At 32.8% G+C, this 53588-nt stretch carries 86 protein-coding genes (1 of these 86 running past the window's edge); 81 read left to right on the top strand and 5 right to left on the bottom strand.

Annotated features, from left to right (window positions below; genetic code table 11):
- On the bottom strand, nt 1-180 hold the start of the coding sequence (locus tag ACJDU8_RS17455) for a helix-turn-helix domain-containing protein (protein WP_406793437.1). The gene continues 309 nt to the left of window position 1, outside the view; the window shows 180 of its 489 coding nt (coding positions 1-180); the start codon lies at nt 178-180; its stop codon lies off the left edge, out of view.
- A 183-nt stretch (nt 181-363) separates the two neighbouring features.
- Here ACJDU8_RS17455 and ACJDU8_RS17450 point away from each other — a divergent pair, with 183 nt between their 5' ends.
- From ACJDU8_RS17450 to ACJDU8_RS17275, 36 genes are all read left to right on the top strand, one after another.
- Nucleotides 364-606: a helix-turn-helix transcriptional regulator gene (locus tag ACJDU8_RS17450; protein ID WP_406793436.1), complete on the top strand. Its 243-nt coding sequence runs from the start codon at nt 364-366 to the stop codon at nt 604-606.
- 109 nt (nt 607-715) lie between these two features.
- Entirely contained in the window at nt 716-1189 is a 474-nt protein-coding gene (locus tag ACJDU8_RS17445; protein WP_406793435.1) for a helix-turn-helix domain-containing protein, read from the top strand.
- Nucleotides 1190-1209: 20 nt separating this feature from the next.
- Nucleotides 1210-1401 (top strand): helix-turn-helix domain-containing protein, encoded by a 192-nt coding sequence (locus ACJDU8_RS17440; RefSeq protein ID WP_406793434.1) that lies wholly within the window; start codon nt 1210-1212, stop codon nt 1399-1401.
- Nucleotides 1402-1413: 12 nt separating this feature from the next.
- A complete protein-coding gene (locus tag ACJDU8_RS17435) occupies nt 1414-1833 on the top strand; it encodes a hypothetical protein (RefSeq protein WP_406793433.1) in 420 nt (139 codons plus the stop codon).
- Nucleotides 1834-2076 (top strand): hypothetical protein, encoded by a 243-nt coding sequence (locus tag ACJDU8_RS17430; protein WP_406793432.1) that lies wholly within the window; start codon nt 1834-1836, stop codon nt 2074-2076.
- Complete coding sequence (locus ACJDU8_RS17425; protein ID WP_406793431.1) at nt 2077-2316, top strand: hypothetical protein; 240 nt, start codon at nt 2077-2079, stop codon at nt 2314-2316.
- Nucleotides 2317-2331: 15 nt separating this feature from the next.
- The gene (locus ACJDU8_RS17420; RefSeq protein WP_406793430.1) at nt 2332-2757 is read left to right on the top strand and encodes a hypothetical protein; all 426 of its coding nucleotides are present in this window, start codon (nt 2332-2334) and stop codon (nt 2755-2757) included.
- A complete protein-coding gene (locus ACJDU8_RS17415; RefSeq protein WP_406793429.1) occupies nt 2754-2933 on the top strand; it encodes a sigma factor in 180 nt (59 codons plus the stop codon). Before ACJDU8_RS17420 ends, ACJDU8_RS17415 begins: the two co-directional genes overlap by 4 nt.
- 14 nt (nt 2934-2947) lie before the next feature.
- Nucleotides 2948-3298, top strand: a complete 351-nt coding sequence (locus tag ACJDU8_RS17410) for a sigma-70 family RNA polymerase sigma factor (RefSeq protein ID WP_406793428.1) — start codon at nt 2948-2950, stop codon at nt 3296-3298.
- Nucleotides 3289-3426, top strand: coding sequence for an aspartyl-phosphate phosphatase Spo0E family protein (locus tag ACJDU8_RS17405; protein WP_406793427.1), 138 nt, complete (start codon nt 3289-3291; stop codon nt 3424-3426). The genes ACJDU8_RS17410 and ACJDU8_RS17405 overlap by 10 nt, the downstream gene beginning before the upstream one ends.
- Nucleotides 3423-3614 carry a hypothetical protein gene (locus ACJDU8_RS17400; RefSeq protein ID WP_406793426.1) on the top strand — a complete coding sequence of 64 codons (192 nt, stop codon included), beginning with the start codon at nt 3423-3425 and terminating at the stop codon, nt 3612-3614. Before ACJDU8_RS17405 ends, ACJDU8_RS17400 begins: the two co-directional genes overlap by 4 nt.
- Nucleotides 3577-3831 carry a hypothetical protein gene (locus tag ACJDU8_RS17395; protein WP_406793425.1) on the top strand — a complete coding sequence of 85 codons (255 nt, stop codon included), beginning with the start codon at nt 3577-3579 and terminating at the stop codon, nt 3829-3831. The genes ACJDU8_RS17400 and ACJDU8_RS17395 overlap by 38 nt, the downstream gene beginning before the upstream one ends.
- Nucleotides 3832-3996, top strand: a complete 165-nt coding sequence (locus ACJDU8_RS17390) for a hypothetical protein (protein ID WP_406793424.1) — start codon at nt 3832-3834, stop codon at nt 3994-3996.
- Between the two features lie 14 nt (nt 3997-4010).
- Complete coding sequence (locus tag ACJDU8_RS17385) at nt 4011-4223, top strand: hypothetical protein (protein ID WP_406793423.1); 213 nt, start codon at nt 4011-4013, stop codon at nt 4221-4223.
- A 61-nt stretch (nt 4224-4284) separates the two neighbouring features.
- Nucleotides 4285-4440 carry a hypothetical protein gene (locus ACJDU8_RS17380; protein WP_406793422.1) on the top strand — a complete coding sequence of 52 codons (156 nt, stop codon included), beginning with the start codon at nt 4285-4287 and terminating at the stop codon, nt 4438-4440.
- Entirely contained in the window at nt 4403-6391 is a 1989-nt protein-coding gene (locus ACJDU8_RS17375; RefSeq protein ID WP_406793421.1) for a DUF2813 domain-containing protein, read from the top strand. Before ACJDU8_RS17380 ends, ACJDU8_RS17375 begins: the two co-directional genes overlap by 38 nt.
- 15 nt (nt 6392-6406) lie before the next feature.
- Nucleotides 6407-7354 carry a recombinase RecT gene (locus ACJDU8_RS17370; protein WP_406793420.1) on the top strand — a complete coding sequence of 316 codons (948 nt, stop codon included), beginning with the start codon at nt 6407-6409 and terminating at the stop codon, nt 7352-7354.
- Nucleotides 7354-8082, top strand: coding sequence for an MBL fold metallo-hydrolase (locus ACJDU8_RS17365; RefSeq protein ID WP_406793419.1), 729 nt, complete (start codon nt 7354-7356; stop codon nt 8080-8082). The genes ACJDU8_RS17370 and ACJDU8_RS17365 overlap by 1 nt, the downstream gene beginning before the upstream one ends.
- Before the next feature lie 32 nt (nt 8083-8114).
- Nucleotides 8115-9062, top strand: coding sequence for a Lin1244/Lin1753 domain-containing protein (locus ACJDU8_RS17360; protein ID WP_406793418.1), 948 nt, complete (start codon nt 8115-8117; stop codon nt 9060-9062).
- Nucleotides 9062-9889, top strand: coding sequence for a DNA adenine methylase (locus tag ACJDU8_RS17355; RefSeq protein ID WP_406793417.1), 828 nt, complete (start codon nt 9062-9064; stop codon nt 9887-9889). Before ACJDU8_RS17360 ends, ACJDU8_RS17355 begins: the two co-directional genes overlap by 1 nt.
- Before the next feature lie 47 nt (nt 9890-9936).
- A complete protein-coding gene (locus tag ACJDU8_RS17350) occupies nt 9937-10188 on the top strand; it encodes an AbrB/MazE/SpoVT family DNA-binding domain-containing protein (protein WP_406793416.1) in 252 nt (83 codons plus the stop codon).
- Nucleotides 10189-10193: 5 nt separating this feature from the next.
- The gene (locus tag ACJDU8_RS17345) at nt 10194-10598 is read left to right on the top strand and encodes a hypothetical protein (protein ID WP_406793415.1); all 405 of its coding nucleotides are present in this window, start codon (nt 10194-10196) and stop codon (nt 10596-10598) included.
- A 156-nt stretch (nt 10599-10754) separates the two neighbouring features.
- Complete coding sequence (locus tag ACJDU8_RS17340) at nt 10755-11426, top strand: hypothetical protein (RefSeq protein WP_406793414.1); 672 nt, start codon at nt 10755-10757, stop codon at nt 11424-11426.
- Nucleotides 11423-11839 (top strand): DUF1064 domain-containing protein, encoded by a 417-nt coding sequence (locus ACJDU8_RS17335; protein WP_406793413.1) that lies wholly within the window; start codon nt 11423-11425, stop codon nt 11837-11839. The genes ACJDU8_RS17340 and ACJDU8_RS17335 overlap by 4 nt, the downstream gene beginning before the upstream one ends.
- Nucleotides 11832-12458, top strand: coding sequence for a putative metallopeptidase (locus tag ACJDU8_RS17330; RefSeq protein WP_406793412.1), 627 nt, complete (start codon nt 11832-11834; stop codon nt 12456-12458). Before ACJDU8_RS17335 ends, ACJDU8_RS17330 begins: the two co-directional genes overlap by 8 nt.
- Nucleotides 12459-12474: 16 nt before the next feature.
- Complete coding sequence (locus ACJDU8_RS17325) at nt 12475-12636, top strand: hypothetical protein (protein ID WP_406793411.1); 162 nt, start codon at nt 12475-12477, stop codon at nt 12634-12636.
- Nucleotides 12629-12901, top strand: a complete 273-nt coding sequence (locus ACJDU8_RS17320) for a hypothetical protein (RefSeq protein WP_406793410.1) — start codon at nt 12629-12631, stop codon at nt 12899-12901. The genes ACJDU8_RS17325 and ACJDU8_RS17320 overlap by 8 nt, the downstream gene beginning before the upstream one ends.
- A 5-nt stretch (nt 12902-12906) precedes the next feature.
- On the top strand, nt 12907-13248 hold the full coding sequence (locus tag ACJDU8_RS17315; RefSeq protein ID WP_406793409.1) for a MazG-like family protein: 342 nt from the start codon (nt 12907-12909) through the stop codon (nt 13246-13248).
- A 45-nt stretch (nt 13249-13293) separates the two neighbouring features.
- Nucleotides 13294-13545, top strand: a complete 252-nt coding sequence (locus ACJDU8_RS17310; RefSeq protein ID WP_406793445.1) for a GNAT family N-acetyltransferase — start codon at nt 13294-13296, stop codon at nt 13543-13545.
- Between the two features lie 94 nt (nt 13546-13639).
- Nucleotides 13640-13858, top strand: a complete 219-nt coding sequence (locus ACJDU8_RS17305; protein ID WP_406793408.1) for a hypothetical protein — start codon at nt 13640-13642, stop codon at nt 13856-13858.
- 39 nt (nt 13859-13897) lie between these two features.
- Nucleotides 13898-14068, top strand: coding sequence for a hypothetical protein (locus tag ACJDU8_RS17300; protein WP_406793407.1), 171 nt, complete (start codon nt 13898-13900; stop codon nt 14066-14068).
- 43 nt (nt 14069-14111) lie between these two features.
- Nucleotides 14112-14990, top strand: coding sequence for a radical SAM protein (locus ACJDU8_RS17295; protein ID WP_406793406.1), 879 nt, complete (start codon nt 14112-14114; stop codon nt 14988-14990).
- 196 nt (nt 14991-15186) lie between these two features.
- Nucleotides 15187-15624, top strand: a complete 438-nt coding sequence (locus ACJDU8_RS17290) for an ASCH domain-containing protein (RefSeq protein ID WP_406793405.1) — start codon at nt 15187-15189, stop codon at nt 15622-15624.
- 1 nt (nt 15625) lies between these two features.
- On the top strand, nt 15626-16240 hold the full coding sequence (locus ACJDU8_RS17285) for a hypothetical protein (RefSeq protein ID WP_406793404.1): 615 nt from the start codon (nt 15626-15628) through the stop codon (nt 16238-16240).
- Nucleotides 16241-16321: 81 nt separating this feature from the next.
- Entirely contained in the window at nt 16322-16786 is a 465-nt protein-coding gene (locus ACJDU8_RS17280) for a transcriptional regulator (protein WP_406793403.1), read from the top strand.
- A 216-nt stretch (nt 16787-17002) separates the two neighbouring features.
- On the top strand, nt 17003-17380 hold the full coding sequence (locus ACJDU8_RS17275; protein WP_406793444.1) for a helix-turn-helix transcriptional regulator: 378 nt from the start codon (nt 17003-17005) through the stop codon (nt 17378-17380).
- A gap of 122 nt (nt 17381-17502) precedes the next feature.
- Here ACJDU8_RS17275 and ACJDU8_RS17270 read toward each other — a convergent pair whose 3' ends face one another.
- A complete protein-coding gene (locus ACJDU8_RS17270) occupies nt 17503-17904 on the bottom strand; it encodes a type II toxin-antitoxin system HicB family antitoxin (RefSeq protein ID WP_406793402.1) in 402 nt (133 codons plus the stop codon).
- Nucleotides 17905-17946: 42 nt separating this feature from the next.
- The gene (locus tag ACJDU8_RS17265) at nt 17947-18129 is read right to left on the bottom strand and encodes a type II toxin-antitoxin system HicA family toxin (RefSeq protein ID WP_406793401.1); all 183 of its coding nucleotides are present in this window, start codon (nt 18127-18129) and stop codon (nt 17947-17949) included.
- Between the two features lie 114 nt (nt 18130-18243).
- Between ACJDU8_RS17265 and ACJDU8_RS17260 the strand changes: the two genes are divergently transcribed.
- Nucleotides 18244-18405, top strand: coding sequence for a hypothetical protein (locus ACJDU8_RS17260; RefSeq protein WP_406793400.1), 162 nt, complete (start codon nt 18244-18246; stop codon nt 18403-18405).
- A 56-nt stretch (nt 18406-18461) separates the two neighbouring features.
- Nucleotides 18462-18788, top strand: a complete 327-nt coding sequence (locus ACJDU8_RS17255) for a hypothetical protein (RefSeq protein ID WP_406793399.1) — start codon at nt 18462-18464, stop codon at nt 18786-18788.
- Here ACJDU8_RS17255 and ACJDU8_RS17250 read toward each other — a convergent pair.
- A complete protein-coding gene (locus ACJDU8_RS17250) occupies nt 18772-18912 on the bottom strand; it encodes a zinc ribbon-containing protein (RefSeq protein ID WP_406793398.1) in 141 nt (46 codons plus the stop codon). The genes ACJDU8_RS17255 and ACJDU8_RS17250 overlap by 17 nt on opposite strands.
- Nucleotides 18913-19026: 114 nt before the next feature.
- Between ACJDU8_RS17250 and ACJDU8_RS17245 the strand changes: the two genes are divergently transcribed.
- From ACJDU8_RS17245 to ACJDU8_RS17035, 43 genes are all read left to right on the top strand, one after another.
- Complete coding sequence (locus ACJDU8_RS17245) at nt 19027-19713, top strand: hypothetical protein (RefSeq protein WP_406793397.1); 687 nt, start codon at nt 19027-19029, stop codon at nt 19711-19713.
- Between the two features lie 56 nt (nt 19714-19769).
- Nucleotides 19770-20546 (top strand): phage terminase small subunit, encoded by a 777-nt coding sequence (gene terS, locus ACJDU8_RS17240; protein ID WP_406793396.1) that lies wholly within the window; start codon nt 19770-19772, stop codon nt 20544-20546.
- Nucleotides 20539-21888, top strand: coding sequence for a PBSX family phage terminase large subunit (locus tag ACJDU8_RS17235; RefSeq protein ID WP_406793395.1), 1350 nt, complete (start codon nt 20539-20541; stop codon nt 21886-21888). The genes terS and ACJDU8_RS17235 overlap by 8 nt, the downstream gene beginning before the upstream one ends.
- Nucleotides 21888-23387, top strand: coding sequence for a phage portal protein (locus ACJDU8_RS17230; protein WP_406793394.1), 1500 nt, complete (start codon nt 21888-21890; stop codon nt 23385-23387). The genes ACJDU8_RS17235 and ACJDU8_RS17230 overlap by 1 nt, the downstream gene beginning before the upstream one ends.
- A gap of 53 nt (nt 23388-23440) precedes the next feature.
- Nucleotides 23441-24091, top strand: coding sequence for a hypothetical protein (locus tag ACJDU8_RS17225; RefSeq protein ID WP_406793393.1), 651 nt, complete (start codon nt 23441-23443; stop codon nt 24089-24091).
- A gap of 168 nt (nt 24092-24259) precedes the next feature.
- Nucleotides 24260-25192 carry a hypothetical protein gene (locus ACJDU8_RS17220; protein ID WP_406793392.1) on the top strand — a complete coding sequence of 311 codons (933 nt, stop codon included), beginning with the start codon at nt 24260-24262 and terminating at the stop codon, nt 25190-25192.
- A gap of 10 nt (nt 25193-25202) precedes the next feature.
- Complete coding sequence (locus ACJDU8_RS17215) at nt 25203-25487, top strand: hypothetical protein (RefSeq protein WP_406793391.1); 285 nt, start codon at nt 25203-25205, stop codon at nt 25485-25487.
- Nucleotides 25484-25798: a hypothetical protein gene (locus tag ACJDU8_RS17210; RefSeq protein ID WP_406793390.1), complete on the top strand. Its 315-nt coding sequence runs from the start codon at nt 25484-25486 to the stop codon at nt 25796-25798. Before ACJDU8_RS17215 ends, ACJDU8_RS17210 begins: the two co-directional genes overlap by 4 nt.
- Before the next feature lie 12 nt (nt 25799-25810).
- Nucleotides 25811-26038, top strand: a complete 228-nt coding sequence (locus tag ACJDU8_RS17205) for a hypothetical protein (protein WP_406793389.1) — start codon at nt 25811-25813, stop codon at nt 26036-26038.
- 39 nt (nt 26039-26077) lie between these two features.
- Nucleotides 26078-26260 (top strand): hypothetical protein, encoded by a 183-nt coding sequence (locus ACJDU8_RS17200; RefSeq protein ID WP_406793388.1) that lies wholly within the window; start codon nt 26078-26080, stop codon nt 26258-26260.
- Nucleotides 26244-26849 (top strand): phage scaffolding protein, encoded by a 606-nt coding sequence (locus tag ACJDU8_RS17195; protein WP_406793387.1) that lies wholly within the window; start codon nt 26244-26246, stop codon nt 26847-26849. Before ACJDU8_RS17200 ends, ACJDU8_RS17195 begins: the two co-directional genes overlap by 17 nt.
- Before the next feature lie 19 nt (nt 26850-26868).
- Entirely contained in the window at nt 26869-27261 is a 393-nt protein-coding gene (locus ACJDU8_RS17190; RefSeq protein WP_406793386.1) for a hypothetical protein, read from the top strand.
- A 17-nt stretch (nt 27262-27278) separates the two neighbouring features.
- Nucleotides 27279-28337, top strand: a complete 1059-nt coding sequence (locus ACJDU8_RS17185; protein ID WP_406793385.1) for a major capsid protein — start codon at nt 27279-27281, stop codon at nt 28335-28337.
- 50 nt (nt 28338-28387) lie between these two features.
- A complete protein-coding gene (locus ACJDU8_RS17180; RefSeq protein ID WP_406793384.1) occupies nt 28388-28606 on the top strand; it encodes a DUF7210 family protein in 219 nt (72 codons plus the stop codon).
- A gap of 3 nt (nt 28607-28609) precedes the next feature.
- A complete protein-coding gene (locus tag ACJDU8_RS17175; RefSeq protein ID WP_406793383.1) occupies nt 28610-28897 on the top strand; it encodes a hypothetical protein in 288 nt (95 codons plus the stop codon).
- Nucleotides 28894-29268, top strand: coding sequence for a hypothetical protein (locus ACJDU8_RS17170; protein ID WP_406793382.1), 375 nt, complete (start codon nt 28894-28896; stop codon nt 29266-29268). Before ACJDU8_RS17175 ends, ACJDU8_RS17170 begins: the two co-directional genes overlap by 4 nt.
- Before the next feature lie 4 nt (nt 29269-29272).
- Nucleotides 29273-29710, top strand: a complete 438-nt coding sequence (locus ACJDU8_RS17165) for a hypothetical protein (RefSeq protein ID WP_406793381.1) — start codon at nt 29273-29275, stop codon at nt 29708-29710.
- A 7-nt stretch (nt 29711-29717) separates the two neighbouring features.
- Nucleotides 29718-30149 carry a hypothetical protein gene (locus ACJDU8_RS17160; protein WP_406793380.1) on the top strand — a complete coding sequence of 144 codons (432 nt, stop codon included), beginning with the start codon at nt 29718-29720 and terminating at the stop codon, nt 30147-30149.
- 6 nt (nt 30150-30155) lie between these two features.
- Nucleotides 30156-31055 (top strand): Ig-like domain-containing domain, encoded by a 900-nt coding sequence (locus ACJDU8_RS17155; protein ID WP_406793379.1) that lies wholly within the window; start codon nt 30156-30158, stop codon nt 31053-31055.
- A 44-nt stretch (nt 31056-31099) separates the two neighbouring features.
- Nucleotides 31100-31555: a hypothetical protein gene (locus ACJDU8_RS17150; protein WP_406793378.1), complete on the top strand. Its 456-nt coding sequence runs from the start codon at nt 31100-31102 to the stop codon at nt 31553-31555.
- A 214-nt stretch (nt 31556-31769) separates the two neighbouring features.
- On the top strand, nt 31770-33980 hold the full coding sequence (locus tag ACJDU8_RS17145) for a phage tail tape measure protein (RefSeq protein ID WP_406793377.1): 2211 nt from the start codon (nt 31770-31772) through the stop codon (nt 33978-33980).
- Nucleotides 33981-33992: 12 nt separating this feature from the next.
- Nucleotides 33993-34430 carry a hypothetical protein gene (locus ACJDU8_RS17140; RefSeq protein WP_406793376.1) on the top strand — a complete coding sequence of 146 codons (438 nt, stop codon included), beginning with the start codon at nt 33993-33995 and terminating at the stop codon, nt 34428-34430.
- Nucleotides 34417-35532, top strand: a complete 1116-nt coding sequence (locus tag ACJDU8_RS17135) for a hypothetical protein (RefSeq protein ID WP_406793375.1) — start codon at nt 34417-34419, stop codon at nt 35530-35532. The genes ACJDU8_RS17140 and ACJDU8_RS17135 overlap by 14 nt, the downstream gene beginning before the upstream one ends.
- A 2-nt stretch (nt 35533-35534) precedes the next feature.
- A complete protein-coding gene (locus tag ACJDU8_RS17130) occupies nt 35535-35879 on the top strand; it encodes a hypothetical protein (RefSeq protein ID WP_406793374.1) in 345 nt (114 codons plus the stop codon).
- A gap of 12 nt (nt 35880-35891) precedes the next feature.
- Nucleotides 35892-36473: a hypothetical protein gene (locus tag ACJDU8_RS17125; RefSeq protein WP_406793373.1), complete on the top strand. Its 582-nt coding sequence runs from the start codon at nt 35892-35894 to the stop codon at nt 36471-36473.
- 11 nt (nt 36474-36484) lie between these two features.
- Nucleotides 36485-37414: a hypothetical protein gene (locus tag ACJDU8_RS17120; protein ID WP_406793372.1), complete on the top strand. Its 930-nt coding sequence runs from the start codon at nt 36485-36487 to the stop codon at nt 37412-37414.
- Nucleotides 37415-37427: 13 nt separating this feature from the next.
- Nucleotides 37428-38693: a hypothetical protein gene (locus ACJDU8_RS17115; RefSeq protein ID WP_406793371.1), complete on the top strand. Its 1266-nt coding sequence runs from the start codon at nt 37428-37430 to the stop codon at nt 38691-38693.
- Between the two features lie 14 nt (nt 38694-38707).
- A complete protein-coding gene (locus ACJDU8_RS17110; RefSeq protein ID WP_406793370.1) occupies nt 38708-40651 on the top strand; it encodes a hypothetical protein in 1944 nt (647 codons plus the stop codon).
- A gap of 1 nt (nt 40652) precedes the next feature.
- Nucleotides 40653-40913 carry a hypothetical protein gene (locus ACJDU8_RS17105; RefSeq protein WP_406793369.1) on the top strand — a complete coding sequence of 87 codons (261 nt, stop codon included), beginning with the start codon at nt 40653-40655 and terminating at the stop codon, nt 40911-40913.
- A gap of 11 nt (nt 40914-40924) precedes the next feature.
- Nucleotides 40925-41923: a hypothetical protein gene (locus tag ACJDU8_RS17100; protein ID WP_406793368.1), complete on the top strand. Its 999-nt coding sequence runs from the start codon at nt 40925-40927 to the stop codon at nt 41921-41923.
- A 12-nt stretch (nt 41924-41935) separates the two neighbouring features.
- Complete coding sequence (locus ACJDU8_RS17095) at nt 41936-42541, top strand: hypothetical protein (RefSeq protein WP_406793367.1); 606 nt, start codon at nt 41936-41938, stop codon at nt 42539-42541.
- A 68-nt stretch (nt 42542-42609) separates the two neighbouring features.
- Complete coding sequence (locus ACJDU8_RS17090; RefSeq protein ID WP_406793366.1) at nt 42610-43485, top strand: hypothetical protein; 876 nt, start codon at nt 42610-42612, stop codon at nt 43483-43485.
- A gap of 48 nt (nt 43486-43533) precedes the next feature.
- Nucleotides 43534-43845, top strand: coding sequence for a hypothetical protein (locus tag ACJDU8_RS17085; RefSeq protein WP_406793365.1), 312 nt, complete (start codon nt 43534-43536; stop codon nt 43843-43845).
- A 12-nt stretch (nt 43846-43857) separates the two neighbouring features.
- Nucleotides 43858-45624 (top strand): hypothetical protein, encoded by a 1767-nt coding sequence (locus ACJDU8_RS17080; RefSeq protein ID WP_406793364.1) that lies wholly within the window; start codon nt 43858-43860, stop codon nt 45622-45624.
- Nucleotides 45625-45637: 13 nt separating this feature from the next.
- Nucleotides 45638-46306 carry a hypothetical protein gene (locus tag ACJDU8_RS17075; protein ID WP_406793363.1) on the top strand — a complete coding sequence of 223 codons (669 nt, stop codon included), beginning with the start codon at nt 45638-45640 and terminating at the stop codon, nt 46304-46306.
- A 279-nt stretch (nt 46307-46585) separates the two neighbouring features.
- On the top strand, nt 46586-46948 hold the full coding sequence (locus ACJDU8_RS17070; protein ID WP_406793362.1) for a hypothetical protein: 363 nt from the start codon (nt 46586-46588) through the stop codon (nt 46946-46948).
- Nucleotides 46949-47022: 74 nt separating this feature from the next.
- Nucleotides 47023-47331, top strand: coding sequence for a hypothetical protein (locus ACJDU8_RS17065; protein WP_406793361.1), 309 nt, complete (start codon nt 47023-47025; stop codon nt 47329-47331).
- Between the two features lie 122 nt (nt 47332-47453).
- Nucleotides 47454-47741, top strand: a complete 288-nt coding sequence (locus tag ACJDU8_RS17060) for a hypothetical protein (protein ID WP_406793360.1) — start codon at nt 47454-47456, stop codon at nt 47739-47741.
- Nucleotides 47742-47762: 21 nt separating this feature from the next.
- The gene (locus ACJDU8_RS17055; RefSeq protein ID WP_406793359.1) at nt 47763-48545 is read left to right on the top strand and encodes an N-acetylmuramoyl-L-alanine amidase; all 783 of its coding nucleotides are present in this window, start codon (nt 47763-47765) and stop codon (nt 48543-48545) included.
- A 114-nt stretch (nt 48546-48659) separates the two neighbouring features.
- The gene (locus ACJDU8_RS17050) at nt 48660-49073 is read left to right on the top strand and encodes a hypothetical protein (protein WP_406793358.1); all 414 of its coding nucleotides are present in this window, start codon (nt 48660-48662) and stop codon (nt 49071-49073) included.
- Nucleotides 49074-49222: 149 nt separating this feature from the next.
- Complete coding sequence (locus ACJDU8_RS17045; RefSeq protein WP_406793357.1) at nt 49223-49489, top strand: hypothetical protein; 267 nt, start codon at nt 49223-49225, stop codon at nt 49487-49489.
- 412 nt (nt 49490-49901) lie between these two features.
- A complete protein-coding gene (locus ACJDU8_RS17040; RefSeq protein WP_406793356.1) occupies nt 49902-52370 on the top strand; it encodes a hypothetical protein in 2469 nt (822 codons plus the stop codon).
- 463 nt (nt 52371-52833) lie between these two features.
- Entirely contained in the window at nt 52834-53031 is a 198-nt protein-coding gene (locus ACJDU8_RS17035; protein ID WP_406793355.1) for an alpha/beta-type small acid-soluble spore protein, read from the top strand.
- Nucleotides 53032-53123: 92 nt separating this feature from the next.
- Here ACJDU8_RS17035 and ACJDU8_RS17030 read toward each other — a convergent pair whose 3' ends face one another.
- Nucleotides 53124-53537 (bottom strand): hypothetical protein, encoded by a 414-nt coding sequence (locus ACJDU8_RS17030; RefSeq protein WP_406793354.1) that lies wholly within the window; start codon nt 53535-53537, stop codon nt 53124-53126.
- Nucleotides 53538-53588: the final 51 nt, after the last annotated feature.

Genomic DNA, 53588 nt, shown 5'->3' with positions numbered 1-53588 from the left:
TAAAGATACATTAAAATCATTAACGATTCTTTTTTTTAGTTCATCGTCAGGTTTGCTAAATCCAGATTCATATTGAGATATTGTGGATTTCCTTAAATTATAAGGTTTGCCGAACTCTTCTTGAGTTAATCCATTTTCAGTACGTAGTAATCTTATTCTTTTTCCTAAAATATTATCCATAAATATACCTCTTTGCAGTTTAAAGTTTTTAAACATTACTTTAATGATATCACAAAAGTAAAAATGATGTTTAAAAGTTCTAAAAAATTAAATTTTTTTCGCATAATACATTGACTATTCAAGATTCTTAAACTATAATAAGAATATAAAGTTTAATTAATTCAAACTAAGGGCGGTGATAAAATGAATTTATCTCTTTTAACTCAGATAAGGGAGTCAAAAGGTTTTACACAAGAAGCTATGTCTAGAAGATTAAATTATAAAAGCAAAGGGAGTTATTGTCTTATAGAAAACGGTAAATCCAAGATTACTGTTGAACTAGCTTTAGATATAAAAGATATTTTAAATTTAACTGAAAAAGAATTTAAAGAAATTTTTTTTGGAAATAGAGTTCGAGAAAGTAAAACTAACGAGGAAGCAGTATAAATATTTTATACATTAATTATATCATCAAAAGGATTTAAAATTGGCATAATTTCACTACAAATTAAGCTCATAAATTCACAATTTGATTAAAAGAAAAGAGGTGAGAATTATGAAAATAGAAAATACCAACAACGTCTATATGAAGGCAAGATTAAAGGCGGCAGAATATAATGACAGGCTTAAGAGTAGGGAAAAGGCAGCAGATATATTAGGGGTACATGAAAGCTCTCTTACAAATTATGAAAAAGACTTATTAAAACAAATACCGCCAGATGTAGTTGTAAGGATGGCAGATCTCTACAATGCACCTGAACTTATGCATCATTACTGTTGCAATGAATGCCCTATAGGAAAATGTATTGCTCCTAATGTTGAACTTAAAGAAATATCGTATCTTGCTATTCAGCTATCGGTTTTATCAAAAAATCCAGAAACTTTTGTGCAAGAGCTAATGAAAATTTTACAGGATGGGGTTGTTTCAAATGATGAAAAACAGGACTTTGTGACTATAGTTAAAGGTTTAGTAGAGTTTTCTGAAAAGATACAGTCATTGGATCTTTGGGCTAAAAAGAACTTGAAATGAATGAAAAGGAGGGACAAGTTTTGCCGCAATTAAAAGCAACTTTAGATATTAAAAGTGCTGCAGAATATGCAGGAATACATGAAGGTAAAATAAGGCAATTGGTTCATACAGAAGATTTTCCATGCTTTAAAAACGGTAATAAATGGCTTATAAACAGGCAGATGCTAGATGAATGGCTTAAAAAGATAAGTATAGAACATAGAGTTTTGTAGGAGGAATGAAACATGTTAGAAATAATAATTCCAGAGAACAACGCAAAACTAGACAGACAGATTAAGGCTCTTCAGTGGCAGATAAAAAGTGACACTAGGGCAAAGAATAAGGAAATCCATCAAGCAGCGTATGACAGACTGGTTGAAGAGAGGGAAAGGAGAAAGGTTGCTCCGAAAATACATTTCGGTATAAATGAAAATTCTCAATTCATGGAACAACTTAAAAACCTTATTTATAACTGGGATTTAAGTATCATGGAAGAACCTGAAGAATCGAGGGAACATTATTTGGCAATGTGGGAGTTAGCGCAATCGGCATTAAAAGAGTTGACGGGACAAAAGTTTTATTTTTCAAGGACAGATACTTATTTTGGCATATGCAACGAAGGAGAAGAGTTTCTTATAAAGAAGAATAGAGAGGTAGCTCTATAAATGAAAAGATATAAGATAAATGTTTCCGAAGAAGTAGCATTTAACCATGAAATTACATTTGAAAGTGATGCCCCTGACATAGATAAAATCTTAGACAAGGCAGAAAAAGAAAGGTGTTTAGATGGTGTTATTTTTACCCTAAAAGAGCAGGGGTGCAATATCAAGCATGTCGTTAAGGATAAGGATGGCAGTTATGGAGAAGTAGAAAATGATGAATATGAGGAGATGGGCGAGGTGGAATAAGTGAAATATGTCTTATTACAAACTGAAATTGGAGAACAGATAAAGATAATTGATAATAGCACCTATGTTGGAAAGAAAAAAGTTGAAAAACTGTGTATGGAAGGATTTAAGTGCATTGGATATCTAGAAAGTGAGCAACCACCCCAGAGACTTTTAAGAGGGTTTAATAAAAATCTAAATGACAAATTAGAAGAAAAGTATAAGAAGCTTTGGGATATTCGAGAGATTTTAAAAAGCTAAAAAGGAGGGAAATAAATGTTTAACCAGAGATACAAAGCTTACTTAAAAGCCACAGGAGTAGACCCAAGTAAGGTTAGAGGATATCAGTATATGATTTGGCTAGATGGCATGTGGGCTAGATTCATGGAAGAGAAAGGAATTGAAGATAATCTTAACTTGAATAAAAGGTATGGTTCTGAATTTGATGATTGGCTGGATAAGAAATTTAAAAATGCAGACAACGAAATGAACTATATAGATAAAAAGGGTAATGTGATATTTGTGAGTGCTGGTTTAGGAATGAAGGAATATGGTTCATTTAGAAGAAGTGAAGCAGGCGGACTACACAGAGTAAAGTCTCCAATGATGCCGATGGTTTCATCTAGGGAAGAGGCTCAAGAAAATTTAAACTTATGGGCTAGAAAAAATGGACTGAAGGCAGTTGAGGAGGGAGAAAAATGATTAATGCTGAAGAACATATTCCCATGGTCCATAAATTAGTAAGTGAGCAATATAGACGTTTTAAATCAAAACACAGCTATGATGATATGTTTCAGACAGGATGCTTGGGGCTTGTAAAAGCTACTAGAGATTTTGATGAATCTAGAGGGATGAAATTTTCACTTATGCCTATATAAAAATAGAAGGCGAATTGCTAAATTCCATAAGAAGGGATAAATGGTGCCTAGGTAAAAATGAAGAGGACAGGCTTAAAGCAAAAGCACCATGTTCATTGGATGCTTTCGTAAATGCGGCAGATGAAAGTGGTACAACATTTATGGAACTTATGATTGATAAAGAAGAAATTCCGGGGGATTTAGATTTAAGAACAGCCTTAAATAATCTTCCTAAAAATCTAAAAACAGTTATAAGGCTAAAATATTTTTATGGGTTTAACCAACAAGAGATTGGCAGGATATTAAACACAAACCAATCATATGTTTCTAGGCTGGAAAGTAGAGCAATTAATGTGCTCAGGGAGAAGGTGGAGACATGGCCATAGAAGTTCTTAAAGAGAAAATGTACAGCTATATTGATTTATATGGTCGACTTGACAAAAGAACCTTAGAAGTTAGCCAAGAACTAGACAAGCTTATAGTTAAAGAAATGAAGGAGGGGAAAAAGGAATGAGCTGTAGTTGTGCAAGAGTAACGGATGAATGGCATGGCTGGGAATGCACTGTTACTGGAGGTGCTTGCGAATTTTTAATACCTGATAGTAAATTATGTGCTGAACTATTTGGAGAAGGTCTAGTGCAGGCAATGAGGGAGATGAAATTAAATGAATGGGTATTTACAATGCTTAATAGACCAGTATAAAAGGAAGCTTGGTAATGCTAGAACCCCAGTGGAAAAAGATGTATACATGGGTATGGTTAATGACTTAATTGGTTTAAGGAGACATATTCAGGATATGGACGACAAGGCAACTCCAGAAGAAGATATTCCAAAGAAACATATTGCATTTGATTTTGTTGGCACAGTGCCAGGGCTTATGGAGTATTTGAAAAATCTAAAGTTGAAAGAAGGTAAATAGATGAGAGATAAAGAGTTTGTGAAGCTGCAGAGGGAAAACAAGAAGCTTAGGGAGCTTCTAAAGGAAGGATTGGAACTTATAGAAGGGTACAGGGAAAAGGCAAAACGCTGGGAAAGTATGTACAACCAGCTGAATAGGTATTGCAGGTTTAAGTATAACGATTAGGAGAGGTGGAAAAGATGGATTCACTTACAAAGAAAATAGATAAGGTAGAGCAACTTGTTTTGGATGAAGGCTATGGTTACAAAGAAGCTGTAGATAGAGTTAAATATGATATTGATGGTGAACAGCTCTATGATGTGGAAACTGGACAAACTGTATGCCAGGATATTACTACTGCCACAGATGAACAGGTAAGAGGTTTATTACAGATAAAAAAAGAGCTCTTATAAAAAGAGCCAATAATTAAAAATTCGTTATCCCCATTCTACACTGGAATGGGGGAAAAATCAAATGCCAGGAGAGAATATGATATCTGATTTCTTTATATACTATGTAGCAACAGTATTTATGGGAATAATGTTTATCATTTTTATAGAAAAAATAAATAAGGTTATCGAGGAGGGAGAGCATGAGCAAAACAATAGTTTTGAAAGAACTGCATCTTAGAAGTTTCAAAGGAATAAAAGAGCTTGACATAAACTTTAATAAAATAACTAACATCTATGGTGACAATGCCACAGGAAAGACCACAATATTCGATGCCTTTACATGGCTGCTATTTAACAAGGACAGTCAGAATATAAGCAAATTTGATGTGCAGCCACTTGATGAGAACAATAAAGTGGACCCTATGATCCATACCGAAGTTGAAGCAGTACTTGAGATAAATGGTGTGAACACAGTTTTAAGGAAGCTCCTGAAAGAAAAATGGGTTAAACCAAAGGGAAAAATCGAATCAGAATGTAAGGGTGCAACTACTTCTTACTACATTGATGATGTACCTAAGAAAGAAATTGAGTACAAGAAAAAAATAAATGAAATTATCCAGGAGGATATATTTAAGCTCCTGACAAATCCACTGTATTTCTCCATGAATATGAAGTGGCAGGAAAGAAAAAATATACTTATGGGAATGATAGGGGAAATTACGGACCAGAATGTTATTGATTCAAAGGAAGAATTAAAACCATTGGAAGAATTTCTTGAAAATAAAGATGTAGAAGAATTTAAAAAGAGTGTAAGGGAATCAAGAAAAAAGCTTGTTGAAGACAAAGAGGCAATACCATACAGAGTTGATGAACTTAGAAAAAATATGAAAAAAGAAGATGTTGACTTTGAAGCCCTAGAGTTTAGAAAACGCGGAATAGTTGCAGGTATGAAGAGTGTGGAAGAGAAGCTGCTTGATAAAACAAAGATGGACGATGAACTATTTATGAAAAAAGACGAGCTTTACGGACTTAAATCTAAACTTAGGGATATTGAACATGAAGAAATTGCAAAAGCTGAAAGAGGCAAGGATAAAATAGCCCAGGAAATAACCAGTTTAAATGGAGAAATAGCTGAAATTAAGTTTGATATTAAATCCCTTGAAATAGAGAAAAATAATAATCTTAAAATGGCCAGGAACTTAGAAGTAGAAGTTAAAGCTTTAAGAAACAAGTGGTATGAGGAAGATGCAAAAGTTTTTGAACTTCCGGAGGATGCACGTACATGTCCTACCTGCCATCGTCCTTTTGACGATGAGGATATTGAAAGCCACAGACAAGAATTGGAAGCAAATTTCAACCAGAATAAAGCGACAATTACCAAGAATATAAGGGCTAAAGGTATAGAAAAATCTAATGAACTTGAAAAGTATAAAGAGAGAGCATTGGAGAATGAAACTGCCTTGAAAAATGCCAGGGATTCTCTGAGTAAACTGAACAGCCAAAAAGATAAGCTTCAATTTGAAATGGACAATTTTAAAGTGAATATAAACCTTGATAGTAATAAGGAATACCAGGAGATATTAAAGCAGGTAGAAGCCCTTGAAACGGAACTGTCAAAACCAATAGAATCAGATACCCAAATAAGAGAACTTAAAGAGAGAAAAGAAAGTATAGAAAGAGAGTTTGAAGAGGTCAACTACAAGCTGGGATACAGGGAAATCAATGATAAGACAAATGCTAGGATTGAAGAACTTCTTAATAATGAAAAAGAGTTGAGTCAGCAGATTGCCAATTTAGAGAAACAGGAGTTCTTGTGTAACGAATTTATAAAAACCAAGGTTGAACTTATGGAATCAAGCATTAATTCTAAATTCAAATATGTTAAGTTTAGATTCTTTAAGACTCTGGTTAACGGAGGAATTGAAGAGGGCTGTGAACCTCTTATAGATGGTATTCCATTTTCCACAAACTTAAATTCAGGTGCCAGAATCAATGCTGGAATAGATATTATAAACACCTTGTCCGGACACTATGGGATTAATGCACCAATATTTATAGATAACAGGGAAAGCACCACAAAGCTTATAGATGTGGAAAGCCAGATAGTGAATTTAGCTGTAAGCAGTAAAGATAAAAAATTAAGAATTGAAAATGGCGAACTTGCAGAGGAAAAACAACTGGCAAGTTAAAGGAAGGTGATACAAATGGAAAGTAAAAGTACTGCAATAGCATTAGCCAAGGAAGAGGCTTTAAATCAGATAACAGAAAAAATAAGTGAACTTAGAAAAAATAATGATATAGTGTTTCCAGCTAATTATTCAGTTGCCAATGCCTTAAACAGTGCATGGCTGGCACTTCAGGAAGTAAAAGATAAAAATAACAAACCAGCCCTAGAAGTATGCACTAAAAATTCAATTATAGGCTCATTATACGATATGTGTCTGCAGGGTTTAACACCGGCTAAAAAGCAATGTTATTTTGTGGTCTATGGAGGCCAACTGCAGCTTATGAGAAGTTATATGGGAACTGTAGCAGTAACTAAGAGGTTAAAAGGTATTAAAGATATAAAATCTTACTGCATATATGAGGGTGATGAATTTGAGCAGATCTATGACCTGGACACGGCCACATTAAAAATTAGTAAATTCAATCCTAAGTTTGAAAACATAGATACCAACAAAATTAAGGGAGCCTTTGCAGTAGTAATAGGGGAAAATGGTCCCATTCATACGGAAGTAATGAATATAAACCAAATAAAGAATGCTTGGAAGCAAGGCTATGCAAAAGGTAATAGTGGAGCTCATAATAACTTTACAGACGAAATGGCAAAGAAGTCAGTAATAAACAGGGCTTGTAAGATGTATGCCAATACCTCGGATGACAGTGATCTTTTGGTTGAAGCCTTTAATAATACAGACAAGACTTATGATGAAGAAAGCATGGTAAGTAACGTTGAATATGAGGTTAAGGAAGAAATAAAGGACAAAGCTAATAAGAAGGCTATAGATATTGAAGCACCCACGGAACAGTCCAAGGAACAGGCTGATAAACCAAAACCCCAGAGTGTAATTGATGTAAAACATGAAGATGTTAAGAATACTAAGGAAGAAAATATTTCAGGACAAACTGAAACGGAAGGTCCGGGATTCTGATGAAACTTACAGTATTAGGGAGTGGATCAGCAGGTAATTGCTATCTGCTCCAGAATAAAGATGAAACTTTGATACTTGATTGTGGACTACCCTATAAAACTATTTTAAAAGGACTAGATTTTAATTTGATGAATGTAGTAGGGTGTTTGGTCACACACAGCCATAAAGACCATTCTAAAGCTATAAATGACTTAAAAAATAACGGAATTTATGTTTATACAAGTATAGGAACTATATCAACATTAAATTTAAAACTCAATTATAGATTGTTTCCTATAGAGTCAGAAAAACAAATTAGTCTTGATAACTTTACTGTATTACCATTTGAAACTGAACATGATGCAGTGGAGCCTTTAGGGTTTCTTATACAACACAATGATATGGGTAAGCTGCTTTTCATTACAGATAGTTACTACTGTCAGTATAAATTTACAGGGCTTAATCACATTATGATTGAATGTAACTACAGTATGGATATTGTAAATGAAAACTTTGAAAAAGGATTAATACATCCTGCACTTAGAAATAGACTTTTAAAATCTCATTTCAGTTTAGATAATGTGAAGGAATTTTTAAAAACTACTGATTTAACTGAAGTTAAGGATATTGTGCTTTTACATCTTAGTGATAGTAATAGCAATGCTACACAGTTTAAAGAAGAAATAGAGAGGCTTACAGGAAAGCCTACTTATATTGCAGATAAAGGGTTGAAGATAGATTTATTTTAAGGAGCATTGGACTATGGGAGAAGGTGTATACATTGGCTAGACCTCAAAAAGAAGGATTAGAATATTTTCCGTTAGATGTTGATATGGATCAAGACGATAAAATTGCACTTATAGAAGCGCAACATGGGTTAATGGGGTTTGGTGTAGTAATTAAATTATTAATGAAGATTTATAAGCACGGTTACTTCTATGAGTGGACTGAAAAACAGCAATTACTCTTTTCAAAAAGGGTTAATGTAGACAGTAACTTAATTAATGTAATCATTAATGATTGTGTTAAGTGGGAGTTATTCGATAAAAATGCCTTTGAAAGCTATAAGGTACTTACTTCAAGGGGTATTCAGAAGAGATATTTAGAAGCAGTAGGCAGAAGACAAAAGGTAAAAATATACAAAGAATACCTGCTTTTAGATAATGAAACTATTAATGTACACAAAAACTTAATTATTGTTGACATTAATCCTAATAAAGAGGTAGTTAATGCAGACATTAATCCCCAAAGTAAAGTAAAGGAAAGTAAAGTAGATAATACTACTACTCCTACTATAGAAGACGAGCCTGTGGATAATGTGGATAAGTCTAATTATATAGATTTTTTTAATAATAATTTTGGACATCTGATAACAACTTTTGAAGTTGAGACTTTAGAGGGATACATAGAAGATGGCATAGAGCCCGATGTAATTATCTTGGCACTGCAGGAAGCAGTTGAAGCCAATATACGGGATATGCGGTATGTAAAGAAAGTGCTTGACCGATGGAAGAATAATAAAATCACTACGGTTGAAGCAGTTATGGCCGATAAAAGAGACTTTGAATTAAAAGTCAAGCAGCAATCTGAAAATAAAGCTCAGGGGAGAAGTGCGGCCAATTACAACAAGAAGAAAAGTACCTCTAACAACTTCAAAGGTCGAAATTACAGCAAGGACCAGATAAAAGACCTTGAGAGTAAACTTCTAGGATTGGAGGATGGTGGATAGTGAAACTTAAAAACTTAAGCAATATAAAGTGGATTGGCGGCAAGCATGGTAAGGAAGAGAGATACCTGGAGCTTATGCCTAAACATAAGATATTTGCGGATTGTACTTTTGGGAGTGGGGCTGTAACTTTTTACAAGAGTGTTAAGTCTCCAGCTAAGATAACAGTTGTCAATGACAAAAATGACGAGCTTATAAATTACATGATTGTTCTAAGGGACAGGCCGGGAGAGTTATTCCATGCGTGTGATGGGCTGCCTTACAGTGAAGCTCTTTATAAAAAATATAAATGGGAGCCGGTACCTGAGGACAGTTTGGAGAGAGCTGTCAGGTTCTTTTACAAGATGAGACTGACATTTTCAGGAGGAGGGCATAAATACAGAAATGGGTTGGGACTTTCAAAGACTCAAGATAAAGCTCAGACCTATCAATCAGCAGTAGACTTGATTCCTAAGATGGCTAAGCTGATTAAAACGTGGAATATCCTCTGCAGGGACTTTGAAGAGGTAATTAACTTCTATGATACAGAGGACACATTGTTTTTCTTAGATCCTCCTTATGTGGGCTATGAAAATATTTATGCAGGTGGATTCCAACCAGAGGACCATTTGAGACTAAGAAAGAGACTTGAAAAAATAAAGGGGAAAGCCATGGTCTGCTACTATCCGGATCCATTGATTGATGAATTATATTTTGGATGGTACAGAGCTGAATATAATACAGCTTCGCAGATTGAGGTTAGAGGTGATGGAGATAAGTGTCCGGTCCGGACCGAATTAATTCTCATGAACTATAGACCTCAGGTAGAGGAGCAGATGAAAATTGTTTGAGGATGTTAAATATAAAAGGCAAATGTAAAAACAAGGAGGAAAACCAAATGAAATCAACAGGAATAGTTAGAAAAGTGGACCAGCTGGGTAGAGTAGTTCTGCCGAAGGAACTAAGAAAAAGATTCGATATGCCGGGAGGTACGCCATTGGAAATGGGAGTAAACGGGGATGAAATTATCTTGGGAAAATACAAGCCAGCTTGTGTATTTTGCGGAGGAACAAAGGATGTTGTGAAGTATAAAGATAAGAATGTGTGCCACAAGTGCTTGGATAACCTTAAGACAAGTAGATTGAGGTGATAAAAATGGCAGTTGCATTCGAAAGGACAAGAGAAACCCTTGACTTTGTAAGAGATAACTGGGAAATTATGCCTCGAAAGGATATGGCAAAGAAATTAGGGTGCAGCCCTTCACTTGTAGGTATGATAGGAACCGAATTAGGTTTACCCATCCAGCATAAGTTACCCACGCTTCCCAAGGATTCATTCTACCGTACGGAAAGTATTCGGAGGATGAAAAATAATTTTAGACTAGGTCAGGAGATAACTCTAAAAGTGGGACGTAGTCGTGGAAAATATAAGTTCATAAAAGGGGTTGTGGCCGACAAGACGGACTATTTGGTGTTGGTTAGGTGGAAAAGAAAGGGAAATCACCGAAGGGAGAGCTTTAAGTATGCTGAGTTTTGCGTGGGAGAGGTACAGGTTGTGTAATTGTATAAATAACAGTCAATTCAAGCCATAGACATATCAAGTCCCAAATAAAAGGGGACAAGTAGTATAATTAATCATTTCAAAGTCAGGATAGGTTTAAAAAGGCTGTATGAGAGTTTTAGGGTAATAGTATTTTAGTAAAGTGGGTGGATAAAAATGGGTCAAGAAGTTAGTAATAAAGATAAATGCTTTGAATATTTCAGCAAGAATGATGATAAGGACAAAGATGAAGTGATTTCAAGGGCAATAAAACAGTTTGGAATAACCAAATCTTCAGCAATCACATATTATTATGACTGGAAAAAGCAGTATGTAAGTGGTGACATAAAAGGGATTAACCATAATCCTCAAAGTGGGTGCAAACCTAAAAATGAAAAACCGAATTTAACAGATGAGATGATACTTGAAGAATTAAAGAAAAATAATTTTAGTTATCTTGCCGGAACTCCTGAAATGATTAAATGCATTGCAAATAAATTTAGCTTAGAAGAACATACTGCAAAATTCAGGTTAAAGGAATTGGCTGATAAAAGAAAAGCTAAAGAAGAAAATGAAAAATTGGAGCTAACGAAGATAACAGAGGATGAAATAGATGAGTTATGTGAAAATACAGAGTTTGAAAAAGGTCCTGCTGCTGTAAATGAAAAACCCCAACCTAAGAAATTGTTAAAAGTAGCATTACTTCAGGGGAAGGTAATGAGTTATGAAATTCAAGAAGGAGGATTTCTTTTAAAACAAAAATCTTATATTAATACCATACCGGTGAATTTTAACGATATTGATGATTTTATTGCAGAGCTTAAGGAACTTAAGGATGTGGTTATGTGAGAAGTAAATATAATGCTAAAAAATTAACAGTTGACGGAATAACCTTTGATTCCAAAGATGAAGCCAGGTATTATGAATACCTTAAAAAGAAAAAGGCCAAAGGTGAAATAGAGAATTTTGAATTGCAGCCCAAGTTTACGCTGATACCATATTTTGAATATAAAGGGAAAAAGGAAAGACCGGCCACATATACTTTGGACTTTTTAATATACAACCTTGATGGTACGGAAACTTATGTTGATGTCAAAGGTGACAGTACACCGCAAGGAGAACTTAAATTTAAAATGCTTAAATATCTTCATCCAACCATGGACTTCAGGTGGATTTCAAGAAGCCTAAAGTACAGTGAAAGTGGATGGATAGATTTCAAGGAGCTCCAGAAGAAGAGAAGGGAGAGTAAGAAGGATGCCTAGAATAAAGATAATTGATGATTCTACTGGACATGTAAAAGAGATAGAATGTTCGGGATTTAATTTGCAGTATGTTCAGTCTACTGGCAATGGAGTAATACAAAAGATAAGAGAATTGCACAACGGAAAGTATGATCTTAAACATTGGATAAAAAATCAATTTTATGCTCCTTTAGCTCAAAAGGTAAAAGACAAGTTCAAAGAGAAGGTTCCGGAGTTTGTAAGTATAAATATAAATAAAATTTTGTTCATTGAGGATACAGACTATATGGGAGATGAATTAAAGCGTGATGATGAAGTAATGTGGATTAAGAAAGCTCCAAAGCAGCTTACAATTCTTACAGGCTATGAATTCATCATTGAAAGCAGAGAATTCTGGACGGAGAGAATCTCTAAAGAACAGATAATTGCGTTGATTTATAGCTGCCTAAAGCAAATAGATGGGGATAAGCTAAGGACACCTGATGTAAAAGGATGGAAAGAAATAATAGGCACCATGGGGTATGGATGGGAAACTACCATGAGTCCAATACCTAACATACTTGAGGGGTTTGATGATAGTGATTTCAGTATGCTTAAGAAGGCCGATAGGCAGGTAAGCATGTTTGATAAGGCTAATTGATTGGAGGAGTGAAAGTATGATAATGACTGAATTTTACAGACAAAAAATAGGACAAATAGATAATGAGATTAGGGAGGCAGAGAATACCAGGGACTTTAAAAGATTGGCCAAGCTCCATGCTAAAAGATTAGAGCTTCAGGGAAGGATTAAAGAGATAGAAGGTGATCAATATGCTTGATACTGCAACGGTAACAATGTCATATAAAGAATTTAAGGAATTAGTAGACAAGGCTAATATGGCAGAAAAACAGGATAAGAAAATTTTAAAATTAGAAAAAGAACTTGAAAATAGGGACGAAAGAAAAGCGTTGGATAGTATATCTGATATATTGTTGGATGCTAATGATAGTGCAACAGCAAAAGGAAAACAAGTTTATATAAGAAAATGCTTGGAAATATATTGTAACACGTTTGATATACCTATAAAGGAATTACTTGGGTAAAGAAGGTGAACGCATTGAAACTAAAGCTAATGGTGCTTAGAAAATTGATAGACCGTAAAGGTAATAAAATAGACCACAGGATAATGACTTGGGAGGAATGGAAAGAGAAAGTTTTAGAAGAAGCAGGAGAGTTGTGCAAAGCTCTTTCTTCAGGGAATAAAAAAGACATTATGGAAGAAGTATTGGATGTTATTCAGGTATGTATAGGAATCTTGGCCAAGCTTTTTAGAGAAGGAATGGTAATAGAGCAGGGAATACACGGACATAATAAAAAGCTTGTAGATAGGGGCTGTGAGGTATCTGCAGAAGTTAGATTTAATGTTAGTAGGAGATATTACGGAAGGTGAAATTATTGTGAAGGAGATGGGCTTACGGAAGAGAACGAAAACTTTATTCATAACAAATACGGATATTGTTACTACTCTATTGAATCCAATGATACTGCTATAATTTTTAATCTGTATGTTGAACCAGCCTACCGAAAAAAAGGCCACGCAAAAAAACTAATTCATCTGGCTATAAGAGAAATCAGGGAAGTTGGCTATAACGAAGAAATACAGATTGAAGCACGTCCTAGAGAGGATAGTATTGATGCCAAAAACCTTATTGCTTTTTATGAAAAAATGGGGCTTAAAATACTTTAACTAAATAGCAATTAACTTCACACAACAAAGAGAGTATTAAAGCAACGGAGAGGTGAAAAACCTTTAAATTTGACAATTAAAAGGAGGAAAATTTATGATTAAGTATTCAGAAACACAAAAGGGAGATATTTTAAGGATAGTCGGAGCAGGTGCTCCAGGGTATGCTAAGAATGGAGAATTAGTACGAGTTAAGGAAGTAGCCGAAAATTCTGTAACTATTGAAAATAGAAATGGTATAATAGCTAATTTTATTCAAGATTGTGGGGCAGCAAGACTTGAGCAAACAGAATGGAAAAATGAATTTCCTTCGTAATACAAATTTTTTTATATGCGAAAGAAGGTGATTAAAATCTTGCCTAAAATAATAGAACTTGAAAAATCACAAAGAGAAAAACGAAATGGTATGTCAGATGAAGAAATTCAAGAAGAAATAAAAGACATGGAAGAACATATGGAATTATTGCCAAACAGCGATAAAGGTTGCCAAGAACTAATTGAAAAAATGAAAGAATTACTAAAATAATTTATATAAATGAAATTTATACGAAGCACCAGGAGGTGAGAATTTGAAAGTAGGTTTAATGGATGTTGATAGTCACAATTTTCCCAACCTAGCATTAATGAAAATATCAGCATGGCACAAAGCCATGGGCGATATAGTTGAATGGTTACTGCCAATGATGCACTATGACAAAGCCTATATTAGTAAGGTATTTACCTTCTCTAAAGATTTTAACACCTGCATCAGTGCTGATGAAATAATTAAGGGTGGGACTGGCTATGGATTAAAAGATAAATTACCGCAAGATATAGAGCATAGTTACCCTGATTATTCATTATATAACATAAAAGATACTGCTTATGGATTCTTAACAAGAGGGTGTCCTAGAGGGTGCGAGTTTTGCATAGTTGGTGAAAAAGAAGGCAAGCGCAGCTATAAGGTAGCTGATTTAAGAGAGTTTTGGAATGGCCAGCAAAAAATAAAGTTACTCGATCCCAACTTACTAGCATCAAAAGAACATTTGGATTTATTAGGTCAACTAGCAGAAAGCAAAGCATGGGTAGATTTTACGCAGGGTGTAGATATTAGACTTGTAACTAGTAGGAATATTGAGTTAATTAAAAAGTTAAAAATTGATGTTATTCATTTTGCATGGGATGACATTAATGATAATCTGCTACCTAAATTTAAAGAACTTCAGTTAGAGTTACAACTTCCTATAAGAAAAATAAAAGCATATGTTTTAACCAATTTTAACAGCACTCACGAAGAGGATTTATATAGAGTTTATAGTTTAAGAGATATAGGCGTAGATCCTTATGTGATGATATACGAAAAAGAGACAGCTCCTAGAGAGACAAGACTACTGCAAAGATGGGTGAATAACAAAATAGTTTTTAGAACATGCACCAGATTTGAAAACTTTAATAGTAAATTAGCATGAAGCTGTGACGTAATACAAAATTTTTATAACAAAACTAAACACCGGGGATTATCCATCCCCGGTATAAAAGAAGATCATTATTAAATTTATACGAAGAAGTAAAATATTAATATAAGATTTTAATATGGGGAAATTCCTACACAAATAGGATGTGTAAAATTAGATTTATTATGTTGGAAATTTAAGGAGGGATGATATGAAAGTTTTAACTATTAGGCAGCCGTGGGCTTCACTTATTGCTCTTAGGGAAAAGAAAATTGAGACAAGGTCATGGAGAACTAATTATCGTGGAGAATTGTTTATACATGCAGGTAAGAGTATTGATAAAGAAACATGTAATGAATATTTTATAGAAGGAGCATTGAAAAAGCATGGCTATACAATCAGCAATCTTCCTACTGGAGTAATAATTGCAAAAGTAGATTTAGTTGATTGCATAGAAATAGATTTAGGGACAGATCCAGGCCTAAGAAAAGCTAAACTTAAAGATGGCAATGTAGTTCAAGGCAATGAATATAGCTTTGGAGATTATACTCCGGGTAGATATGCATGGATTTTGGATAACATAGAGCCTTTAAGGGAGCCAATACCGGCAAAAGGCCAATTGAGTTTGTGGGAGTTTAAGGAGGGATAGCATGGAAGTAATAGCAGAACGTAAACATATAGATTTAACTAAGCACTGTAAAATGAGATATGTGGAGAGAGTGAAGGGGATAACTGGTGACTTCGCTGTTCAGGAATATATAGCAGCCAATAATGAACGGATAATACAAGATGTAAATAAAATATTTACGTATTCTGATTTCTTAATAGAGGACCGGATTGGTGAGGATAAGTTAGTCAGGAGATTTTACGTGAAGGATGATATACTCCTTGTTTTGAGTAAAGATGAATCAGTAATTGTTACACTTATTAAAGTAGACTTTGGGTTCCCTGGAAAAACCAATAGAAATATTGTTAAGGACCTTCTGGTGGAAATAAATTTACTGAAGGAAGATTTAGAAGAAAGTAAAAGGTCCATAGTCGATTATGTAAATGCTAAGACTCTGGCAAGGGAAAGATATCTCGATAAAATACAACTATTACGAGAACAGATAAATGCCATCAATCTGGATATAAAACAAATTGATGTAGATATAGAGAAGAAAAGGGAAGGCAGCAAAGTTCCAAAACTTAAAATAAAAGAATATGTCAATATGATTTGTAATTCAAGGGCTTTTAAGGATGATTTGAAACAGATGGCTAAGTGAGAAATTGACGATTCCACAGTAAAGTACGGAATATGAGACAAATAATAACTTAGCTTAAATAAGTGCATGGGAGGGAACTGTATGTTGGACAAAGAGACATTTAAAAGGACAGAAGGTAAGCTGTATGGCTATTTTAGAGATTTAAAAGAAATACAAGCTTTGGAACTGGAATGCAAAGACCTCCAAGACCAGGAGGAAAGTATTGAATGGGATATAAAATCAAGTGAAAGTGTGATAGAAAAGGAAGATGCAAAGGAAATTAAGGAGCTTAAGGATGAACTGAAATGCGTAAGTAAAAAATTCCGTAAGAATATGGCCAGGATAAGGCAGTTAAAAAGAAATACAGCTCCGTTGAAGAAAGTGCTTACAGTCCCTCCAATGTCAGAAGAAATTATGCAATTTATTACTTACAAGTATAAGCTAAATAAGGGTGTCGGATGGATAGCAAATGAAATGTATGGTGGTGTGAGAAGTACTGCATACAGGTGGCGTGAGGATATACTGGAAGATATAGTGAAGTGGGAAAAGGTGTATGACAATAGCTAGAAAAATGCTATTGTCTTTTTAAAAGTAAAAAAATTGTGAGACAAGAATGAGACAAATTTGAGACAAAAATAGGACAAAGTTGGGAAAAAGTATATGAAGAAATAGTATATAATATAAATGAAATTTAAAGAATTTAATTTGGTGAAAATAAAACATGTCCACTTTTATGGTTTGGGTGAACTATATTCTTTTTTAGGAGCTGATAATTTGAGAGCTGTGTTAAATAAAGAAGAAGTTAAGATTTTATATTTAGATGGGTTAACAGCCCCTGAGATTTCTAGAAAGTTAAATGTTAAGAAAGAAACTGTGGAAAAATGTATTCAAAGAAATTTTAGTAATTTAAAGTGTGAACATAGGGTTGCCTTAACATGTAGACGAGAAGTGGCAAAGGCAGTTAACTATGAAGCTAATAAATATATAGGTGATAGTGCATTTATAAAAAAGAATAGATCTATATATAAAACAAACCCTGATGGGGATATAGTAATAAATAAAGAGGTTGCTCCGGTTGTTACGTGGGATACTCCTAGAAGGTTGGCAAATGAAAAAGAAGTTAATAAAATAGAACATCCACTTTTAGAGCGCTGGTTTTAAGTTACCGGTGTTCTTTTATTTATGCAATAAAATTTATACATGGCTAAGTCAGGATAAAGGAGAAGATAGAATGGTGCTTATTTTTAGTTTGAAATAGAAAGAGACGGGAGAGCCCACCTCTTTTAATTTTTGATATTAAGTTGATCCTTTAAAGCAGCTTGGAGAACGTGAGAAAAATTAATCTTCTTTTTTTCAGCTTGATATTTCAGCCATTTTGGCATAGTTACTGTGGTATTTACTGTTTTGTTATCCATTTTAGCACGTATTAATAGCATATCAGCTTCTATAGGTACAACAAAACTCCTTGGTTGAATTTTTATTTTTTCTGGTGGTGTAGGTGCTGGAATTTCTTCGTTATCATCTTCAATATTCCACAAAAATAATTCCAATGCTTCTTTTGCCATTGCAAGAGCTTCTGGTAGGGAATCACCTTCAGTTATACATCCAGATAAATCTGGAAAGCTAACAGTATATCCGCCGTCATCGTAAGCTTCAAATAATGCAGGGTACATATATTTATCCATTAATACATCTCCTTTATATAATCTTAAAGTGGTGCAGGGTGTTTATTTCAGCCCTGCATCTTTAAGTATTTTGTTTAATGTTCCTGGTTTTAGGTCTTTATTGTGATAAGGTACTTGGATTTTACCCTTTTTAGTTGGATGGATGAAATGTTTATGCGAACCAACTTGATTTTTAAGAACCCAACCATCTTCCTTTAAGATTTTAATTAATTCTTTTGGTATCATCATCCTTCCCCCTTACAATTATATTATAACAAGTGTGTGAACACGTGTCAAGCATTATGATATAAATAATTGAAAAAATGGGATAAAATTTAATTAAATAGGGAAGTGAGAGGTATGAAGATAAGAGAAATCCTGAAAGAAAAACTTAACCAAGATGAAAAATTAAATGAAGATAAACCAAGGAGAGGCGAATACCTCTCCTTTTCTGATATTGAAAAACTTATGAGGCATGAGTGTTACAGAAGGGTCAAGGGTGCTGTTAGGAGGGTGAGGTAGAATAATCAAAAATGCCTTACATAAAATAATAGAAATATTATTTAGGAGTGAAAGAAATGAATGAATTTATAGAAGGACAAATAACTACTTATTGTGAATTCGTAAAATGTGGTAAGCCTGCAGCTATGATGCCATTGCAAAATAGATATGTAGAAGAAGCTAAAAAACTTATAAGCAATGAATTTAATTTGAAATTTTATATAGAGGATTTATCAGAAGGTTGGAAAACCGTGTGGGTATATAAGGAAAAATATATTCTAGAAATTATACAGGCATTGCCCGAAAAGCCAAAGACTATTTTTGATCATTGGGTATTAGGTAAAGTCTTTGGTTATTCGGAGCAAGCTATAAAGAGTTTCTTAGAAGCTAACCAACTTTTATAAAGTTAGTCTTACTACATTTAGGACATGGTGGCAATGTATCTGTAGTGTCATCTAATCTAACTCTAGTACCACATGCAGTACATTGATATATGCCTTTCCCTGGTTTTTCTCCCGTAGTAGCCATATCTATCCCCTCCTTTAATATCAATATTCAACATAAAATGTTAAATTCCTCTAAAATTTAGGAGGAATTTTGGGGATTGTGGCGAATATTTAGTGGTAAAAGGAGGGTGAATTATTGAATATAGATTTTAAACAAATGATAGCTATTATTGTTGCTATAATTACATTTTTAATAACGTACTTTATTAAAAAAGAAGAAAAGCGCGATGAATTAGAAAAGAGTTATTTTGAATTACTATTAGTACCTTATATTAATGAATATAAAAAAAATAAAAATATAAACTCGATTAAATTTATAAATAAAAGGTACACTAGAGAAAATTATTATATACCGAGTTACATTTTTTATTTAATTACTAATAACAATAAACAATTATTACATAAAGTTCTAGTTATAGATTATAAAAATAAATTTCCTAATACTAAAAATACTATTTTACATACTTTAAATGAAATTTCGACAATAGTATATTTTATAGTAATTTTTATATATTTAATACTAAGTTTTGTTATTCTATTTTCTGTTTTTTATGGAGTAGAATCATTCGTATCAGATTTATATTATTATTCAAAAGATATTAGAGGATCAATTACGATTGGAAACCTCACGCTTAATGATTTTACATTTAGTGTAATATGTATACTTATACCGATTATAATTTTTATTGTTATTAATATAGCAGCCAGATATTTTATTAATATTATTCCTGATGAGTATGCAACTAAAATTAGCAAAATTAAAAAAAATATTAACAAAAAGAAAAAAGAATATGATAAATATCATAGAAAATATTATATATAAAAATACTTATTTCATCCCCAAAACAAAACGAATAGGCAGGTGGTGACAATGTAGACATGCCGAGACAGAGAAGTCCGAACAGGGATAAAGCTAAACAGATGTATTTAAAATCTAAAGGAACCGCCAAGTTAAAGGATATTGCAACAGCTCTTAATGTATCTGATAGTCAAATAAGAAAGTGGAAAAACCAAGATAAATGGGAGGAAACTTTAAAAGTAACGTTACCAAATAAAGATGAATTGAATAGTAACGTTACTAAACGTAAAAAAGGCGGCCAGCCCGAAAATAAGAATTCAAAAGGTCATGTGAGCAGCGTACCAAAATGGAACAAAAACGCTGAATCCCATGGCTTTTTTTCTAAGATTTTTCCTCCAGAAACAATGGAGGTGGTGCAGGATATTATGATTAAAGATCCTTTGGATATGCTCTGGGAAAATATAATAATCCAGTATACGGCTATAGCAAGGTCCCAGAGAATTATGGATGTTAAGAGTAAAGAGGAAATGATTAAGGAACTTAAAAAATCCAAGGTTAAAACAAAAGATAGGAGTACAGAGAAAACTTCCACTAATGAATCAGAAAAAGAATTTGAATATGAGTTCCAATTTGCCTGGGACAGGCAAGCTACATTTCTTAAAGCTCAATCAAGAGCTATGGGGGAGCTTCGTAGTTTAATTAAGCAGTATGATGAGATGGTCCATAGTAATTGGGCCACAGTGACAGAAGAGCAGAAATTGAGGGTTGAAAAACTAAGGGTTGAGGTAGAGAAGATTAAAGGTAATAAAGAAACTAGCTCTAATACAGTTCAAATAGTAGATGATATAAATGATTAAGGTTAAATTAAAATCCGTAATAGCAAGCAACTTTTATAATGCTCATAAAGATATAAGACAGGGATTGCATACCCATTACTGGTTTAAAGGCGGTAGAGGTAGCACCAAGTCATCCTTTATATCATTAGAAATTGTTTTAGGAATAATGAAAGATGCCCAAGAAGGTAAGTTCACTAATGCAGTTGCAATAAGAAGGGTCAAGGATACTTTAAGGGGTTCTGTGTACGAGCAAATACAATGGGCTATATATGTGTTAAATGCTCAAGAGGATTGGGATATACCAGAATCTAAGTTACAAATGACATATAGACCTACAGGGCAGGTAATTCTTTTTAAAGGTGCTGATAAACCTAAAAAACTAAAATCCACTAAAGTATCAAAGGGATATATTAAATATCTCTGGTATGAAGAAGCAGACGAATTCGAGGGAATGGACAAGATACGCAACATCAATCAGTCTTTGATGAGGGGTGGAGATAAGTTTTTTGTGTTCTATTCTTTTAATCCACCGGAAAGCCAGAGAAACTGGACTAACATGGAGGTCCTGAAAGAAAGAGAAGATAAGTTTATCCATCACAGTACTTATTTAACTGTGCCTAAGTCATGGCTGGGAGAACAATTCATAATAGAAGCTGAACACTTAAAGAAAGTCAATCCTACTAAATATGAGCATGACTATTTAGGAGCTGTAACAGGAACAGGTGGGGAAGTATTTAGAAACCTTACTATAAGAAAAATATTAGATGAAGAAATAGAGATATTTGATAGGGTTAGAAATGGTTTGGATTTTGGCTATGCAGCAGATCCTTTAGCTTATGTTCAGACTCATTATAATAAAGGCAAGAAAAGGCTATATATTTTTGATGAGATATATAAAGTTCAATTAGGTAATAGTAAAGCAGTTAGAGAAATAAAAGAAAAGAATCCTCTGAATATAAGAATAACAGCCGACAGTGAAGAACCTAGAACCATAAATGAATTTAGAAAATTAGGATTAAATATAATAGGTGCTGTAAAAGGTCCTGATAGTGTTGAACATGGAATTAAGTATTTAAGTGAAGAAATAGAAGAAATAATAATAGATCCGGAAAGGTGTCCTAATGCAGCCAGAGAATTTTTAGGATATGAATTAGAGAAAGATAAAGAAGGGAATTTTAAAGGTGAATATCCTGATAAAAATAACCACACTATTGATGGAACAAGGTATGCCATTGAAAGAGATATATTGGCCTTTAATGAGGATAAAAAATATAGTAATAAAGTCTATGAAAAAGGAAAAGGTGTTATTAAAAATAATACATCCGCAGATCCTTACAACAGGAAAGGAGGTTCAGTATTCTAGTGGAAAGCAGTGAAGAAAGACAGGCCAAAACGATAAGGGATACACTATTAAATTTACCTGACAATGAAATAGCCGAAAGAAGAAAAGTAAGGCGAGATTACATTTTTTATAAGGGAAAATCGGTAGATTTAGAGAGAGCTAAAAACAATCCAATACTATATGGACAGAATTGGCCAACAGATGATAATTGTGATTATAATCCTACCCAAGATATAAGAAATAAGGTCAAGCCTCTTCTTAGAAAACAGGCAAGGTGGATGTTTGGGAGAGAGCCTACTATTAAGTTTAAGGCAGATAATAAAGCAGATAAGGAGCAATGTGAAGAACTTAGAAAATTTATTGAAGATATACTAGACGATACTAATTTTTGGTCAACAACTAAGAAAGCATTTCTTGAAGTTACGATTAAAAAGAGAGTTTTGCTTAGAGTAGAAGCTAACCCTAATTCTCCATTGATTGTTAAATATGAATCATTGGAGAATTTTTATTATAAAGAGAAAAATAATAAGCTCCTATATACTACTTTCTTTGAAGAGGATGAAGAGAATGTTTATAAGGATTCTGATACAGAAAAACTTTATTATCTTCATACCTATTATTATAAATTCACAGAAGGTGGAGAGAAACAGGCGTGGTATAGGAAAGAAACCTATAAAAATGCAAACTTGCAGAAAGATTTGACGATAGATATTGATACAGGCTTTTCTACTATTCCATGCTGGTTAATAAAGAATGGTGGAGAATTAAATGATAACTTTGGAGAATCTGATGTTGAAGAATTAATGGATAATCAAACTCAATATAATAAAACAGTCAGTGATGTAAGAGATGCCATTAGATTTATGATGTTTGGAGCCGAATCTATTATTGATGGTAATGAAGATGATGTAAACAAGCTTACCATAGCTCCCAATGCACTACATGCTATAAAAACTAGGGATGAATTATTAAGTACTGGAAAACAAGCTATAATGCAAAGACTGGAGTATAATATGGGAAACAGTGCAGCCATTGAGGCTTATCTAGATAGAGCTGAGGCAGATATGAACTTTACTATGGATATGCCTAAGTTATCAGACTTAAATAATATTCCATCTGCAAAGGCCATGGGCTATTTATATAATGACTTAATTGCTAGGTGTGAAGATAAATGGAATGATTGGTCACCAGCTTTCGCAGGTTTGTTTGAATTTATAAAACAAGTTGCCCCAGTATGCTATCTAGGAAAGTATAATAAGTCTTGGAACCAATTAAATTACAGCACTTTATTTGAACATAATTATCCATTGCCTTCAGATGATGAAGAAAAGAAAACACTGGCTATATCTGAGGTAGAAAGTGGAGTAAGATCGCATCAATCTTACATCAAGGATTTTACTGATACGGAAAATGCGGAGGATGAATGGAACGAGATACTTGAAGAAAAAGCAGATATTACAGCTGCAGAAAATGAGCAATTTGTTCCTAATAATGACAATAATCATCAAAATGTAGTATAATATGCATAATTGGTAGTTAGATTTATAGGGAGGGGATTGCTATAATTCAGTGGATGCTTTATGGTGCTGGAATTGTATTTTTAAGTATGTTATTAATATCTGTTTTGGCTAAGCCGATGCTATTAAGGAAAAAGTGGCAGGCTGGTATTGTATATGGTTTAGCTGCGGCTATATGTTTTTTTGTATTTTTTATGTCTGAATACTTGGATTACAGCGCACAGCAGGCATATTTTAAAGATCAGATTCAAAGACTTACTGCTTCAAATTGGCAGCCACCGCAGGTAACTGGCAACGTAACGCCTGTAAATCCAACTAGCGCTAATTATATCAGTATATCTATGCCTCAAAATTTGCAAGGTGATTTTGTAGCTTTACAAAACGATCTTACTGCTTTGCAAAATAGCATTAACTCGGCAAAGACAACTACCCAACAACCGATTAATAATCAAATAACTGCTTTTTTAGATAATTATGGTCCTACCCAAAATTCTACAATAAATTTAACTGTTGTTGGTTCGACGGGTGCAAAGGCTACAGCTGTGTGTCATTATAAGACAACAGATAGCACATACACAGGTACAATTGGAAGCAATGGGAGAGCGATTATTCCTATTAAGATAGGAACATCTACACCTGGATATCAAGTAGACATAGATGTAGCTGCAGGAAGTGCTAATACACGAACTTCATTTAGAGCACAATAAGGATATAGGTAATATAATTATATCTGGTGGAAGCTAAAGAAGTTAGTTAGGTCTTTTTGATATTGTAGGTAAAGTCTCAAGATAAAATACAAAGAAAGCTTAAAATATGATAAGCACTTGCTAAAGAGATTGGCAGGTGCTTGTTTACGTCTAAAATTGGGTGATATCATGAATGAATATGAGAAATTAGTTGACGATGCTAGGAAAAAACAATCTAAATTAAACTTAGAACAATACAAACAGATTAGAGATTTGTATAAAGACGTTGCTAAAAGCCTACAGGTAAAAGCTAATAAAGCTAAAAAGGGCAGTCTAACAGAAAGATGGGCAAAAGATTACAAGAAGGCTGTGAAAGCACAAATCAAACAGATGAATGAGGTTATTGAAGCCGTAGTATCTAAAAACATAAAAAACAGCGCTGAAAATGCTACAGAAATACAATTAGATTTCTTTGACCAGATCAATATGAGGTATGGATTAGAGCTAAGTACAACTTTTAAAAATATGTTCTCTAATGTTCCAAATGATGTATTGCAGGAACTTGTTTCAGGGAGCTTTTATAAAGATGGAAGGGGACTTTCAAAGAGAATATGGTTTAGTGGCAACAAAGTAAATGGCGACATTGATTATATAATTCAGAAAGGTATAGCTGAAAAGAAAAGTGCCTATGAATTAGCTCAGGACCTTCAGGAGTATGTTAATCCAGAGGCCAAAAAAGATTGGCAGTGGAAAAAGGTTTACCCTGGAACTGCTAAAGCAATAGACTACAACGCCCAAAGGCTTGCAAGGACTTCAATAAGTCATGCTTATACATTGGCTATGCTCAGGAGCTGTGAGAGGAATCCATTTATAACGAAAATAAGGTGGCATAGTGTATTTGCACCGGGTAGGACATGTCCTTTATGTAAGGAAAGAGATGGTAAAGAATATTCACTTAAAAATTGCCCTATGGATCATCCCAATGGCCTGTGTTATCAGGAGCCTATTTTAAATGACAGTTTAGAGGATATTGGCTCCAGGTTAAATAAATGGGTTAAAGGTAATTCTGATAGTGTATTAGATGATTGGTATGAGAAATACGGAGATTATTTTAGTTCTTAGGGGTGAGATTATGAAAAATAATTTTAAAAGTACAGAAGTATGTTGCGATAAATGTAATAAAAATTTTAAGATAAAAAAGCTCAAAACTAAATGGATTGACGATAATGTTCAAAGAACTTATTTTACATGTCCTTACTGTAAAAAAGAATATACTTCTTTTTATAAAGACAAGAGGATAATAAAAAACTTAAAAGAGATAGAAGAATTGCAGAAAAGATATGATGAAATAGTTAAGGAAAATAAAGAAATAATGCAGGAGCTTAGGGGAAAGTATGAGGAGGGTTTAAATATATGAAGTATACGGAAAGAACAGGAACGTTCGAATTTACTTATGAAGGAACACCAGAGGAGATAATGAATTTGTATAATAAAATGAATTCTAACAAGCCGCCTAATATTAATTTTTCACCGCGAGTTCATTGTGAAGTGACTAAGACGAAGAAAACAAGTCAGGAAAGAACAAAAGATTATACACTTGAAGGAAAAGATAAAATGTGCACCATAGATTTTAAATCCATTGAAGAATCTTTGAAGAGAAAAGCAAAAGATGTTGTTCAAGATGTTGTAGGCGGTGCATTAAAAAGGTCTTTGGAAGATAAAGATTAGAGGTGTTTTGATATGAAAGACTATTTAATATGGCTTAAAAGTGGTGAAAATATCTGCGGAACCGCCAAAGAAGATACTGCCGAATGGCTGTTGGATAAATTCAAAAATCGTGAATATGAATTAGAGAAAATTATTTCATTTGATGATGAAGATGGTACCATATCTTTAGATATGGATAGGATTGAGGCTGTTTCAATTATGGCATGTTGTGAAAATAAGCAGGTAGGTTTTAAGTCTTAGAAATAAGGCTTTTTATTTTGCTAGAAATGAGGTGAAAGTATGGCTGATTTGACTGTAAAAGTTGATATTGCAAAAGCTGATACATTTAAAGGTTTCATAGATATATTAAAAGGAGTTATGCAGGATAAAAGAGTTCCTGATGAAGTAAAGTGTGACATTAAAAATAAAGTAAATGATTTGGTACAGAAAAACAGGGGGGAAAACAATGCCAAAATTAAGTGAAATATTAGGAGATTCATTTTCTCAAATACCAGAAGATCTCCAGAAAAAATACAAAGACATAGATTTAGTAGATAGCAAGAATTATGTTGAAAAATCTAAATTCGATCAGGCAAGTAATCAGGCTAAAGAATATAAAAAACAGGTAGGAGAAAGGGATAAGCAAATTTCAGACCTAAAAGAACAATATAAGAATGTTGATGGATTAGAAGCTAAGGTTACTGAGTTGGAAGCCGCTAATAAAACTCAAAAAGAAACCCTTGAGAAGCAACTGGCAGATACAATTTTTAATAATGCTTTAGAAAAAAGCCTAGGTACCTATAGCGTTAAAGATAAGAAGCTAGTTATGGCACTTATTGATAAGGATAAGCTCAAGGTTGATGGGGATAACATCATAGGTCTTAAGGAACAAATAGAGCCACTTCAAAAATCCCATGAATATTTATTTGAAAAACAAATCAATGGTACCAGTTCTTTTGACACTGGAGGTGGAGATCCAAAACCAGGTGATGTAACTAATTTTGCAACAGAGTTAGGCAAAAGAAAAGCAGAAGCATTAAAAGGCAAAGGTTTAATGGATTTTGCAAAATAAAAAAGAGGAGGAGTAAAAATTGAGACAGTCAAGTTATACCATAGGTGCAAAACAAAATAAATTAAGGTTAATTGCAGGGGATCATTTTATTTCTTTACCCCTTAAAATTAGAAAAGGTGATGTAACAGCATTACTTGATGTAAATGAAGTATTACCGGTAGGTACTTTGATAACTAAAGATGGAAAAACAGTTACCTCAACTACAGCAGCTACGGATGCGTGGGGAGTTGTATATCAGGATGTCAGTTTTAAAGGTTCAATGTCACCTACAGCTAACACAGATGATGCTACGGAGGTAGTACCGATATTTGTACATGGTGCTTTATATGAATCAGCAGTTAAATTTAATGCAGATAATGCTATTAAAGCAGTAGAAAAAGCTGCACTAAAACTAATTATTTTTGGAGAATAAAAGGAGGAATTTAGGCTATGAATTTAAGTGATTATATCAATTCAAAAAACATTGCTCTTTATATTAAAGAGCTGCCTGCAGAATCTACAGTTGATAAGACTTTGTTTCCAGATAAAAAAGTTACTGGAACAAAATTGGAGATGGCCAAAGGTGCTAAGAAAAAAGCAGTTGCATTAAGAATGAGTACTTTTGACGCTGCTACAAAGATGAGGGCGTTAAGTGCGGATTTGACAGTAAAATCTACTGAAATACCTTTTTTTAAAGAAGGTATGGGAATTGATGAAACCACCAGAAGAGATTTGCAAAATGCAATTGGTGCTAATAATGAAAATCTTGTTAATGCACTACTTGGACAGGTATTTGAGAATTATACTAATTTGGTAGATGGAGCAAATATTACAGCTAAGAAAATGAGAGCAAGTGTAATTCAAAATGGATTATTGAACTTTACGTCTAAAGATGGTGATATTGTGGTTGATTATGGAGTTCCAGCAAATCACAGAGAAGTGTTAACTGTTGATGATAAGTGGACAAATCCTGCAGCTGACATAGTTGGAGATATTAGAAGATTTCAAAAAGCTATTACAGATGATAACTATGCTAAGCCAACAATACTATTATTAACTGAAAAAACATTTGATAGTACATTTTTAATTAATACAGTAATAACAAATCACATTAGAAATAGTAACTTAAATGCAGCATTGATTCTATCTCAGGCAAATTATATACAGTTTGCTAAAGAAGTATTAGGATTGACAGTAATTTTCTTGGAAGATACTACTTATAATCCAGAAGAAGGGGCAGAGGCAATTCCATATTACACAGATGGTAAAATTACTCTTATGAGTGGTTCAACCCTTGGAAATACTGTCTATGGCACAACACCAGAGGAATTTGACAAGCAAAGTGGTTCAAGTAAACTTGATACTTATATGGTTGGTACAGGAATTGCAGTTACTACAATGGTTAAAGAAGATCCTGTAACAGTAGATACAAAGGTATCTGTAATGCCTATAGTTAGCTTTGATAGAGCTGATGAGGTATTCTTTGCAACTGTATATGAAGCTGCATAGTTCAAGTAGGACTTGCTCTTTAATTTTTATTAAGAAAGGATGGTTAAGAAATGGCTAAGAAAGATACAAATACAACAGAAAGAATGTTTAAGGCGAAGGCAAGGCAATTTATTAAATATGGCGGGGAGCATTTGAAAGAAGGGGAGGAGTTTGAGGTAAAAGAGTCAGATGTAACAGAGTTAAGCAAATATGCGGATATAGAAATTCCAAAAGAAGCTGAAAATTCAGCAATTCCAGGCAGTACACAAGGAGTACAGGTAGGTGCATAATATATGGAACGTACACCTTTAGAAATATTAAAATTTAATCTGCAGGAGAAAGAATATCCTTATTTTGATGATGAAGATCTACAGCTATTGCTGGATAAAAATGATGGCAATGTACAGGCCGCAAGCTATGAAGGCTGTTTGAAGAAGGCTGCCGCGGATGATAAGTTAGAAATACCTGGCATAAAGTTAAGTTCTAATAGGGAGTACTGGCTTACTTTGGCAGAGACTTTTAAAGTTGTAACAAAAAGCAGTGGATACAAAACTTCCATGAGAAGGGATGATGGGCAATGAAATGGGATGAAAATAGAAAGCAGAAAATAAGAAACCAGCTTGTAAAAAAAGTAACCCCTTTTATGAAAGAGGTAAAAGTCCTAAGATCAGAAGGAAATGTATTTGGGGAAAAAGGAAATGATCAGTATGTTTGTACTACGAATGGATACTATCATGTGGGAAGCACTTCTGTTAATATAGTCAATTATAGTACGGAAGCTGCAAACTTAGATAAAAATTATCAGGATAGGCTTTTACTTATAGTTGATGATGAAGTTAAGAAGATAAAAGAACATGATTATTTTCAACTAGATGATGTTAAGTATGAGATAATCAATAAAGGCAATGTGGAGGATGTTGTGTGGGATACTTATTTGAAAAGGAAGGAGTGATGTTATGTCTGGCTTTAAATTTGACGCCACTGATTTTTTGAAGAAACTTGCTAGTGGAGGTGGTGGAGTAAATGGAAAAATGAAAGCAGCAGTGGGGGTATACTGTCATAGTACTGGTAAAAAGATGGAAAGCTATGCTAAAAATAATGCCCCATGGAATGATAGAACAGGCAACGCCAGGCAAACCATTAAAGGTGATTTTAAGTGGCAAGATGAAAATAAATGTGCTGCCTATGTAGCTGGTAATATGGATTATTCGCCATATCTTGAATTAGCACATGTTAAGGGTAAAAGTGGAGATGATGAAGTAGGCATGGAAGTAGCACCTTCTTTTGAACAATTAGAACTAGGAAATGAAGGTAAGTATGCAATACTTAGGCCAACCGTCAGAAAGCTCACCCCTGAATTTATAAGAGGTATGTCCAATTTGCTTGGAAAGTAGGTGTTTTATGTCAGAAACTAGTTTTAAATATGCAATTCCCGGTGATATACTTCAAAATTATATAAATGGGACATATAAGCCACGTACCGTATGGGAACGTGTTTTTTTATTGCTTAAAAGTAAAGGTGTAGATGTATATTCTCCGGGACAGTACACAGGAAAGTGCACTTCACTTTATGTTGTTATAAAAAACACTGGAACTTTAGGTTTTCAAGGCAGTAATAAAATAGGTTCTCAATCTTTAGATGTTATGCCTTATTGCCCATCAACAAATTATTCGAATTTAGAGCCTTTTACAACTCAGGTTCAGGATTTTTTAGGAGAGTTAAAAGAATATATAAGACCAACGGGAAATATAACTTCAGTAATTTTGGATGATACAGTAAGTGGATATACACAAACCTTGGAATACCAAACATTCCAGAGATTGAGGAGGTAAAATAGAATGTCAGATGTGACAACTTCTACAGAAAGTATGCCTATTGCTAATATTGCACTAGGGGAAATTATAAATGAAAATACAGGCGAATCCTTTACATTTGATACAGCTGAAAAATGTGAGGCTAAGCCAGATTTAAGTAAAGGCAAAGAAGACGTACTTAGGGTTAAAAACAGAATAATTGCCATAAATAGAACGGAAGACATATGTATAGGTTATAATATCAAACTTACGGATAATACATTTTCTCCGGAAGTTATGGCACTGGTAGATGGTGGTACTGTAACTTCAACAGGATATGAAGGAGCAGAGGTAGGCAAAGCAGTAAACAAAGTTCCATATACTTTGAATCTATATACTGAACAAAAAGATTATGATAGTTCAACCAGTAAATATGTTAAATTTAGTTTTAAGCATAATAAGGGAACTCCTGTAGAATTCAAATTTGAAGATGGAAAGTTTTATGTACCTGAATTTGAGTCTACCAGCAGACCTAAAAAAGGTGAAAAACCTGTATATATTGAATATGTAGATACCTTACCTGATGGAACAACTAGTGGAGGAGGCTCTGGTGCAACTGTAGAAAATCCACCGACACCAACACAGCCAGATTCTACAACGAATACACCGGGCGTAACTATTGGCTCTGATTGTAGAGTAACATGGACCTTCCCGGAAGCTGTTAATGACGCAGATGTTACAACAACTAACTTTAAAGTGACTAAGAAGTTGGATGGAACAGCTGTATCTGGTAATGTAACTATGAATACAACAAAGAAAATTATTACTTTTGTGCCTACTTCTATAGCTGCAGGAGTAACATACGAAGCCACTGCAGCAGCTATAAGAAAAGCAGATGGAACTGGATATACAACTGCCACAACTGTTGAGTTTAGTACAGTTTAATTATGGATAAGGCAATTTATGTAGAAATGGGAGGATGGTTTAAGATGGATGAATTTAAGGTTATTAGTTTAGATGAATTAAAAAATCAAACTACAGAGGTAATTGAATTGTCCCCATTTACAGGCAGTACGCCTATTAATGTGAGGGTAAGAAGATTGTCTGTTCTGGGATTATGTGAAAAAGGAGAAATACCTAACCAGCTTTTAGGCGTTGCAAGGAAATTATTTTACCAAGATAAAATAGATCAAATTGACCTAAAAGAATATGGAAAAGTTATAGAAATAATTTGTAGAAATACATTAGTAGAACCTAGTGTAGATCAATTGAAAGGAATAGATTTAGAACTTACAGACGAGCAAAAATTCGAGATATGGGCATACAGCCAACGTGGGGTGGAAGGTCTAAAATCCTTTCGTAAGTTCTCAGAGAATAGTGTCAATAATAGCAATGGCAAAGACGTACAAGCTAAGACCAAGCCAAATTTTAAACATAGAAAATGAGTACGATGCTTTTTGCTTTGATGAAGCCTGTGATTATATTCTATGTGAGCTTTCTAAAGAAAACCCTAAAACTCCTAAGTGGGAAGATGAAAAGCAAGTTATAAGGGAGAAGAAATCTATAAATGACAATAAATCAACAATAGAATGGATGATGAAACACAATAAGACACTCTAATAGGGTGTATTTTTTATGCCCTAAAAGGGGGGTGAAAATTTGGCAATAGATGCCGGAACTGTAGTTGCTTTCATGGAACTTGATACTTCAAGGTTTACAGGTGGACTAAGCAGTGCCGGAGAGCAGATGAAGCAATTTATGAACTCAAACAATTCTGCAGAGACTAGAATACAAAGTTTGAGTGGTGCAATGCAAGGTGTCGGCAGTGTTGCAACTACAGCTGTAACACTGCCTTTAGTTGGAATAGGCACAGCAGCAGTAAAAACATCTATGGACTTTGGAGCTCAAATGAGTAAAGTTCAGGCTATAAGTGGAGCTACAGGAAATGAGTTTAATAAATTAAGAGAACAGGCTATTCAATTAGGGGCTGATACAAACTTTAGTGCCACAGAGGCAGCTGAAGGCCAAGAAAATTTAGCAAGTGCAGGATTCAAGACAAATGAAATTTTATCTGCCATGCCTGGTATGTTAAGCTTGGCAGCTGCAGGTGATGTTGATATTGCCACTGCTGCAGATATAGCAGGAAGTTCTCTTAGGGGTTTTGGAATGGAAGCCAGTCAAGCCACTCATGTAGCAGATGTGCTGGCGAAAACTGCAGCAGATACAAACGCAGGGATAACTGATACTGGTGAAGCCATGAAATATATTGCTCCAGTTGCCCATTCACTTGGAATTTCTTTTGAAGATACCACTGCTGCAATAGGATTATTAAGTAATGCTGGTATTAAAGGGTCACAAGCCGGAACTACACTTCGAGGAGCTCTTACTAGTTTGGCAAGTCCCACTAAGGCAGCGTCAGCTGTAATGGAAGAACTAGGAATGAATTTCTTTGATGCCCATGGAAAAATGCTTCCTTTAGGGGATGTTATACAGCAGCTTAAAGACAAAACTTCAGGATTAACACAGCAGCAAAAAGCGAGTGCCATGGAAACCTTGTTTGGGAAAGAAGCTATGTCCGGAATGCTTGCTCTGGTGGATCAAGGACCAGATAAATTCAGGAGCCTTGAAAAAGAGTTGAAGAATTGTGATGGTGCTGGAAAAGAAATGGCTGATACTATGCAGAATAACCTTAAGGGTGCTATAGAGGCAATGAAAGGTTCCATTGAAACTATGGGCATAAGAATTGGAGATGTACTGGCACCTGGGATAAAAAAGGCAGCTGATTTTATAGCTGCATTGGCTAATGGATTTTCCAACTTACCTAAACCAATCCAAACAGTTATTGTTTACCTTGGGATTGCGGCGGCTGCATTTGGTCCTGTCATGCTTATATTCAGTAAAGTTATAACGTCAACTGCAACGGTAGTTGGTGCCGTAGGTAAAATAGGAACTGCTATGAAGGCAATGGGTAGTGCCTTTACAAGAGTCAGATCTGCAGCTAGTGCATTTAGTGCTCTCCCAGGATTAATCAGTCCCCCTGTTTTAATTACGGTTGGAATAATAGCAGGGCTTGCTCTGATAGTATATGAAGTCATAAAACACTGGGATTCATTTAAAAAATATGCAGCCGGCTTTGGAAATGCTATAAAAAGTATATTTAAAGCTGTAGGGGAATTTATTAGTGCTGCAGTTAAAGGCTGGGGACTTATATTTACTGGGTTCAGCAAGCTTCTAAAAATATCAGTGGAAGGATGGATTATACTCTTTAAAGGTTTTGGTGCATTCATTAAGGCAGCAGTTGAAGGCTGGAAATTAATATTTTCCGGTCTAGGAAATGTCATGAAAGCTATAGGTAAATTCATTTTTGAAGGGCTATTTCAAGGTATAAGCAGTATGGCAGGGAAGATAAAAGATAAAGTTGCTTCTATAGCAGGTTCTATAAAAGAAGTATTTACATCACATTTGGGTATACACTCTCCATCAACTGTTTTCACTGAATATGCCGTTAATACAGGACAAGGATATATAATTGGTATGGATAAAATGGAGAATCCAATAAAACAAAGATTATTAAGGTGGGCCAATGGGATTAAGAATTTAGGGAAAACAAAACCAGATTTTTCAAAACTTGATGATATTGCCTTAAGTGGTGCTTATAGTGGTTCTTCAAAAGAAACTTTAAACAGAATAAATAATCTTAGTACAAGTAAAATACTTGATTTTAACCCTAAAATAACTCTTTACGTGACTGTAGCTGATACTGGAGAAAAAGGCACTAAAAAACTTGCAGGTGAAGTTAAATCTATGACAGGAAATGCACTTAAAGATGCCATGGCACAATTATTTATGAATGATGTTTTAAGGGACTAGGAGGTGGCTTCGTTGGCTGATATATCAAGATTGGATGCTTTCGATATAGAACTGCAATATAGTAATGGGGTTAATACAGGAGGTGTTATAACTAATTATAAGCCACCTCGTCCTGCTTATTTTAGAAAGGCTGTTAGGACCATATCTGGTTATAGTCAATTTCAAGACAATGTAAAGAGCGATTGTATTGTGGAGTTTACTGTAGCTTTCCAGATTAAAGGGGAAACAGATGTGGAAACACAGGCAAATGCAGAGAAATACCTTGATTTTGTTAGTAGGTATATTGAAAGATTTACATTAATAAATGAATTTGGCATACCATACAAAGGCTACTTTCAAAATAAGTATGACTTAGATACTTCAGTTGAGGGAGATATATATTATATATCCCTTGAAATGCTCTGTAACCATGATGTTTCCGGATGGGTGAGTGATGATGATGGATTGTAGTGTAATTATATACAAGAAAAAAGGCTATATAAGCTATGGTATTGAGGAGGCAGATAAAGTTACTATTAAAAATAGCCTTACAAGCATAAGGATGAATAGGTGTAGAGATACCCAGGTTACAGAATCTACTATAGTCGCAGAGTGTGAAAAGTTACCTCTTGCAAATTATCAGGGCGGTAATACTGGAATAATTGATAACTATGCACGTATTGAAATTTATTTTGATAATGATGTTGAATTTTCGGGAATTATAAAAAAGTATGAATATAATGAAGAAGATAAAATCATAACCCTAACCTGTCATGATATGTTTTACAGACTTTTAAATGCAAGCAATGAAGATATAGTTTATACTGATACCACTGCAGTAAATGTGATTGCAGACTTGGTAATTAGAGCAGGATTAAGCTTCCATTATGCAGGTGGAGATAATTATAATATTTCTAATCTAAAAATATCAGAAGGAACAGTGTATGCAGATGTTATACAGAGTCTTTTGGAAACAATGCATGCAAATATAAGGTGCAGCAAAAGTGGAACCATCATACTTGAAGAACAATATCCCTCGTACATTGAGGGGGGTGGGGATGCCAACCATTTTGATTGGGTTTACAAAGATAGTTCAAATAACGCTTCAGATATTGCAGGCCGAGATGCAACACTTATGAGGAATATTTTAAAAATAACTTGTGATATAAAAGTTGGAGATAAAACACAAACTGTATATGATAAATTCGAAGACCCTTCAATGACTGAATACCTTAATGGTGAAAAGTGGTATGAAACTTTGGATAATGCACTGGCTAATACTCAAGAAAAAAGAAAAGCTGTAGTAGGATGGAAATATCTTGAATATTGGAGAAAAAGTACACCTCTAACTATATTGCCAACTGGAGGCAACAAAAATATTGATTTGGGACATGTCGTAAAACTATTAAGAGACAATACTAATCCTGGATATTATTTAGTAGTTGGTGTAGAGGCAGAGGTAACAGCAGATGGTTATACAGATACTTTACAGTTAGAAGGTATGAGGGATAAAACAACTATATACGAAATACCAGTATTACTAGCCTCCGGCATTATAAAGGAGGCTAGTTAATTATGTCAAACAATGGGTTTAAGAATTTTAGGGAACCTGTAGTCTATGTATTAAACCAGGAACTTAGGAAAAGGGATCTTAAGAATAAGATATCAATAGATACAGGCACATCTGAATACACTGGGGAACTCGTAGAATATCCTGTTCAGCTTATAAGGGATTCATCTACGAAGAAAGTGACTAAGTGTGTCTACGGGATTGGAACTGACCAATGGAGTGAGGAGTTAATTAGAAACAGTGATGGTCAAGTATATCAAGTGAAAACAACTTATCCTGATGGTAGTACTAAGACGGTACAAATTAATAAAGATTCAAATAATCTAGTTGATAATATAGATTATGTTTAAGGAGTGATCCCATTGAGCTTACCAAGTTATGTTGTAAATTTTGATGAACTGGCTGAGGCTTTAGGTGGCTATCTTAAAGATGGTATTACTGTAGATGTTGGAAGTATAACTATGCCTACAAGTGCTATAGAAGACCTACTAACTCAGATAAGAGATAAAGTACAAGGGGTAGATTATAATAATTTAATTGACGCTTTAAATGCTTTAGGAGTTAAACTTGATGGATTATCAGGTAGTTTGGGTATAAGTGGTACTCAAAGAATCTATGGAGATATGATTCAAATACCAGCTACTGTAGGAAGTTATACTTTAGAATTTGTGGTACCTAGAAATGGTAAAATTACAGGTATAACCTACTCTCAATCAGCTTGGAACTTTCAGGATACTTGGGATTTACAAGTAGAAACAAACCTTCTTTTTGATGGGGTTAGGACTAAGGAATATGGGGAAAACAAATCCTTTAATTCCTTTTATACTGTAACAGCTGGCCAAAAGGTAGATATTACTTTTCATAATAATAGTGGTTCTAGCAAAGTAGTGTGGGTTGATATTAATATACTGGAAGACTCATCTACTGTAGATACTAGTTCCTAAAGGAGAAGACTATGGGACTTGCAAAGTATATTATAAACTCCGATGAATTAATAGATGACTTAAAATCCCTGGACTTAGACCAATCCATTATGGACGCTATTACTAATAAATATCCTCAATTAGATGCTGAACAGATTCAACAGCTATTACAACAAATAGAGGATATTCTACCTAGTCATAAATATATACAAATTGCTTTACAGATAAAACAATTTATTTCAGTTATTATAAAGGGAGACCAAAAAGTAAAAGGAGAATATATAGATGTACCAGCTATTAAAGGATTATATTCTCAATTCTTTGTATTTGATAGAGACATTTATCTAACAGGTATAAGAATAAATCAAACGGGTTGGAAAAAAGATGACTGTTATAGTTTACTTATAGATAAGAATACAGTAATAGACCATGCTGTCACAAAGGAATTGGGAGAGCATAAGTATTTTAATACCTATTATAGAGTTTCAGCTGGAGTACCTATCTATTTAAACTACCATAATAATTCAGGAAATAGTAGACAGGTAACTATAGAATTAGAATACTTACAACAACCAGCTCCAGAGAATATATTTGTAGTAATGCAATGGGAAAAAAATACCTCATGTGATATGGATTTACATGGGTATATTGATAATCTACATGTGTCTTGGGAAAATAAACAGGAAAATGATTTTTACTTAGACTGTGATTATACAGAACACTTAGATAATGATAGTCCTGAAACGTTATCAGTTAAAGGATATGAGGGTAAAGTACTAAAGATATATATAAATAACTACAACTCAGTTGCTTTGAATGAACCTGTAAATGTTAAGGTTTATGATAATACAACATTACTTAAAGAGTATAATATCAGGGTTTTACCTAATGGAGAATTCTTCGGAGTATGTAGTATAGATTTAACCACCAAAATTGTAACTGATATGCCTGGAACTTTATAAAGGAGGGATAAGGATGGCAATAACAGAAAATTTTTACTATAATGAAGGAAGTGCTAGTGTAAAGAATCTAATAAAGACTTTAGTACAGGAGATAACTCAAAAACCTCAGGATATATATAAATGGTCTCTAGTCTATCCAAACAATATTGATAGCATAGGGGCAGCTGGAACACCTCAGGTAGTAAACTTAATAACTGATGGAAGTACAACAGATAAAGTAGCAACTACTACCACAGTAACTAATCAAAATGATACTGTTATATTATCTACTACTACTAGTTATGGAAAAACTTTTTACGTGAAAATATGGAGAGAATCCAAAGATATGTCATCAGATGATAAATCAGCTATTCAAGTATTTAAGAAATTAAAGCCTGTTGTCAATGGACAGAGAACAGATGCACAGGTACTAGAAATAATGGCTGGAGTAACTCCAAAGGGTAGTGATGGAAGTAATGCTATATTTGATGACCCACAGGAATATGCTGATTATGTAGTAGCTATTCAAAACCAATATACATCATCTTTAAATAACCTAAGAATAGAGTTTTCAGATAAGATTAATTCGGATGGAAGTGACTTAGTTATACCTTTATCAACGTCCCAACGAAAATTATATAATTATAGACTGTCTTGGTATGCAAGTTTACAAAATCAAATACAAGACTTTTTACCTGTACAATACTGGATTAATGTTACAAAGGATGCCATAAACTTAGTATTAAGAGGTGACCCTTCGGCTGATGTGGCACCTTATGAAAATTACTTAACTGGTTATGCTTATATGGGAGCAGTAAAGCCTGTAGAAGATAGTGCTTATACAGATGATGAATATAATTTTGGAGTAACTACTTCAGCCGATGTAGAACCCAACTATAGTAATCCTTATGGTGTAAGAACAGGTACAGGGATAACTGATGTGTGTATGCTGGCAACCAAAATAGGTATGCCTTATCAGCCCCACTACCCTGCTTTTTATGCAACTAATCCTTTCATGGATAAATGCAATGTAGAAGGTTCTCGATGGGACCATAAAAAACACCAATTTTCAGATGTTACCATAGTTCATCCTGTGGATATGGAAAGAGGAAAATTAATTAATATACTTGTAGGAGATGCTTCAAGTATCTATGATGCTGATAAACTAACATTTATGAAAGATACAGACCAGGAGGAGAATTATAGGAAATTTAAAATTACAGCACCATATAACTTCTTAAATAACAGTGCTAATATTAATTATTGTGTTGCTATAAGGTGTTATCAATCTGTAGAATAGCAGAGGTGATATAAATGCCTCAATATACTATTCCATTAGGAAAATTTAAGTATATTTGTGGAGTTTCATATAAAGGTATTTTTGAATATAAAGAAACTTTACTATTAATAAAAGATAGCTCTATTAAATTTCTTAGAAAACTAGATGGGGATATGAATACTATTAAATGTGGTAAGAGTTTAAAATTCAATACTCACAATATAGATATTATACCTAAAAGTAAATCTCTATCTTTGATTAAGAGAAGTTGTAATATAGATAGAGATGAAAAATATCTTAAAGAGAAAACTAAGGAAATAAATAAATATGATGAATTATTCCTTAAATTAAAAGTAAAAGAATTTTTAAAAGCTGAGAATAAAATATTATATAAGGGTATTTTTCATAAGATGTTTTTAGTTGACTTTAAAATTTTGGATAGAAAAAAATTAGGACTCTATAAGCATACTAACTTATTCCTGGATAAAGCACAACTCCAAATGTTTAAAAATACTAATTTATTTATAGATAAAAAGAAGTTAGAATTTTATAAAGTTAGTTTAAGTAAAATGAGTTCTAATGAGAAATTAGATTTAAATATTATAAATGTGATTAAGTATTTTAAAACACCCATCCCTCAATTTTATCTTAATGATGAGATAAAACCAATGAAGCCTAAGAAACAATGGGATATAATTAATTTTCTACAGACAAAGATGTGTAAGAGGTTGTTATTTAAATCTATAGATGAATTTAAGATTGTGCAATACTTTAACTTACCAGGATATAGGGAAGTAAACTTATTAAAGGTAAGTCATCAAGTTCGAGAGTATATATTAAAAGAAATTCTTATATATAATGATGGATTAAACTTAGAAAGAACTAATATAAATAGTATGAGTAAGAGTATATCTTTATTATCTTTATGTAGAATAATGACTGAAAGACTCTCTAAGTATATGAATGAATCCACAGCATATAAAACTTCATATCATAGAATTAATAATATAGACCATATATACTCTATATCTGAGTCCTTAATTAATAGAATACAAAAAGTTTTATATGATAAATATATAAGAAAAAATGCTGGGAAAAGGGTAGTTAAGTATGATGGATATAAAGATATTAATGAAATAAGTATATTTAATATACTTAAACTACAAGAAACCTGGGTAATAAGAAATAATAGTAATAATCTTAATATATCCTCAGAATCACAATATTTACAAGTAACTGGTATTAATATAGAAATTTTAAATGGCCTTATATACTTAAATAATACACCTAATAAAAATATTTATATTGACAAGAATATTAATAGATATATAGAGATAATCAAAAGATGGTGGTGGCTAACTGCCACAGAGCCAATAGACAATATAATAATTCCTAATAAAGACTTTGTTTACAATGAAAATCTACTAGCTAATGTGGACTATCAATATTTAAGACTTAGTGAGCACCCAATTAACTGGGGTCAAGACTTGGGAATAGATTGGGGTGTACCTACCTATCCTGTTAGTATAGAGATTATGCTGGATTTAGTAAATATTATACTTGAGATATGGCATAGTAATGTACAAGGATGGTTATGCTGCACAGGTAAAGAATCCATGCAATTTATAATGGAATTGCTTTATGATTGGCATAGTTTAAGTACATCAAAACCTAATGAAGATTATTATAGAGCCTATAGGTGGATAAGGTGGGAAGCTGAGAAAGTATACTTCTTAGAAATAGATACGGGATTACAGGCTATAGGAAATTTAGTAGGTAACCTTATAGATTACCTAAAACAACACCATTTTAATATTGTACCTTTGTGGAGAAACCCCAAAGCTATGGATATTGAAAGGTGTTTTAATCGGATGGCTCAAAATAATGATTTAATGAAAAGCTTAGATAAAGTAAAAGGTAAAAGATATTATTATATAGATTCTCAAACTGAAAAAAGATATATATTTGGAGGTGATTAATGTGGCTACAATTCCTAGTAAAATAGATTTTAAAACTCCTCGTCAAAAGGAATGGGGCATACTTCAGAATAATTCATTGGTTTTACTTAATTATGGAGGGATAACTGATGATAGTGGAACTGCTATAAAATCTTACTCAACCAATTGTTATGCAGATGTTCTGGAGCAGGCAAAAATACTATTAGCAAATGGAACAGGAAGTTTAGGTATACAAGTAGTTGAATTTGTACCTTATGATTATATTATGCAGCCTAATGTATAGGATGTGATGATATGAAACTTATAAAAGTAGAAGATGGAAGACTTGAAATAGGTAATTTCTATATTACCTCAGATATGGCTGATTATGTTGGGTCAGCCACTCTTACTAGAGATACTACTAATAATACTATAAGTTTAGTAAGTGATGACTATATAGAAAGAAAATTTGAACAACAAAATTTTGTAATTGAAATAGAAAAACAAAACTGGGCTTATTATTCTCCCAATGACTATATGGAGGTTTATATAGGAGGCGATAGTGAAATCTGTGGTATTCGAGATGATATTTCAGGACAGAGTAATTGTTGGAAAATAGTGGTAGAGGATGGATATATTCAGGTATACTACTCAAATGATTGTAAAAACTGGTTTAATGCTGGAGGAGATAAATTAATTGATAGTATAACTAGACAGGGATTTAAAAAGAAAAGTGATTCTTCTTATCCTTTTACTTTACAAGACTATAGAATATATAAAAATTCGTATATTACTATACAAAATCTACCTGAAAATACAGTTGCAATATTACAAGACTCTGAAGGAAATGAACTAAAACGAAGAACTTTTGATGAAAATTTACAAACACAAATAATCTTAGATTATTGTGTACCAAATGGAAAATTGATTTTTCTTGACCCACAGGGGAATACAATATACTCAATAGATAATCTAGATATTAATTATGGAGATGTTTTTGTTTTAAGTCCTTATGACTTAGAAATCCTATATAAAGGAATTGTGGTAGTAAATCCTACTTTATTGGATTCTTTTTGTGAGAAAGTATCTATTAAGAATATATCTACTGCTGATACCTATAATAATTTAAGTATAAGTACTACTGATGATTCTGATGATTTAGTACAACTAAGTTTAGATGGTCAAAACTTTATTAATACTTTAGCAATTACAAGTATAGCTCCAAATCAAACTATTGATGTCTATGTTAAAATAATAAAATCAGTAAATGATAGTTCTTATACAGTTAGAGAATTTCAACTATCTATTGGTTAAGGGGGTGAAAGATTGAGTGTATTTTTTAAAATACAAAATATTAACTCAGGAGGTAGTGGTACTGCTATAGATGATACCAGTAGTTCAACTCAATCTACCTATAGTAGTTTTCATATAGATGGATTACTGAATACAGTAAAAAGCTTAGTAAATGATTTAGTCAATGAGGTATCAGGTACTGAGATTATGGAATACCCTGAAAGTAGTCCAGATAGAGCCTCACCTCAGCAAATATTTAATACCCCAGATTCTACTCAGGGTATTCTATGGGTTTTTCGTGAAGGTGTAAAGATGACTGAAGGAGTGGATTATACCAAAACCAGTAATACAACTATATCTTTTACAAAAGAGGTATTACCCACATATTCTGTAACTATATTAAAGCTAGGTAGTAATACTTTAAATACACCAGGCTCATCGGGACCTTTTGTATATACTCAAGTAAGTCCTTTAATCTCCTGGGAAGTAAAACATAATTTAAAATGTCAATATCCTAGGGTATTGGTAGTAGATAATGAAGACAATGAAATAAATTGTGGTATATATTATAGAGATATAGACAGTTGTATAGTTAGTTTTGATATACCTTTTACAGGTAAATGTATATGTAGTAAATAAGACCTAAAAGTTTTATATAAAGCTTTTAGGTCTTTTAATATAAAAAATTAAATTGGAGGAGTATTATTATGAGAAAACAATTAATGAGTTTAGATTTTGGTGGAGTAACTAGGTTGGTAAATATACCGACACCAACCAATGATGGAGATGTAACTAGTAAAAGTTATGTATTGGCTCAAATTCAATCTGCTATAGCTGGTTTAGACTATCAAAGTGATGTTGCTGGAATACAGACAGATGCTACTTTAGCACCAACCTTAACTAATGGTTCTAGATATATTGTAACTAATGTAGCTGCCTTAAATGCTTCCTTTGGAGCTATTTCTGGGGTGGAGAATGGGGATATAGTTCAATACAATGGTTCTGCTTTTGTAGTTGCTTGTGATGTATCTGTTCATGGCTCGGGTATTCTTTGCTTTAATAGGGGAGACAATCAATTCTATAAGTATACTTCAGGTACTTGGTCTTATGGTGGTTTTGCTGCTGTTGCTCCTGGAACTGCTTTAGAGAATGTAAGTGGTACTTTTAATGTACTGTTTGATAATATATCTATTGGTGTAGATGCTAATGGTAAGTTAGAAATTAAGGATAAAGCAATTAATAAATCTAAACTAGGAACAGATATAGCTAGTGATGGTTTGGAACAAAATGAAGATGGAAGTTTAAAGGTTAAGATTGCAGATAGTTCTTTGTCAGTAGATGCAGCTGGCTTAAAACTTAGTGCAACCTTACTTAAAAAAGTTACTGCTACTATTGGTGATGGCTCTGCCACTTCTATAGATGTTCCACACTCTTTAGCCACTAAAGCTTTGCAAGTTTCTGTATATGATAATACTACAGATAATGAGGTTGATTGTGGTGTTCATAGAGCAACTGATAAAGTTACTCTTACTTTTGACACAGCTCCTGCCACAGGAACAATAGATGTGGTTATTATAGGGTAATTAATGGGAGGATAGGTCCTCCCTAATTTTATTATAAGGGGGATATTGATGAATAAGGTTGTACTTTTAGATGATTTAAAATCCTCGAACACAGTATTAAATCAAAATTTTTCTACTACATCACTTACTACTATTGCTGACTTAAGTACTATAGATGGAGTAGTATTAGACTCTATTATAGACGTTATAAATACCTCTGATGTGAAAAGTTTATCCTTTCAGCTTTTAGCTAATAATATAGTTTTATATGGAGGAGTAATCCCCCCACAAAGAACTATTTCACTAGATACTCAGAGAAGTAATTTAGTAATACAGGCTAATGGTGATGGGACAATTAATATGATAACAAAGAAAATATAAAGAGGTGATAAAATGAGTGTTTTTAAAGACCTAGGAGCAAATAAGTCTATAGGAAGTAATATGGTTAGTCTGCTCAGTTATTATACGTATAGTTCAATAATACCTATATTTTTAGAGACTGATGATGCTATTTATTTAGATGGTATCCCTTGTGATAAATATACTTTAGCTCCTATAACCTTTTATAAAGATAGAATTAAAGGATACTATTTAAATACTATAGGATTTATGACTTGTCCTTATACATCTACTAGAGTTTTTGATAGAGATATGGCAGATTCTAATAAATTTCCCTATAGGATGCCTTATTTACCTGTAAATACACTATTAAAGAATAATGCTAGATTAAGTAATGGTGATGAAGTGGTGCTTGCCCCAACTGGTACACTTGCAGCTACCAATAAAAGTAGTATTGTTCTAGTGATAAGTAAAAGTACTAATAAGATTACTTGGATTAATTCAGCAGATTTAGGCAATTATAAAACTGGTATCATTGCTTTGGACGATAATAGATTTATAACAGGCCGAGTTGGATATGGTGGTACAGTTAATACGGATAATACTGGTAGACAAGAAGGTACTTTAAGGTGTTTTAATAAATCTACAGGGGCAATTTCTACCATAACTCTTTGTACTTTAGGATATATCCATAATATTATTGGTAAAACTTCTGTGGGGGATTTAATTGTATTACATTCTATACAAACAGGAGTACCAACCAGTACTGGTGGTTATACTATTAAAATTACTTTTGCAATATCTAAAATATCCATAGTAGATTTATCCATTACTAATTTACTCACAATAGGTGTAACTACTCCTAGTAATACTGCTTATGCTCAAGACCTTCACTTTGAGCCAGCTCTTACTTTGGATAATAGTACTGTTTATTATGTAGATGCAACTGTTGAGGATACAGCTTATAGAGGAGCTAAATATACTATAGGTAAGGCCACCATTGACTTAAACAATGGAGTTGCTACACAAGTACCTATAACAGTAGATTTGAATGGGTTAGTTCCAGCTCTTTACCATATGCCTGAGATAGGTGCCTCAATAAGAAGTGTTGAGTGTACTAATATTATATTGAGTTATTTAAATTTTGGAGGTAAAGAATACCTAATTGCCACTAATACTTCAAATACTTCTGCTACAACTAACTTAACTAATACCCCAGCTAATTATGCATCTTATTGTTATATGTACTTATTTGAGATTAATGGAAATACTCTTAAGTTAGTAGACTATAGACCATGTCCTGGAGGAAGTGCTGATATACCTCAAGCAGTTTTTCCAATGAATAATGCTAAAAATATACTGGTAGTTAGACAGAATGGATTAGATATATTTACAGTAGATACTACAACCTCAAAACTTATATTACAAGATACAATAAATGAGTCTATTTATTCCTGTGGAATAGATGAATTAGAGAGAGTATGGTATGTAACAAGTTTAGATGGTTTAGTAAATGACGCAAAAATAAAAGTATTCTCAGTGGGAGCTATTATATTAGTTAACACAGATTTTGCTGATTCTAATCTCACCTATCAGGGTCAGGATATAGATTCCAATGTAAATGTATCTACTAGAGATAATGCTGGGAATAGAGTAGCTACCAACTTACAATTGTTGCTGGAAGGAAATGCTATATTTACAAGCACAGGAACAAAAACTATTAATATTACAACTAATGCTTCTGTGGATATTTCTGTGCCTATTAAAGTTCAGGGAGATGGAATGATATCCGTATATACTAATATTGTACCAGCAGTTTAAGGGGTGATAATCAATGTCAAATATTACTCTAAGTGATTATGTAAATATTTATAGAAATGCCCTTGGGGGGCCTAGAGTATCTTCTATCAATGCAAGTACAATAAATATTAGTAAAATCAATAATATTATAGCCCCCACTAATAATAAATTTGGTTTTTTAGGGTCAAACTATAAAAGTAATAATCATAGAATTTTGGTATTAAAAACTAATACTAATTTTCAAGACCAAGCAGGACCAGTAATTAAGGTAGTTTCTTTAAATGTTAAAAAGAGTAATCCCGAAATTTTTACTCCAGCTACTCCACAAACTTGGATATATAATATTTGGAAAAACAGTCTATTGGTAGATACTCTATATAGTAGGAATATTACAGTTCAGTTGGATGGCTCCATAGTTATAGTAAACCCTATGCCTAAACAATCAGGAGGAGCTACTGGAGTAGAATTAACCCTAGTATCAGGAAGAACTTGTAGTATTACCTTAAAGACTTCAGTTGAAGGAGTTAAAATATCTTCTATAGATAATTTACCAGCTAGTTTAAGTTTTGATACCTCTACAGCAACTATCTCAGGTGTTATATTCCTAACAGGAACTACAGTATCTAATATTATAATGTCAGATGGGAGTCTTATACAACTAACTATTAATGTAATACCCATCAGTGTATATGATGGTATATAAGGAGGATGATTTAATGAGCTATAAAATAATCAATGACTCAAAGGGATTAAGAGTAGAAGGGTATAATGAGGATATGGAACATTAGGATATATTCAACCCTTTAATCCCTTTACAGGTAAAACTTTTACCTCAGAGGATGAATGCAAATCCTTGTGTGAGGCATTAGATTATAACGTGGTAGAATAGGGGCTAGAGATAGCTTTTTTATTTTGTCTTGTTGTGCGGAATATGATATATTAACCTAAATATATTAATTATACAAGTTAGGGGGTATATTATATGGGAACTATTTTAAAAAAGATAGAATATAGTAAATCTGCAAATGAAAAAGTTGTAGAAATGACCAATTATTTAGATAATATTATTCAAGGTTTTCCTGATGTAGTTATAATTAAAAGAGGAGATAATGGGATTATAGTCGTTCCAACAAAAGCTTATGAGCAATCTTTGACTAGAGGTAAAAACATACTGACATATTGGAGCCATAGAGATTATATTACCCTAGACATTAGGCCTTATTTAATAGCTAATTCTAAAGATGCTAATGAGAGGCAAAGCTGCAGATTTTATAATTTATCTGAATTAGAAGATAGGTCGATTAATGAAATGATAGTTAAAAATTATGAAAGACTAAAGGATTAAGGTTTATTATTTTAAGAAATAATGTAAAGCGAATAAAATAAGTACCAAAGTTTTTTAAAGGAGGTTGTGATAATATGAATACTCCAATAGATAAGGATATATTCATGAAACAAAATGATAAATTATTAGTTAATATGGAAGAATTTTATGATAATCTAACAATATTAAATAATGGACAAGAGTGCCACAGGGAAAAAAGTAAACTAATCCTGGAAAATTGCATTGAAAAGTGTGAAGAAGCACTTAACAATAATTTAATTGTTGTGTTTAAAAAAAATGGCATAGGAAAACGTGAATTTAAATCACTAGATGAATTTAAAAAATGGCTATACAATGATTGTAATGAAAGATTAGGAATCAAAAACGTTAAATATAACCTATAAAGTAAAATTCGAAAAAGAAAAATAAATTATAAATAATATTAATTAATAGTTTAAAGTAGATGTTCATAAAAGTTCTGGAGGAATCCAGAACTTTTTATCTTATTCAGAAACAGGAGGTAATTATGAGTGAATGCTATGATGCAAAGTTATGTGAGGAAAAACATAAACAAATCGATGATACATTAGAGCTACAAAATAATAGACTTAATAAGCATAGTGAAGAAATTCATTCATTGCAAAATGTTTCAGCTGGAAGAACAAAAGAAATGGAAGGTTTAACGAAAGCTGTGAATGAATTAAATTCTAAAATAGAAAAGCTTGTGGAGCAAAATAGAAACTTGTTAATAACAATTATAGTTTTATTGGCAGGTTTCTTTATTTTTGCAATAGAAAAAGGAATTTTTAAATAAGTAAGAAAGGAAATGATATAAATGATAATGACTTATGATTTTGGGCATGGAACAGGCCAAGACAGAGGAGCTTCTGGATATCTAAACGAGGAAACGGTAATTAGACAATATGGTCCAATTGTGGTGGCTAAACTAACAAAATTAGGACATACCCTATATGATTGTACACCACCAGCAAGCCCAGCTTTAACTTTGCCACAATCACTAGCCTATAGAGTGAACAAAGCTAATTCTATAGGTTCACAACTTCATATTTGTATGCATGTAAATGCTTATGAAACTGATAAAGCCACAGGGTGTGAGGTAGAATATGCAAGCGATTCAGGAAAGGCTTATGCAGATAGGATATATCCAGAAATAATTAATGCATTGGGAGTGCCAAAACATGGAGAAGGCTCTGTGCATAGACCTGATTTATACGTACTTAAGTATACAAAAATGATTGCTATTCTTGTAGAGCCTTTCTTCTGTGATACCAAAGCAGACTGTGACAAATATAATGCTGAAAAATTAGCTACTGCCATAGTTAAAGGAATAACTGGGATTGATACATCTATCCAAACTACACAGACTATTGTAGCCACTACGCCTATACAAACAGCTCCAACATATGAGGAAAGTATACCTGTGGGACCAAACATTTGGCAAATACCAGGTATGCCTTTTTTTATTGAACAAAGGTCGGATGGAAATATGGGCATACACTTAGATAGAGGAAATTATCTAGTGATGAAAAAAGGTGAAGCACCAGAAGTTTACTACAACAATAACAAAGGGCAGGGTGGATCTAAGAGATTGTTTTAAAATAAATTCTCATTTTATCAAAGAAAAGATAGAATGAGAATTTTCTTGTGTAAGGCTAGTAAAATAGCCATTTATTAAATTATCAAAAATTAAATTTTAGGAGGAATAGATAATATGTTAGGAAAAGAATTAGCAAATATAATAGCAAGTGGAGTTTTAAGTATTTTAGGGGCTGTAGCTTCTTATGGGGTTACCGTAGGTGTTGCTTATCTTAAAAAGAAAAAAGAGGCTCTTATCAAGCAAATAGGAGTTGACCAATATAATGAAGATTATACAATTGCAAAAGATATTTACTATATAGTAGAGCAGCAGTTTAAGTTCATACCACAGGCAGGGGAACAGAAAAGAAAGGAATTTGACAAACTTTTGCTTGAGAAGATTCCAGGAATATCTCAAGAGGAACTTGACCATTTCAGGGAAGCTATCTGCGGGAAAATCAATACAGAGGTTAAGGATGCACAGCTTCTAGCTCCTCCATTTAATCCTAATACAGATAGTGCAGATGTAGTAAATCAAACAGGTCAATAAAATACTCAGTATGTTAACATTTCACATAGGAAAAACATAGGTATGACATTGGAATAACATTGGTGTTGCATTAAATTGCCATAAAGGATAACTACAATATTAAGTAAAGCAGCTGCAATAAATATTTTAAAATTTAGGAGGTAATAAAAATGATAAAACTGAAATATAAGATAATTTCGGCTGCAATGATTGCAGCACCATTGTTACTAAATACAGGGATTGCCACAACGGTTCATGCGAGTCCAGCTAATAACAAACCAGGAGTAGTTTATAACTCTAAGTACAAAGTGCCTGCTAAACCAGCACCAAAAGTAGTGAATACACACAAGACATCACATACCAAACCGGCACCAGAAGCAACACATTCAGCACCACATGCTAAGCCAGCACCAAATGCACCAAATGCTAGAAGATAACAATGCTATAAAATGAATAAGTCTGCTGAGACTTAGTTATCAGTGGACTTATTTTCATTGTCTAAAATTGAAGTATCAGAGTTTTTAGTTTATTAGTGGTCTTTACAGGCCACTATTATATTTTTGTTTATTATAAGAATATAAATTCTAAATATGAAAGGGTGATAATAAGTATACTTGTTATGTTGAATAATATTTTTAGTATAGTATACGTTTATCAAAATATTATTGAAAATTACCTTTTGGTATTGTACACTAAATAATGTAATAACTAATACAATTGTATACTATATACAGCAAATAATTTAAATGACAAAAATTATACATTATTTTGGTAATACCTGTATTGCATCTTAATAAAAGTAATAAGATAATTAATTATAAATTGGCTTTATCGAAAGAAGGTTTTTATATGTATATAGAAGAATGTTATAATATATTAGAAAAGCAAATAAAAACTCTAGAAAACTTTCAACAAAATAATCTAAGTGAAACGGATACTAGATGTAAAATAATAGATTTTATATTTAAAGAAGTATTAAAATTTGATGAAAAAAGCATAACAAGAGAACCCAGTTATTTTAACAATAATAAAGTAAATTATATAGATTATATATTTGAAACTAATGATAATAAGTTTTTACTTGAGGCTAAAAAAAGTAGCATATTATTTAATCTGCCAGTAAGGGGAAAAAAATTCGCAACCTCAGTTTTGGTTAAAGATAAAAATTTTAAAGAAGCATTTAATCAGGCTAATAGATATTGTGAAGATAAAAAAATTAATGTGGGCTGCATTTCAAATGGTATAGATTTTATAGTTTTTGTAAGAAATAATTTTAAAGGAAGGTATAATTCATACATTTTTAGAGGCCTTGAAGATCTATTGGACGATTTCTTACATTTCTACAATATATTTAATCCTTATTATAGTGCGGAGAGTGCAATGCTAGAAATTTTGAATTTAAATAATACAGAAATAAGAGATATTCCTCAACATGGGAAATGCTTAAATGATATTATTTATGATTCTTATGCAACTATAAATAGAAATCCCATAGATATTTATATTAAGGATTTTAACGAAATATTTCTATCAGATTTAATATCCGATAGAAATATAAAGTATATGGAGAAATGTTATTGTTCTCAAGAAAGTATAGATAAATATAATAGACAGTTCCTTAATGTATTTGAAGATAGCATTCCCAACTTGAATTTACCAGTTATAGGTGCTCAAAATTTTAAAAAGGAATATATAAAGAAAAGTAGAAACGCTAGTATTGATATCTTTCTACCTAAAAGAGAAGTTATGATATTGGTAGGAGGTGTTGGCGCGGGTAAAACGACTTTTTTAAATAGATTCTTTAAAAACATTTTACCAGAAGAAATAAGAAAAGAAACTATATGGATAAATATGGACTTTTTAAAAGAATCTAGAGAAAATATTGATGTTAAAGATGTAATTTATGTGGAAGCTATTAATCAAATAAGAACCAAATATGAACAGTTATACATAGATGATTATGATATGCTTAAAGAGATTTATAAAAATGATATTGAAAGATTAAAAAAAGGTGCATTAAGACCTATATTTAATAATGATAAGGTGGAATTTGAAAGAAAAATATCAGATTTTTTAGTTAAAAAGACTAGTGATGAAGTAAAGTTTGGAGAAGATGTTCTAAAATATTTTTCACAAGATCCTATTTATCATAAAATTATTTGTATAACAATAGATAATGCAGATCAAAAAAGTGAGGAATTTCAAATTAAGTGCATAACAGCTGCACATGACGTAAGTATGAGAATAAATAGTATTGTAATTTTGTCTATGAGAGAAGATTCATTTTGGAGATTAAAAAATATTAATCCTTTAGATGCATATAGAGGGAATGCGTATCATATAGCAGCTCCATCTGTTTCAGAAGTCCTAAGGAAAAGAATATTAGCAGGTGCCGAAATATTGGGGAATATTGATATGCTGTTGAATGAATGTGGTAAATCCATAAAAATAAAGGTAAAACAATTTTTAAGTATACTTAGTGATTCTTTATTTGATAAAGGTAATAACAAAATGGATCTATTTGATAAAATAGCAGCTAATAATATTAGGCTTGCCTTGGAAATGTTAAGTACATTTTTAATTTCTGGACATACCAATACTAAGGAATACATAATGACCTATTTAACTAATGGCAATTATGTAATACCATCTCATGCGTTTATAAGAAGTATAGCACTGGGGGATTATAAGTATTACCACTCTGATAAAAGTTTATTTATAAATATAATTGAAATTGATAATGATGGCTTTTATTCTCATTTTACTAAATTAAGAATATTGCGTTATCTTTGGGATAAGGTTACTGTGAGTAGTGTATTGGGTAAAGGATTTATTTCCATAGATTCGATATATTCCGATTTTAATATTATATGTAACAGCAAAAGTAGTTTTGAAGAAATATTAGACTTGTTACTTAATAAACGACTAATTGAATCAGAGGCTGGATATAGGACAACATGTAAAGATGCCCAATTTATAAAAATTACATCAGCAGGATATTATTATTTAAACGTATTAGTTAAAAGGTTTTCGTATATAGAAAGATTATGCGAGGATACAAGCATTAACTCAAAAAAATATCTTGATAAATTAAAATCGTTTACTGATTTGATAAGTACAGAGGATAGGAAAAATAAACAACTAGAAATAAGGCTAGATAGAGTAAGCCAATTCCTAAATTATTTAAAAGAAGAAGAGAATAATGAAAATATATACATAGAAAATACTGGTATAAATTATAAATTTATGGGAGATATAATAGATAGTTTTGAAAAAGAAAGAGATAAAATTTTAGGGAAAAAGCAAGAGGGTATATAACTCAATACCCCCTCTTCTTTATGTAGATAAAATTATTGAAATAAATTGAAATAATCGGCTATCACCTCATATACTAAAAAATAGGTTACACCTTTAGTATATACATATAATATATGAAAATCAACAAAAATATTAATATAATTTAATAAAAATTATATTAATATATGGATAGTTTTATATATTAGGAAATAATCTCAACTAAAATATAAGGTATTCTAAGGTATTCTTTAGATAAAATAAAAATTTTCATAATAAAAGCCCTAAGCCAAACTCCAGGGCTTTTACCAATTAGAACATAATGAGTGACTTTAAAGTATTCTTATGCGCACTAATTATTATATCCAATTCACCATATTTTATATTTATTTTCCAAGCAGCTATCTAATTACCTAGAGTATTTTTTATAGAAATGCACAAACTTTAAATGTAGCATTAAAAATTGCTCTAGAAAGAGGTGTTGATTATGCCAGGTGATAGTAATAAAGTACTAGTACCAGAGGCTAGAGAAGCCTTAGATAAGCTTAAAATGGAATCAGCCCGGGAAATTGGAGTAAATTTAAAGAATGGATATAATGGAGATTTAACTGCCAGAGAAGCTGGTTCTATAGGTGGAAATATGGTTAAGAAAATCGTTGAAGCCTATGAACAGGGCTTAAAATAAAGTATGTTAAAACCTAGCAGGATTTTCTACTAGGTTTTTAATTTTGATGTTTAATAAATCATGCCTTCAAGTAAAAGAAGGAATTAAAGTAACTACTTCCAATTTTTATTTGAGCCCTGCCATCCACTTTTATTCGGATTTTCATTAGGCTGAGCACCATGGGATGGCATTGTACCATGAGACGGATTTTCATGAGTTGGCATTTTACCCTGGTTAGGGCTTACGCGAATAGGAGTAATACGTAATATAGCGCTATAGTGAATACGAAGTTGTGCCTGACCAAAGTGTGTGAATACAGTTAAAGTTACTACACCTGTATGTCCGTCGTGACTATCTATACAAGCTGTGATTGTACCATGCCATTTAAGGCTGATAAGTACAACTCGACCAATATGATCTTGTATTGTTTCTGGACTAACGTTTGATTTTCTAAAATAGTCACCATAATCATCATAGTCACCATAGTAATTATCAGAGTAATCAAAAGGGCAATAATAATTTTTCACGAGTTATTTCTCCTTATATTTATCACTTCAATATTTATATTATGTTAATAT

Source organism: Candidatus Clostridium eludens (genome assembly GCF_045310515.1).
Taxonomy (GTDB): domain Bacteria; phylum Bacillota; class Clostridia; order Clostridiales; family Clostridiaceae; genus Clostridium_B; species Clostridium_B eludens.
Note: the sequence above shows the minus strand (reverse complement) of the source record. Positions and strands in the feature narration are given on the sequence as shown.

Excerpts from the sequence above, each read along its gene's own strand:
- ACJDU8_RS17450 (WP_406793436.1), top strand. The coding sequence starts at position 364 with ATGAATTTATCTCTTTTAACTCAGATAAGGGAGTCAAAAGGTTTTACA.
- ACJDU8_RS17445 (WP_406793435.1), top strand. The coding sequence starts at position 716 with ATGAAAATAGAAAATACCAACAACGTCTATATGAAGGCAAGATTAAAG.
- ACJDU8_RS17435 (WP_406793433.1), top strand. The coding sequence starts at position 1,414 with ATGTTAGAAATAATAATTCCAGAGAACAACGCAAAACTAGACAGACAG.
- ACJDU8_RS17430 (WP_406793432.1), top strand. The coding sequence starts at position 1,834 with ATGAAAAGATATAAGATAAATGTTTCCGAAGAAGTAGCATTTAACCAT.
- ACJDU8_RS17420 (WP_406793430.1), top strand. The coding sequence starts at position 2,332 with ATGTTTAACCAGAGATACAAAGCTTACTTAAAAGCCACAGGAGTAGAC.
- ACJDU8_RS17415 (WP_406793429.1), top strand. The coding sequence starts at position 2,754 with ATGATTAATGCTGAAGAACATATTCCCATGGTCCATAAATTAGTAAGT.
- ACJDU8_RS17405 (WP_406793427.1), top strand. The coding sequence starts at position 3,289 with ATGGCCATAGAAGTTCTTAAAGAGAAAATGTACAGCTATATTGATTTA.
- ACJDU8_RS17400 (WP_406793426.1), top strand. The coding sequence starts at position 3,423 with ATGAGCTGTAGTTGTGCAAGAGTAACGGATGAATGGCATGGCTGGGAA.
- ACJDU8_RS17395 (WP_406793425.1), top strand. The coding sequence starts at position 3,577 with ATGAATGGGTATTTACAATGCTTAATAGACCAGTATAAAAGGAAGCTT.
- ACJDU8_RS17390 (WP_406793424.1), top strand. The coding sequence starts at position 3,832 with ATGAGAGATAAAGAGTTTGTGAAGCTGCAGAGGGAAAACAAGAAGCTT.
- ACJDU8_RS17385 (WP_406793423.1), top strand. The coding sequence starts at position 4,011 with ATGGATTCACTTACAAAGAAAATAGATAAGGTAGAGCAACTTGTTTTG.
- ACJDU8_RS17380 (WP_406793422.1), top strand. The coding sequence starts at position 4,285 with ATGCCAGGAGAGAATATGATATCTGATTTCTTTATATACTATGTAGCA.
- ACJDU8_RS17375 (WP_406793421.1), top strand. The coding sequence starts at position 4,403 with ATGAGCAAAACAATAGTTTTGAAAGAACTGCATCTTAGAAGTTTCAAA.
- ACJDU8_RS17370 (WP_406793420.1), top strand. The coding sequence starts at position 6,407 with ATGGAAAGTAAAAGTACTGCAATAGCATTAGCCAAGGAAGAGGCTTTA.
- ACJDU8_RS17365 (WP_406793419.1), top strand. The coding sequence starts at position 7,354 with ATGAAACTTACAGTATTAGGGAGTGGATCAGCAGGTAATTGCTATCTG.
- ACJDU8_RS17350 (WP_406793416.1), top strand. The coding sequence starts at position 9,937 with ATGAAATCAACAGGAATAGTTAGAAAAGTGGACCAGCTGGGTAGAGTA.
- ACJDU8_RS17345 (WP_406793415.1), top strand. The coding sequence starts at position 10,194 with ATGGCAGTTGCATTCGAAAGGACAAGAGAAACCCTTGACTTTGTAAGA.
- ACJDU8_RS17340 (WP_406793414.1), top strand. The coding sequence starts at position 10,755 with ATGGGTCAAGAAGTTAGTAATAAAGATAAATGCTTTGAATATTTCAGC.
- ACJDU8_RS17330 (WP_406793412.1), top strand. The coding sequence starts at position 11,832 with ATGCCTAGAATAAAGATAATTGATGATTCTACTGGACATGTAAAAGAG.
- ACJDU8_RS17325 (WP_406793411.1), top strand. The coding sequence starts at position 12,475 with ATGATAATGACTGAATTTTACAGACAAAAAATAGGACAAATAGATAAT.
- ACJDU8_RS17320 (WP_406793410.1), top strand. The coding sequence starts at position 12,629 with ATGCTTGATACTGCAACGGTAACAATGTCATATAAAGAATTTAAGGAA.
- ACJDU8_RS17305 (WP_406793408.1), top strand. The coding sequence starts at position 13,640 with ATGATTAAGTATTCAGAAACACAAAAGGGAGATATTTTAAGGATAGTC.
- ACJDU8_RS17290 (WP_406793405.1), top strand. The coding sequence starts at position 15,187 with ATGAAAGTTTTAACTATTAGGCAGCCGTGGGCTTCACTTATTGCTCTT.
- ACJDU8_RS17285 (WP_406793404.1), top strand. The coding sequence starts at position 15,626 with ATGGAAGTAATAGCAGAACGTAAACATATAGATTTAACTAAGCACTGT.
- ACJDU8_RS17280 (WP_406793403.1), top strand. The coding sequence starts at position 16,322 with ATGTTGGACAAAGAGACATTTAAAAGGACAGAAGGTAAGCTGTATGGC.
- ACJDU8_RS17270 (WP_406793402.1), bottom strand. The coding sequence starts at position 17,904 with ATGGATAAATATATGTACCCTGCATTATTTGAAGCTTACGATGACGGC.
- ACJDU8_RS17265 (WP_406793401.1), bottom strand. The coding sequence starts at position 18,129 with ATGATACCAAAAGAATTAATTAAAATCTTAAAGGAAGATGGTTGGGTT.
- ACJDU8_RS17260 (WP_406793400.1), top strand. The coding sequence starts at position 18,244 with ATGAAGATAAGAGAAATCCTGAAAGAAAAACTTAACCAAGATGAAAAA.
- ACJDU8_RS17255 (WP_406793399.1), top strand. The coding sequence starts at position 18,462 with ATGAATGAATTTATAGAAGGACAAATAACTACTTATTGTGAATTCGTA.
- ACJDU8_RS17250 (WP_406793398.1), bottom strand. The coding sequence starts at position 18,912 with ATGGCTACTACGGGAGAAAAACCAGGGAAAGGCATATATCAATGTACT.
- terS (WP_406793396.1), top strand. The coding sequence starts at position 19,770 with ATGCCGAGACAGAGAAGTCCGAACAGGGATAAAGCTAAACAGATGTAT.
- ACJDU8_RS17235 (WP_406793395.1), top strand. The coding sequence starts at position 20,539 with ATGATTAAGGTTAAATTAAAATCCGTAATAGCAAGCAACTTTTATAAT.
- ACJDU8_RS17225 (WP_406793393.1), top strand. The coding sequence starts at position 23,441 with ATGCTTTATGGTGCTGGAATTGTATTTTTAAGTATGTTATTAATATCT.
- ACJDU8_RS17220 (WP_406793392.1), top strand. The coding sequence starts at position 24,260 with ATGAATGAATATGAGAAATTAGTTGACGATGCTAGGAAAAAACAATCT.
- ACJDU8_RS17215 (WP_406793391.1), top strand. The coding sequence starts at position 25,203 with ATGAAAAATAATTTTAAAAGTACAGAAGTATGTTGCGATAAATGTAAT.
- ACJDU8_RS17210 (WP_406793390.1), top strand. The coding sequence starts at position 25,484 with ATGAAGTATACGGAAAGAACAGGAACGTTCGAATTTACTTATGAAGGA.
- ACJDU8_RS17205 (WP_406793389.1), top strand. The coding sequence starts at position 25,811 with ATGAAAGACTATTTAATATGGCTTAAAAGTGGTGAAAATATCTGCGGA.
- ACJDU8_RS17200 (WP_406793388.1), top strand. The coding sequence starts at position 26,078 with ATGGCTGATTTGACTGTAAAAGTTGATATTGCAAAAGCTGATACATTT.
- ACJDU8_RS17195 (WP_406793387.1), top strand. The coding sequence starts at position 26,244 with ATGCCAAAATTAAGTGAAATATTAGGAGATTCATTTTCTCAAATACCA.
- ACJDU8_RS17185 (WP_406793385.1), top strand. The coding sequence starts at position 27,279 with ATGAATTTAAGTGATTATATCAATTCAAAAAACATTGCTCTTTATATT.
- ACJDU8_RS17180 (WP_406793384.1), top strand. The coding sequence starts at position 28,388 with ATGGCTAAGAAAGATACAAATACAACAGAAAGAATGTTTAAGGCGAAG.
- ACJDU8_RS17175 (WP_406793383.1), top strand. The coding sequence starts at position 28,610 with ATGGAACGTACACCTTTAGAAATATTAAAATTTAATCTGCAGGAGAAA.
- ACJDU8_RS17170 (WP_406793382.1), top strand. The coding sequence starts at position 28,894 with ATGAAATGGGATGAAAATAGAAAGCAGAAAATAAGAAACCAGCTTGTA.
- ACJDU8_RS17165 (WP_406793381.1), top strand. The coding sequence starts at position 29,273 with ATGTCTGGCTTTAAATTTGACGCCACTGATTTTTTGAAGAAACTTGCT.
- ACJDU8_RS17160 (WP_406793380.1), top strand. The coding sequence starts at position 29,718 with ATGTCAGAAACTAGTTTTAAATATGCAATTCCCGGTGATATACTTCAA.
- ACJDU8_RS17155 (WP_406793379.1), top strand. The coding sequence starts at position 30,156 with ATGTCAGATGTGACAACTTCTACAGAAAGTATGCCTATTGCTAATATT.
- ACJDU8_RS17150 (WP_406793378.1), top strand. The coding sequence starts at position 31,100 with ATGGATGAATTTAAGGTTATTAGTTTAGATGAATTAAAAAATCAAACT.
- ACJDU8_RS17135 (WP_406793375.1), top strand. The coding sequence starts at position 34,417 with ATGATGGATTGTAGTGTAATTATATACAAGAAAAAAGGCTATATAAGC.
- ACJDU8_RS17130 (WP_406793374.1), top strand. The coding sequence starts at position 35,535 with ATGTCAAACAATGGGTTTAAGAATTTTAGGGAACCTGTAGTCTATGTA.
- ACJDU8_RS17120 (WP_406793372.1), top strand. The coding sequence starts at position 36,485 with ATGGGACTTGCAAAGTATATTATAAACTCCGATGAATTAATAGATGAC.
- ACJDU8_RS17115 (WP_406793371.1), top strand. The coding sequence starts at position 37,428 with ATGGCAATAACAGAAAATTTTTACTATAATGAAGGAAGTGCTAGTGTA.
- ACJDU8_RS17110 (WP_406793370.1), top strand. The coding sequence starts at position 38,708 with ATGCCTCAATATACTATTCCATTAGGAAAATTTAAGTATATTTGTGGA.
- ACJDU8_RS17100 (WP_406793368.1), top strand. The coding sequence starts at position 40,925 with ATGAAACTTATAAAAGTAGAAGATGGAAGACTTGAAATAGGTAATTTC.
- ACJDU8_RS17090 (WP_406793366.1), top strand. The coding sequence starts at position 42,610 with ATGAGAAAACAATTAATGAGTTTAGATTTTGGTGGAGTAACTAGGTTG.
- ACJDU8_RS17085 (WP_406793365.1), top strand. The coding sequence starts at position 43,534 with ATGAATAAGGTTGTACTTTTAGATGATTTAAAATCCTCGAACACAGTA.
- ACJDU8_RS17080 (WP_406793364.1), top strand. The coding sequence starts at position 43,858 with ATGAGTGTTTTTAAAGACCTAGGAGCAAATAAGTCTATAGGAAGTAAT.
- ACJDU8_RS17075 (WP_406793363.1), top strand. The coding sequence starts at position 45,638 with ATGTCAAATATTACTCTAAGTGATTATGTAAATATTTATAGAAATGCC.
- ACJDU8_RS17070 (WP_406793362.1), top strand. The coding sequence starts at position 46,586 with ATGGGAACTATTTTAAAAAAGATAGAATATAGTAAATCTGCAAATGAA.
- ACJDU8_RS17065 (WP_406793361.1), top strand. The coding sequence starts at position 47,023 with ATGAATACTCCAATAGATAAGGATATATTCATGAAACAAAATGATAAA.
- ACJDU8_RS17060 (WP_406793360.1), top strand. The coding sequence starts at position 47,454 with ATGAGTGAATGCTATGATGCAAAGTTATGTGAGGAAAAACATAAACAA.
- ACJDU8_RS17055 (WP_406793359.1), top strand. The coding sequence starts at position 47,763 with ATGATAATGACTTATGATTTTGGGCATGGAACAGGCCAAGACAGAGGA.
- ACJDU8_RS17050 (WP_406793358.1), top strand. The coding sequence starts at position 48,660 with ATGTTAGGAAAAGAATTAGCAAATATAATAGCAAGTGGAGTTTTAAGT.
- ACJDU8_RS17045 (WP_406793357.1), top strand. The coding sequence starts at position 49,223 with ATGATAAAACTGAAATATAAGATAATTTCGGCTGCAATGATTGCAGCA.
- ACJDU8_RS17040 (WP_406793356.1), top strand. The coding sequence starts at position 49,902 with ATGTATATAGAAGAATGTTATAATATATTAGAAAAGCAAATAAAAACT.
- ACJDU8_RS17035 (WP_406793355.1), top strand. The coding sequence starts at position 52,834 with ATGCCAGGTGATAGTAATAAAGTACTAGTACCAGAGGCTAGAGAAGCC.